Raw genomic sequence first — 43,526 nt, 5'->3', positions numbered from 1 at the left:
AATTGGGTTCGCCCATATTTACGCGCACCAGATCGTTGTCGGTCACGCTCAGCACCATGCGCCCGTTGGCGGTACTGACCCGGATATCCCGCTTGTTGGTCAGCCCCTTGAGGCGGACAAAGCGGGCGAAGCAGCGCGCGCCGTTGCCGCACTGGTTAACCTCGCTGCCGTCGGCGTTGAAGATCCGGTAGTGGAAATCAAGATCCGGATCGTAGGGCGGCTCGACCACCAGCATCTGATCGAAACCGACGCCGTTGTGCCTGTCCGCCAGGCGGCGGATCAGTTCCGGAGAAAAGAACACATTCTGCGTTACCGCATCGACGACCATAAAATCATTACCCAGGCCGTGCATTTTAGAGAACTGCATTTTTCGCTCCAGTCGTGCGGATTCAGAATGGGCCGTTAATAGTCAACCTGCGACGGGCCGCCGTTATCGCCGCGATCGTTACGCGTGGGCGATGAGGTCTCGATATCGTTCTTCACCGGTTTGGTCGGCGGCGGCGCGGTTTTATCCGCGGGCGGAAAATAGAGAGGGCCTTTCAGGCCGCAGCCTGCCAGCGTCATAAGGGCAGTTAACAGTACCAGCGGTCGCAACATGTTCTTCATTCTAAAGTAGCCTGTAGTAGATGCTTTCTGCTTTCTATCATCGCAGGAGAAGACGTAAAAGCAAGCGTTTACAGATATACTGGCATCATCACGTAGATAACGGGAAACAAAAATGAACGACAGTGAATTTCATCGCCTTGCCGACGCCCTGTGGCTCACTATTGAAGAACGCATCGATGCCTGGGACGGCGACAGCGATATCGACTGCGAGATCAACGGCGGCGTGCTCACCCTAAGCTTTGAGAACGGCAGCAAGATTATTATTAACCGCCAGGAGCCGCTGCACCAGGTATGGCTGGCCACTCGCCAGGGCGGCTACCACTTTGACCTCAAAGAGGGCGAGTGGGTATGCGATCGCAGCGGCGAAACGTTCTGGGATCTGCTGGCGCAGGCGGCCTCGCACCAGTCCGGCGAGACGATTGCCTTTCGCTGATTACGCGCCGACGCTAAGAGAAATACTGCTGCAGCAGCGGCGCCGCATCCTGATTGGCCGGCGTCGCGGCGGCTATCTGGGTGCGGAACGGGATGACCTGCTGGCGATTATCCACCTGCACAATCTGGTAGAACTGCGGCAGGTTAAAGTTGATAAAACTCGAACCGTAGGTAAAGCGGTCGTGCGATGAGGAGTAGAAGCGGCTGACGTCGCGCACCAGCTCCTCTTTACTGCCCTCGCAGTGGTGATACACCTCGGCCCGGTTGCTCTCATCAAGGATATAGATGTTGAAGCCGTTGTCATTGGTGCTGTCTTCAAAGAAGAACTGAATAATCCCCTCGCTGGCGAAACCGTCCACCACCGCCGGCAGCTTGACGTGGTTCGTCTCAACCTGCACCGAACGCCCGTGCAGCTTGTTGTGGGAGATAGCGCCGTAAAACTCAATGGCGTTTTCCAGCTTCTGCACCGAGACGCTGAGGCGTTCAAAGAACAGTCCCCAGGTCTGGCCCGCCACGCGCAGCGCCTTAAAGCGGCCCGTTTCCTGGCGGGTACTGGAGAGACGTAACTCAATGCATTCGGAGACCAGCTGCTGTACGCGGGTGCGGATCAGGCCGCGCAGGTGCTGGCTGTAGCAGAACACCTCCACGCTGTCCGGCGGCGCGGCGTCCTGATGCATCTTGCCGAGAATGGTCTTCAGCGCCTCGATCATCGCCTGCTCGCCGTTGAAGTGCAGCGTACGCACCTCGTTCCACGAGTTGCGGTACAGCAGATCGACGCTGCCCACCAGGCAGTTCTGCTCTTCGCCGAAGCTGAAGACGTCCAGCTTGCGGAAGTCGAAATGGACCACCTGATTGCGGAACGCGGCGGTCGGATCGTATTCGAGGTTGACGATAATCGCCAGGTGGCGGATTTCGCACGGGCTGTACAGCGCCTTCGGCGTCGGCGCCGGCAGGCGCAGCGGGAAGTGGTGCGACACGTCGGCCACCATCTCCTGCAGCTTGGCTAAATCAACCACGCCGTTGCCCTTAATAAACAGGCGGGTGCGCGACGTCAGCAGGCCATTAAACCAGGCCCAGGCCACCAGCTTATTGAGGTAACGGTTATATTCCAGCGGCTGGTGGCTGACGATCGAGTCCATGTTCGGCGCGCGATTGTACAGATACCAGCCGGTGCGGTTGGCGCGGCCCGGCGGCACGTGAATAAAAGTCAGGTTCGGCTCAGAAAGGTCCGGCGAAATCTGCGGATTGACCAGCGTCACTTTCCCCGGCAGCGCTTCAAATGCCGCGTACAGCTTGCGGGTCAGCACGCCAATATCCTGCGGGCTGGCGGAGACGCTGAGATTGTTGCGCCGGGCAAAGCGGATCAGGTTGCGGTAGGTCTGCATCATCGCGTCGAGCAGCTCGTTATGCGCTTCGCGAACCTGGTCGATTTTCCAGTTGGCGCGGTTATCGAGCATGGTGAGACGCTCTTCGCTCCAGCCCCACTCTTTCACCAGCTGGCTCAGCACCTCGCGGCGCCAGCCGACGCAGGCGCGCTCGCGGCTGAGCTTTTCGCACACTTTGAGATAAAAGCAGCGGCGCACCAGATCCAGCCGGGTGTCATCATTAATGGCCTTCAGGTAGTGGGTTACCCGCTCCAGCATCATGCAGTAGGGATCGAGACCGAAGGAGACGATTTCGCCGTCGTGCAGCCGCTGCTTAATGTCTTTCGCCAGCAGGCGGGTGTTCGGATACTCCCAGGAGTAGGCTTCCAGCAGCAGCGTTTTCAGCACCGCCTTATAAGGCGAGTCGATGCTCTTGTAGAGCTGCCACAGGCTGGCGCCGAAATACTCTTCCGCCGACAGCGAGCTTAAGCCGCCGAGATCCAGCCACTCATTGGGCGTCAGCACGCCCTGGGCGTAGAGCGTCATGACGTAATCGTCATAGTGCTCCTCTTCTTCGGAGGGCACCATGTTCCACAGAATGCGCTTGCCGGCCATGCGCACGGCGGTGCGGTAGAACTCATCCAGCAGAAGAATATGTTGGGTCGAGCCGCAGTCTTCGCCGCCCAGGCTACCGCTGGCGTTAAGGCGAAAACGGTTCTCGTCGATCAGGAAGAAGCTCACCTCGACGCCGAGCGAGGCGGCCCAGCTCTCAAGCAGGCTGCACTTGCGCTGCAGCAGCTGGCGCTCTTCGTTATCCAGCCACGCCTGGTGGCAGACCCAGATATCCAGGTCAGACGAGCAGCTCTGGCCAACGGACGAGGTGCTGCCCATCGAATAGATGCCGGTGATCGGCAGCTCGCCCGCAGGGGCCTCCTGCACCAGCAGGCCGCGGTGCAGCTCAAGTTCATCAAGGTAGTGGCGCTGGGTTTCATCAGGCGTGTAGAGGCAGATGCCCTTGGGAACGTTACCTTCAAGGTAACCCGGCATCAGCGGATGATGATAATGTAGTAACGTCGGCAGAAGACTGTAGACCTGCTGAAAAGCGGGTCCCATGGCAGCTAGCGCACGATCCACGCGCAGTTGATTAATGGCATCCAGTCTCTGTTTTAGTGTCTCAATATAGAGGTACAAGACATATCGCCTGATGTTCAAACCCGGCAGTCCCGGAGAGGTGTCAGACCTTCGGAGGCAGGGTTTTTAGTATTTCAACAAGAACCGCTTCCGGATGTTGCCGGTAGCGTCGCTGACGAGGGGCAACAAACGGTTTAAAACGTGATCAATTTAACACCTTACTATTTGACCGTAAAGAAAGATGCACTACATACCAGTTTAGCACCAATCGAAAGCCCCACTTTCTGTGGCACATTTTTCGCCACAGCGGCCTCTGATTTTCTGAAAAAAGGTGAAAACTAACATCCTTATAGCAACAATGTTAGGATGAATAGCAGACCACAAATACGGTACCCGCATGTTAGACAAAATTTTACGAATTGCCACCCGGCAAAGCCCGCTCGCGCTGTGGCAGGCGCATTACGTTAAGGCGCGCCTTGAGGCCCATCATCCTCAGCTGCAGGTGGAGCTGGTGCCGATGGTCACGCGCGGCGACGTCATTCTTGATACGCCGCTGGCGAAAGTCGGCGGTAAAGGCCTGTTCGTCAAAGAGCTTGAGCTGGCGCTGCTTGAAGGCCGCGCCGATATTGCCGTGCACTCAATGAAAGACGTGCCGGTAGCCTTTCCGCAGGGGCTTGGCCTGTCGGTGATTTGCGAGCGCGGCGATCCGCGCGATGCCTTTGTCTCTAATCACTATGCCTCTATAGACGCGCTGCCTGCCGGAAGCATCGTCGGCACCTCCAGCCTGCGCCGCCAGTGCCAGCTCGCCGCCAGCCGGCCGGACCTGGTGATCCGCTCCCTGCGCGGCAACGTCGGCACCCGGCTCGGCAAGCTGGACGCCGGGGAATACGACGCCATTATCCTGGCGGTCGCCGGGCTTCAGCGCCTGGGCCTTGAGTCGCGCATTCGCCAGCCGCTCTCTCCCGAGCAGTCGCTGCCCGCCGTCGGCCAGGGCGCCGTTGGCATCGAGTGCCGCATGGACGACGAACGCACGCTGGCGCTGCTGGCGCCGCTCAATCACCCGGAGACCGCCGTTCGGGTGACCGCCGAGCGGGCGATGAACACGCGGCTGGAGGGCGGCTGCCAGGTGCCTATCGGCAGCTATGCCGAGCTTATTGACGGCGACGTCTGGCTGCGGGCGCTGGTTGGCGCCCCGGACGGACAGCGCGTCGTGCGCGGCGAACGCCGCGGCCCCGTGGATCAGGCCCAGGCGCTGGGCGTCTCGCTGGCGGAGGAGCTGCTTAACGGCGGCGCCCGCGAAATCCTCACCGAGGTCTACAGCGGAGAAGCGCCGGAATGAGTATCCTGGTCACTCGCCCCTCACCCCAGGGAGAAAATCTGGTCAGCCGCCTGCGCGCGCTGGGGCGAGAGGCCTGGAGCTTTCCGCTCATCGAATTTTCGCCGGGCCGCGAGCTTTCCGCACTGGGCGGCCATCTGGCGGCGCTCGGCGAGGGTAGCCTGCTCTTCGCCCTGTCGCAGCACGCGGTCGCTTTCGCGAATGCCCGCCTCGCTCAGGACGGGCTTAGCTGGCCCACCTTGCCCGACTACTTCTCCGTAGGCCGAACCACGGCGCTGGCGCTGCATCAGGTAAGCGGCAAAGAAGTGCGCTATCCTCTGGATCGGGAAATCAGCGAAGTCTTGCTACAATTACCTGAATTACAAAACATTGCCGGGAAAATGGCGCTCATCCTGCGCGGCAACGGCGGCCGCGAGCTGCTGGGTGAAAATCTTACGCAGCGTGGCGCAGACGTCACGTTTTGCGAATGTTATCAACGCTGTAACCGTCACTATGACGGTGCAGAAGAGGCAATGCGCTGGCAGCGCCGGGGCGTGACCACGCTGGTGGTGACCAGCGGGGAGATGCTGCAGCAGCTCTGGACGCTGACGCCGCAGTGGTATCGCGACAGCTGGCTGCTGGGCTGCGAACTGCTGGTGGTGAGCGAGCGACTTGCACAACTGGCCCGGGAGCTGGGCTGGCGGAACATCAGGGTGGCCGATGGCGCGGACAACGATGCGCTGCTGCGTGCTTTACAATAACTCTCAAAACTGGAAGCCATAATGACGGAACAAAAAGAGACCTCCGCCGTGGTTGAAGAGACCAGGGATGCCGTGGACACCGCTCCACAGGCGCACACTGCTGAAAGTCAGAAGGGCAACAAGACCAGCCTGACGCTGAGCGTCATTGCGATTGCTATCGCGCTTGCCGCCGGCGCGGGCATGTACGGCCTGATGAAGAAGCAGGACGCGTCGCAAAACTCGACCAACGAAGCGCTGGTGAATCAGGTGACGGCCCTGCAAAATGCGCAGGCGTCGCAGAAGGCCGCGCTGGAAGCGGTTATCAAACAGCAGTCTGAACAGCTGGCGGCGGCAAAGCAGCTGCAGGCAGGGCAGGCAAAGCAGCTCGATGAGCTGCAGCAAAAAGTCGCCACCATCTCCGGCAGCGATGCCAAGACCTGGCTGCTGGCGCAGGCCGATTTTCTGGTTAAGCTCGCCGGGCGCAAGCTGTGGAGCGATCAGGACGTGACCACCGCCGCCGCGCTGCTGAAAAGCGCTGATGCCAGCCTTGCGGATATGAACGATCCCAGCCTCATTGGCGCCCGCCGCGCGATTGCCAATGATATCACCACCCTCTCCGGCGTCGCGCAGGTGGACTATGACGGCATTATTCTCAACGTCAATCAGCTCTCCAACCAGATAGACAATCTGCGCCTGGCGGACAATAACGACGACGACTCGCCGATGGACAGTGACGGCACCGAACTCTCCGGCTCCCTGAGCGAGTGGCGGGTCAACCTGCGCAAGAGCTGGCAGAACTTTATGGATAACTTTATTACTGTCCGCCGCCGGGATGAGACCGCGGTGCCGCTGCTGGCGCCAAACCAGGACGTCTATCTGCGTGAGAACATCCGTTCGCGTCTGCTGGTCGCCGCCCAGGCCGTGCCGCGCCATCAGGAAGAGACCTACAAGCAGGCGCTGGATAATGTCTCCACCTGGGTTCGCGCCTACTATGATACTGACGATGCGACCACCAAAGGCTTCCTGGATGCGCTGGATAAGCTGAGCCAGCAGAACATCAATATGGACGTGCCGGATTCGCTGCAGAGCCAGCCGGTTCTGGAGAAGCTGATGCAGACCCGGGTACGTAATCTGCTGGCGCAGCCGGCAGCGGCGACGCAGGCCAGCAGCGCCCCCGCAGCCGCCGCGCAGGGAGAATAAACCATGTTAAAAGTCTTACTGCTCTTTGCGCTGCTGATCGCCGGGATTGTGTTTGGCCCAATGATGGCCGGCCACCAGGGCTACGTCCTGATCCAGACGGACAACTACAATATTGAAACCAGCGTCACCAACCTGGTGATCATGCTGATCCTCGCGATGCTGGTGCTGTTCGCCATTGAGTGGCTGCTGCGCCGCATCTTCCACACCGGCGCCCGCACCCGGGGCTGGTTCACCGGCCGCAAGCGCCGCCGCGCCCGCAAGCAGACCGAACAGGCGCTGCTTAAACTGGCGGAAGGCGACCATCAGCAGGTGGAGAAACTGCTGTCGAAGAATGCCGACCACGCCGAGCAGCCGGTCGTCAACTACCTGCTGGCCGCCGAGGCCGCCCAGCAGCGCGGAGACGAAATCCGCGCCAACCAGCACCTGGAGCGCGCTGCCGAAGCCGCTGGCGACGATCCGATCCCGGTCGAGATCACCCGCGTGCGCCTGCAGCTGGCCCGCAATGAAGATCACGCCGCCCGCCACGGCGTCGACCGCCTGCTGGAGATAGCGCCCCGCCATCCGGAAGTGCTGCGCCTGGCGGAGCAGGCCTATATCCGCACCGGCGCCTGGTCCTCACTGCTGGAGATCCTGCCGTCAATGGCGAAAGCCAACGTCGGCGATGAAGCCCACCGCAGCGCGCTGGAGCAGCAGGCGTGGATTGGCCTGATGGATCAGGCGCGCGCCGACCAGGGCAGCGAAGGACTCGGCGAGTGGTGGAAAGCCCAGAGCCGTAAAACCCGCCATCAGGTAGCGCTGCAGGTAGCAATGGCGGACCATCTGATCGAGTGTAACGACCATGAGACCGCCCAGCAGATCATCATCGACGGCCTCAAGCGCCAGTACGACGACCGCCTGCTGCTGCCCATCCCGCGGCTGAAAACCAGCAATCCTGAACAGCTGGAGAAGGTGCTGCGCCAGCAGCTCAAGAGCGTGGGCGACCGCCCGCTGCTGTGGAGCACGCTGGGCCAGTCGCTGATGAAGCACGGCGAATGGCACGAAGCCACCGTCGCCTTCCGCGCCGCGCTGAAGCAGCGTCCCGACGCCTTCGACTACGCCTGGCTTGCCGATGCGCTGGATAAGCTTAAACAGCCGGAAGAGGCGGCCGCAATGCGCCGCGACGGACTGCTGTTAACGCTGAAAAACAACCCGCCTTCCTGACAAAAAGGGCCGTTCGGCCCTTTTCTTTTCGCCCATCCATAAAAAAACGCCTGCGCTGAAGCCAGCGCAGGCGTTAAACAGGTCGTTTTGACAACAAAAGGTGCTTCACTCAACGTTATGTCCATGGTGTCTGATGAGGCCGAAGCGACATCTGTCAGTGGACGATAAGCACCGCAAATGGCTCTGCATCATTCCGGAGTTTATGAGGCTTGCGCGAACATAAGAGATGGAATGAGCATCTACAGGGTTATTATCGCACAGGCTACGCCACTCCGACACATAAGAATCGTCGGCTAAAGCGATTTAAGAATCCATGAGATGTCGTCGTTCGGAGACAATACGATATATTAACGGGAAACAGGCAGAATCAGAATAGAAAAAACCCCGCATAAAGCGGGGCTCAAATTTGGTCGGCGAGAGAGGATTCGAACCTCCGACCCACTGGTCCCAAACCAGTTGCGCTACCAAGCTGCGCTACTCGCCGATATACTGCTTTTTGAATTTTTCGTTCAATTCATTGAGAGTTGTGGTGCGAGGGGGGGGACTTGAACCCCCACGTCCGTAAGGACACTAACACCTGAAGCTAGCGCGTCTACCAATTCCGCCACCTTCGCATATCACAAAACTCTAAATAATGGGGTGGCTAATGGGATTCGAACCCACGACAACTGGAATCACAATCCAGGGCTCTACCAACTGAGCTATAGCCACCACTGTATTCTTTACTTACGCGGCCCTGCCAAATTCACAGGCCACCGCAGCTCCAGCACCGGGTAAAATGGTGCGCCCGACAGGATTCGAACCTGAGACCTCTGCCTCCGGAGGGCAGCGCTCTATCCAGCTGAGCTACGGGCGCTTAGCGCCGTTGCGGGGGTGGATAATACGGACGTCACGCCCCGCTGTCTAGTGCTTTTTTCAAGAATATGCGCGTTTGGTTATGCTTTGCGCGTTTTGTCGCTTATTGCTGCGAACCCGCCTGCTCAGCGCGTTTGCTCAGGCCAAATACCTTGTACAACAGCGTCACGGCCGCCAGGAAAATCACGCCGACAAACAGCGACATCCGCGTATCCTCATTGATACCCATGCCGATGAGAACGCAGACTAAAAAGGCCATCGTCAGCCAGTTGGCGTACGGAAACAGCACCGAACGGAACGGATGGCTGGCCAGCGCCTGCCTGTGGGTTTCGCGAAAGCGCAGCTGGCTAATCAAAATCACGAACCACGGCACCATGCCCGGCAGCACGCTGGCGCTGTAGACGTAGACAAACACCCGCTGCGGATTGGGAATAATATAGTTGAGGCAGGAGCCCACCAGCAGAATAGCGATGGAGACCGCCACGCCCATCACCGGCACGCCGTGGCGGGAAACCTTCGCCATCGCCCGCGGCAGCTGGCGGTTTTTCGCCAGCGCGTAGAGCATACGTCCGCAGCTGTACATTCCGCTGTTGCAGCCGGAGAGGGCGGCGGTCAGCACCACAAAGTTGATGATACCGGCCGCGGCGGTGATGCCGATTTTGGCAAAGGTCAGCACGAAGGGGCTGCCGTTGCTGCCTATCTCATTCCACGGGAAGATGGTGACGATAACGAAAATAGCGCCGACGTAAAAAATCAGGATCCGCCACAGCACCTTGCCTACCGCGCTGCGCAGCGTGACCTGCGGATTTTTCGCCTCACCGGCGGTAATGCCGATAAGCTCAACGCCCTGATAGGACGCCACCACGATGCACAGTGCCGTCAGAAAGCCCTTCCAGCCGCCGGCAAAGAAGCCGCCGTGCGCGGTGAGGTTATCGAAGCCGATAGCGTGCCCGCCGTTGCCAAAGCCGAAGAAAATCACCCCGAGGCCGATCACGATCATCACAATGATGGTGGTGACCTTGATCATCGCAAACCAGAACTCCAGCTCGCCGTACAGGCGCACCGCCGCCAGGTTCGCCAGCGCCACCAGCCCGACGGCAATCAGCGCCGGCACCCACTGCACCATTTCCGGGAACCAGAACTGAACGTAGACGCCAATGGCGGTTATCTCAGAGATACCGACGGCCATCCACATAAACCAGTAGGACCAGGCCGTCAGATAGCCAAAGAAGGGACTCATGTAGCGGTGCGCGTAGACTGCAAATGAACCAGTCACCGGTTCCAGGAAGAGCATTTCGCCCATCGATCGCATGATGAAGAAGACGAACAGCCCGGCAATGATGTAGGCCAGCAGTACCGACGGCCCCGCCCACTTCAGCGTGCTCGCCGATCCCATAAACAGGCCAACGCCAATAGTGCCGCCGAGAGCGATAAGCTCAATGTGTCGCGCTTCCAGACCTCGCTGAAGCGCCGGTTGTTTTTCAGCCATAGAACCTCATGTGTTTGCAACGTTCCGGTCAGGGCCGGTTATTGTTATGAACATAATGGAATACCCATCACCGCCTGTTTTTAAGACAGGCAGGTTATTAAGGATGCGAATGGTTTATCAATTTTTGATAAATGGCAAATGATGTATTAATTCCGCGATCATATTGCGCATTTGCTGCGCAATATGCCGGGAAGATCAGAGTTTCGCCGTGTAGTGCCAGCGAAGATAGCGCAGCAGGCGCAGCTGTCGGGAAATCCGGCTCGGCTGCGACAGCAGGCGGTACAGCCACTCCAGCCCGAGATTTTGCCACACCCGCGGCGCGCGCTTTACGTGGCCGGTAAAGACGTCGTAGGTGCCGCCGACGCCCATATACAGCGCGTCGGGGTGCACCCGGCGGCAGTCGCGCATCAGTATCTCCTGCTTCGGCGAGCCCATCGCCACGGTCACGATTTTCGCCCCGCTCTGCCGGACCTGTTCGAACAGCGCCTCGCGCGCCTGCGGCGCAAAATAGCCGTCCTGGCTGCCGACGATATTCACGTTCCAGCGCGCGCGCAGCTGCTTCACGGTTTTCGCCATGACCTCGGCTTTACCGCCGATCAGAAACACCGGCGTGCCCTCCTCGCCGGCGCGCGCCATCAGCGCCTCCCACAGATCCGCGCCGGCCACTCTGGAGACGTTGGCCTGCGGGTACTTTTTGCGAATAGAACGCACGACGCTGATGCCGTCGGCGTATTTAAACTCGGCGTCGCTGATTAAGGCCCGGACCTCGGGATTATCTTCAGAGGTCAGCACCTTTTCGGCATTGATTGCCACCAGCGTACCCTGCCTTATTTCACCGCCAGCGAAAAGATAATCCAGCGCATGCTGCATATCCCGCCAGCCAATAAGCTGCAGCCCGCGTATGCTGTACAGCGGGGCAGCGGTTGGTTCTGTCATGTTTGTTCCCGTCAGACCAGAGGTTGCCGCAGCGCGTCCGGGCGCTGATGAATAAGCCCGGCCGCATCAAGCAGCCAGTAAAGCAATTTGGCGAGCAGCAGGCAGAGCCCGAAAATCGCCATAAAAAAGACCACCCGCGACACAAAAGAGTCGAGTCCTTCGCGCGCCAGGACGATCATGTTAAAAATCGCACCAAAGCAGAAGCTGTGCAGAATCGCCGCTTTATAGCGGTTCGTCTCCTGCAGGCCCTGCAGATAAAGCCAGTCAAACCACTTAATGATAAGGCCTACCGCCACCGCGCCGAGCGGGATAAACCACAGGCCGCCCATCACCACCAGCGAACCGATAAGCGTTGGCGAAATCGCCAGCCCCGAGTGGTTGTTGAGGACCTCCCAGGTAAAGTAGTTGGCGGTATTGAGCACCATCGACGGCCGATCGTGCCACAGCCAGCCCGGAATAAAGACGTAGAAGTCGCGGACGATCGGCGCCAGCCCCTGGAAATCAATCTTGTCATAGTTCTGCAGCAGCAGGGCAAGGTTTTCCCACGGCGAGAAGGTATCGCGGGTGAGATAGAGGAAGGTGTAAAACGCCTCATCGCCGCTGACGTTCATGCCGTAGCGCTTGAGCGCCAGCCAGAACATCCCGACGATACCCAGCACGCCCGCCGCCGCCAGCATCCACAGCGAGATCCAGCCGCGGATAATGCCGATAAACAGAAAAATGGCGAAGGCGATGATGATATTGGCCCGGGTGCCGCCGACGATGACGTAGGTCAGCAGGCCAAAGGCCACGGTGCTGACCAGGAAGAAGATCCACGCCTTGCTGTCCTGGCGCAGGAAGTAGACCACCAGCATCGCCGGGATAAAGAAGTAGAAGAAGCGCTTGAGCGCCACGCCGGAGACCTGGCTTGAGAAGATCTGGCTGTAGGAGTGCAGCTTGAACAGCAGGAATCCGTTGTGCATAAAAAAGATGCCGACGCACAGCAGCGCCACCAGCGCCAGGATACACCAGGTCAGGTGAGCCTCAACGCGATTAATGGTAAACAGCGGCCTGCGCGCGCCCGATGCGCCGGGACGGCGCAGCCGGGTTTTATAGGTCACGTAATAGACGGCGTAAAAGCAGGCGGCGAACAGCTGAGCCTGCAGCAGTATTTCCGGCGGTGCAATGCCGACGTTGAAGCGGAACACCAGCGTCATCGACAGCGGAAAGCCGAAGAAGAAGGTCAGCAGGAACAGCAGCGAAAAGAAGACGTTGAAGTTAAAGCGCACCCGGCGAAATTCGAACCAGGTCAGGGTGGCGATAAACAGCGAGGCGAAAAGCCAGACCGCAAACAGGCCGGTAAACTGCATCAGGCTCATTGTGCCTCCCCTGCGGCGATGCGCAGCGCCCGGTGCCAGGGCTGCAGATAGTTTGGCCGGAAAAAGGCGATGCGGGTTTTGTCCACTTCCGCCAGCTGGCGCTGCGCCTCCCGGACCGTCTGTTCATCAAGCGGATCGCCGCTGAACAGCACCGGTATGTGCTGCTCGGCCATATCCTGCCAGAACGGGTTCTCGCGGTTGAGGACGCAGGGAACACCCGCCTGGATGAGCAGACACAGCGTACCGATCCCCTGCTGGCGCGGAAACAGGAAATAGCCTAAATCGCAGCGCCGCAGCAGGGCCAGATAGTCGTCGAAGGCCAGCCTGTCGCGCAGGACCTGCAGGCGCTGGGCGCTGAACAGCGCGGCGCCCGCCGCGCTGACCTCGTTGATATAGGCGTCGTTATTATCCGGATAGCCCATCGGCACCACCACGTTGACGCTATCGCCAAACTGCTGATGGATGGCCCGCAGGGCGGCGATGTGCTCGTTGCTGCGGTCGCCGGAGTTGCCCACCAGAATAGTCAGCGGCCCCGCCTCGCGCGGCGCGCGGCGCATGGTGTTGAGCGCCGGATCCATCCGCGTCGGGAAGTAGAGCAGCTCCGCGCGCGGGCCGGGATGGCGGGCCGAGAAATAGCTCAGATCGCCCCGGGTGGCGAAAACGCAGCCGACGCGCCCCTGCGCCATCCGCCGCAGCGGATAAAACAGGCGAAACTTCAGCCCGCGGGAGATCTCATACAGATCTGCGCCCCAGATGTGCCAGTTAAACTGCGCGGGCTTAATGCCGCCTGAGAGCAGCGCCAGCCACAGCCCGGTGTTGAACTGGCCGTGGAAGAAGAAGCGCTGGCCGCGATCCGCTTTTGCCTTTGCAATCACCGCGTCCGCCAGCGCTTTCTTGCTGCTAAAAAACTGCAGCGACAGGGCCGGCGCCAGCGGCGCCAGCGTCTCCGCGTCGCCGACCACCATGAAAGTACGCGCGTGCGCGCTCCCCGCCGCCAGCGCCTCATTGAAGAAGCGCAGCACGGTCTGGTTGTGGTGCGGGATATCCGATCCCAGTACGTGTATCAGTGCGGTCATGCCCGTTTACGCCAGATAAGAAATACGCTGCTACAGAGCGCGAAATAGACAATATAGGTCGCCATGTAGGCCTGGGCGGCCCCGGCGGCGCCGTGGCTCGGGATCAGCCAGTGTGAAAAGGCGGTCAGCAGCGCGAACTGGCTTATTTCGGCCAGAACATACAGGCGCAGCGACGCCCTGGCGATCACCAGATAGCCGTAAACGTAGGCGCCCACCTTCAGCACATCGCCCACCAGCTGCCAGGCAAACAGGTCTCGCATGGCGGTAAACTTCGCTGAAAACAGCAGCCAGATAGCGAAATCGCGCAGCAGCCAGACCGTCAGGCTGGCGGCGGCCACCGCCGGCAGGACGAATTTTAACGCTTTGCCGATTTCGCGGGTAATATCGCTTTTGGCGGTCAGCCGCGACAGGGTCGGCAGCAGATAGACGCTGAAGGAAGCGGTAATAAACTGCAGGTAGGCGTCGGAGATGCTGCTGACCCCCTGCCAGATCCCCACTTCGTCCCAGCTGTAGTGGGCCGCCAGCAGGTTTCGCATCATCACGTAAGCCACCGGCAGCGTGACCGAGGTAATGAGCGCCATCAGGGTGAACTTGCCGAGCCGCCCTGCCAGCACCGCGTCCCAGCGCGGGCGAAGATAAGCAAAAGGAATCGCCCTGCGCCGGGCCAGCATTACCGCCGCCGGAACCACCGCCAGCGCCGGCACCAGCGCCAGGCCGAGCAGCGCGCCCTGATAGCCGCCCACTTTCCAGCACAGCAGATAGGCCAGCACGCCGATCAGGCTGCCGGCAATCAGCGCCAGCGCGTTGCCGGCGGCGTCGCGAAAGCCCTTCAGCAGGGCCAGCAGCAGGTTCGCCCAGGCGATCCCCAGCTGCACCAGCGCCACGAGGCGCACCAGCCCCTGATAGTGATCGTGACCGAACAGCGCCCGGCTGATGGGCGCCGCCGCCAGCACGAACGCTATCGCCAGCAACGTTGAGAAGCCGAGCACCATCGCCGAGGCGGTGCCAACCACGCCGCGCAGCTGCTGCGGTTCGTCGCGATACTGGGCCACGTATTTGGTGACGCCGTTGAAGATCCCGGCCCCCGCGAGCACGCCGAGCACCGTTACCAGCTGGCGGAAGTTGCCCGCCTGGCCGATGCCGGACGGCCCGTAGGAGACCGCCAGCAGCTTGACGACCAGCAGCCCGGCGCCAATTTTGACCAGCGTGCTGGCCGCCGTCCAGATGGATGCTTTTGCCAGCGACATATCAGGCGAAGTAGCTCAGCAGCGAGTTAATCACCGTGCGCTGGTTAACCGGCGAAAGGTTGTAGAACAGCGGCAGGCGCAGCAGGCGCTCGCTTTCAGCGGTAGTAAAGCGGTCATCGCCGTGGAAACGGCCAAAGGCGCCGCCTGCGGGTGAGGTATGCAGCGGAATGTAGTGGAAGACGGCGAGGATCTCGGCCTCTTTCAGCCAGGCGATCAGCCGGCTGCGGTCCGCTTCGTCGCGCAGCTTGATGTAAAACATGTGGGCGTTGTGGCGGCAGTCCGCTGGGATCGTCGGCAGCGCAATGCGCCCGGCGTCCGCCAGCGGCTTCAGCGCATCGCAGTAGGTCTGCCACAGGCTGAGGCGCTGCAGGTTAATGCGGTCCGCCGCCTCCAGCTGCGCCCACAGATAGGCGGCCTGCAGATCGGCCATCAGGTAGCTGGAGCCGATATCGCGCCAGGTGTACTTGTCCACCTGGCCGCGGAAGAACTGGCTGCGGTTAGTGCCCTTTTCACGGATAATTTCCGCCCGCTCGATAAGGGCGCGATCGTTAATCAGCGTCGCCCCGCCCTCGCCGCCGGCGGTGTAGTTTTTAGTTTCGTGGAAACTGAAGCAGCCGATGTGGCCGATGGTCCCCAGCGCTTTCCCTTTATAGGTGGACATCACGCCCTGCGCGGCGTCTTCAACCACAAACAGATTGTATTTGCCGGCAATGGCCATGATGACGTCCATCTCGCAGGCCACGCCCGCGTAGTGCACCGGCACGATGGCCTTCGTTTTGTCGGTGATCGCCGCTTCAATCAGCGTTTCGTCGATATTCATGGTATCGGCGCGGATGTCAACAAAGACGATTTTCGCCCCGCGCAGCACGAAGGCGTTGGCGGTGGAGACGAAGGTATAGCTCGGCATAATTACTTCATCGCCGGGCTGAATATCCAGCAGCAGCGCCGCCATCTCCAGCGACGCGGTGCAGGAAGGCGTCAGCAGGACCTTGGCGCTGCCGAAGCGCTGCTCCATCCACTGCTGGCAGCGACGGGTAAAGCCGCCGTCGCCGCACAGCTTGCCGCTGCTCATGGCGGCCTGCATATAGTCCAGTTCCGTGCCGACGACCGGCGGGGCGTTAAAAGGGATCATCTGTTCACCTGTATAGCCAGTAGGCGGTGCCGACGACTGTCGCCCCGCTTTGAATGTAACGATTAAGGGCGGCGGTGTTTCCCGCCTGGGTCGCCACCCTAAGCGTCGCCAGGCCGCGCTGCCGCGCCCAGTGCGCCGCCGCCTGCATCAGGATTTCACCGGCGCCCCACCCGGCCAGCAGGCCGATGCGCGCTTCGCTGTCGCTAAGCTGGCGCAGGGAGACAAAGGCGCGGATCTCACCGCCGGCGCTGCGAAACACCAGACACTGGTGGTCAAAGGTGCCGCGCACCGCGTTTTCAATCCACTGGGCGTAGAAGCGGCCGCTGTCGTCAGGGCGGTACCAGGGCGCGCGGAAGCGGCTCTGCGAGAAGGCCCGGGCCGCCAGCGCCCGCAGCGCGGGGATATCGGCCTCAGCGGCGACGGCGGCCTGCGGATCGGGCGCATGCTCCGCGACCCGCAGACTGAGGTCCACTTCGCCCTCAACCAGCCGGAAGCCGAGCTGCTGGAGCGCATCCAGCGGCTCATTTTGCTGCGCCGGAATTTTCGCCTGCACCCGCGCCCAGGGCGCCAGGGCTTCAGGAGTCAGTGCCGGCGCGCCGGCGTCCGGACGCACGATGGCGCTGGCGATGCCGAAGAAATCGCTCTCCCACTGCAGGGGTTCAATACTGGCGCGGACGGGCACGGAGAAGCTCCAGAAGATAGTGGCCGTAGCCGGTTTTCGCCAGCCGGGCGGCGGCGCGCTTCAGGCCGTCATCATCCAGCCAGCCGTTGCGCCAGGCAATCTCTTCGAGGCAGGCTATCTTAAAGCCCTGCCGTTTCTCAACGGTCTGGACGAAGGAGCTGGCCTCAATCAGGCTGTCGTGGGTGCCGGTATCCAGCCAGGCAAAGCCGCGGCCGAGCAGTTCAACCGTCAGATGGCCGTCATCGAGATACATCTGGTTAATGGAGGTGATCTCCAGCTCGCCGCGCTCCGATGGCCTGACGCGCTTCGCGTAGTCGACAACCTTACCGTCATAAAAATAGAGTCCGGTCACCGCCCAGTTCGATTTCGGCTGCTTCGGCTTCTCTTCCAGAGAGAGGGCGCGGAAGTCGTCATCAAACTCCACCACGCCGAAGCGCTCCGGATCCATCACCTGATAGCCAAACACGGTAGCGCCTTCGGTCCGGGCGGCTACGCTGCGCAGCTTCGGGCTAAAGGCCTGGCCAAAAAAGATATTGTCGCCCAGCACCAGGCAGGCGGAATCACCGTTCAGAAATGTTTCGCCAATGATGAACGCCTGCGCAAGGCCGTCCGGACTGGGCTGTTCGGCGTAGTGAAGCGTAATGCCAAACTCGCTGCCGTCGCCCAGCAGGCGCTGAAAAGAGGGCTTGTCTTCCGGCGTGGTGATGATCAGGATCTCGCGAATACCGGCCAGCATCAGCACCGACAGCGGGTGGTAGATCATCGGCTTGTCGTAGATCGGCAGCAGCTGTTTGGAAACGCCGCGCGTAATCGGATGGAGCCGCGTTCCCGACCCGCCGGCCAGAATAATGCCTTTCATCGTTTACCTCTTCAGGCCCAGACGTTCGCCCCGGTAGCTGCCGTCAAGCACCTGCCGCCACCAGGATTCATTCGCCAGATACCAGGCTACGGTTTTACGCATGCCGCTCTCAAACGTCTCCTCCGGCAGCCAGCCAAGTTCGCGGGCTATCTTCGCGGCGTCTATCGCGTAGCGAACATCGTGGCCGGGGCGGTCGGTAACGAAGGTAATAAGCGCTTCATAATGTCCGACGCCCGCCGGCTTTTGCGGCGCCAGCTCTTCCAGCAGCGCGCAGACCGTGCGCACAACGTCAATATTCCTGCGCTCGTTGTGGCCACCGATGTTGTAAGTCTCGCCCGGCTTGCCGGCCGTCGCCACGCGATAAAGGGCGCGGGCGTGGTCTTCAACGTAGAGCCAGTCGCGGATCTGTTCACCGTTACCGTAGACCGGCAGCGGCTTGCCGGCCAGAGCATTGAGGATCGTCAGCGGGATCAGCTTTTCCGGGAAGTGGTACGGGCCGTAGTTGTTCGAGCAGTTGGTGACCAGGGTGGGCAGCCCGTAGGTGCGCAGCCATGCCCTGACCAGATGATCGCTGGACGCCTTGGAGGCTGAGTAGGGGCTGCTTGGCGCATAGGGCGTGGTTTCGGTAAAGAAATCATCGCTGCCGTGCAGGTCGCCGTAGACTTCATCGGTGGAGATGTGGTGAAAGCGAAAGGCCGCTTTTTGCTCAGTGCCTAAGCCGCTCCACCAGCCGCGGGCGGCCTCCAGCAGCGTGTAGGTGCCAACGATATTGGTCTCAATGAAGGCCGCCGGGCCGTCAATAGAGCGGTCCACGTGGCTCTCCGCCGCCAGGTGCATCACGATGTCCGGCTGATGGCGGAGGAATACCGCATCCAGCGCAGGGCGATCGCAGATATCCACTTTTTCAAAGGCATAGCGTTCGCTGTCGGCGACGGGCGCCAGCGAGGCCAGATTACCGGCATAGGTCAGCTTATCGACCACCACCACGCTATCGGGCGTGTTGTTGATGATGTGGCGCACGACCGCCGAGCCGATAAAGCCGGCGCCGCCGGTGATCAGAATTTTACTCACCGCCAGACTCCTTTAGTGTCCACCACAAACGCCTGGGTAATTGCCGCGCCGTCTATCGCTTTAAACGCCTTGTGATCGACCAGCATCACCAGCACGTCGGCGCTGCTCAGCGCCGCATCGAGACCGGCAAGGACGCATTTACCCTCGAGCTTTTTCGGCAGACGCCGGATATTGGGCTCTACCACCTGCGTTTCGCCGCTGTGCCAGTCGGCGATCAGTTCGGCTATTTCCATCGACGGGCTTTCGCGCAGATCGTCGATATCAGGCTTAAAGGCCAAGCCAAAGCAGGCGATGCTGATTTCAGCGGCGCGCTTGCCGCTGGCGGTCAGACAGTCGGCCACGGCGGCCTTTACCTGATTGATAACCCAGTGTGGCTTGTGGTCGTTAACCTCGCGGGCGGTGCGGATCAGGCGGGCCTGATCCGGATTCTGCGCCACGATAAACCACGGGTCGACCGCGATGCAGTGGCCGCCGACGCCGGGACCGGGCTTGAGGATGTTCACGCGCGGGTGGCGATTGGCGAGGCGGATCAGCTCCCAGACGTTAATCCCCTGATCGGCGCAAATCAGCGACAGCTCGTTGGCAAAAGCAATATTGACGTCGCGGAAGCTGTTCTCGGTCAGCTTGCACATTTCGGCGGTGCGGGCATTGGTTTCCACGCACTCGCCTTCGAGGAAAATCTTATACAGCTCGCTGGCGCGGGCGGAGCACACCGGAGTCATGCCGCCGATAACGCGATCGTTTTTAATCAGCTCCACCATCACCTGTCCCGGCAGTACCCGCTCCGGGCAGTAGGCGATGTTGATGTCTGCCTGTTCGCCAACCTGCTGCGGAAAAGTCAGATCCGGACGCATCTCCGCCAGCCACTGCGCCATCTGCTCGGTGCTGCCGACCGGCGAGGTAGATTCGAGGATCACTAGCGCTCCCTTCCTGAGCACCGGGGCAATAGAGCGCGCCGCCGACTCCACGTAGGCCATATCCGGCTCGTGTTCGCCCTTAAACGGCGTCGGCACGGCGATGAGATAGGCATCGGCCTCGACCGGCACGGTCGTGGCCCGCAGATAGCCGCCGGACACGGCGGCTTTCACTACCTTATCCAGATCCGGCTCAACGATATGGATCTCACCCCGGTTAATGGTATCGACGGTATCCTGATTAATATCAACGCCCACGACCTGCTTCTGACGCGAGGCGAAGGCGGCGACCGTCGGCAGGCCAATGTAGCCGAGGCCAATAACGGAGATAGTTGAGAAGCTCATCGTGGTAACTGATCCTGTTTTAGGGCCGCCAGAATTCGGGCGCAGGCCTGGCCATCGCCATAGGGATTGTGCGCGCGGCTCATCGCATGGTACGCCTCATCGTCATGCAGCAGGCGGGTCACCTCATCAATGATCCGCCGGCGATCGGTGCCCACCAGCTTCACGGTCCCGGCCTCCACGGCCTCCGGCCGCTCGGTGGTATCGCGCATCACCAGCACCGGTTTGCCGAGGGAGGGCGCCTCTTCCTGAATACCGCCGGAGTCGGTCAGAATCATCCAGGACTGGTCCATCAGCCAGACGAAGGGCAGATAGTCCTGCGGCTCAATAAGCCTGACGTTATCGATGTGGCCGAGAATGCGGTTAACCGGCTCTCTGACCTGCGGATTCATATGCACCGGATAGACGATCTGCACATCGGCGTTCGCGGCGGCAATGTCGGCCAGCGCGTGGCAGATCTGTTCGAAGCCTGCGCCAAAGCTCTCCCGACGGTGACCGGTGACCAGAATCGTCTTTTTATCACCGGCGAGGAAAGGGTAGCGCGCGGCCATCTCGCTTTGCAGCGACGCCTCGCTCAGGACGCTGTCGCGCACCCACAGCAGGGCGTCGATCACGGTGTTGCCGGTGACCACAATGCGGCTATCGGACAGATGCTCGGTCAGCAGGTTTTGCCGCGAGTTCTCGGTCGGGGCGAAGTGATAGTTTGCCAGATGGCCGGTCAGGGTGCGGTTCGCCTCCTCCGGCCACGGCGAGAGCAGATCGCCCGTCCTCAGCCCGGCCTCAACGTGGCCGATAGGGATGCGCTGATAAAAGGCGGCAAGGCTTGCGGCAAGCGTCGTGGTGGTATCGCCGTGCACCAGCACAACGTCCGGTTTGAAAGACTCAAGGACGGGCTTTAGCCCTTCCAGTATCCGACAGGTGATCTCGGTCAGCCCCTGGCCGGGCTTCATGATGTTAAGATCGTAATCCGGCACAATGGAAAACAGCCGCAGCACCTGATCGAGCATCTCGCGGTGCTGTGCGGTTACGCATACTTTTGCCTCGAAATGAGGGTCCTTTGCCAGAGCATGAACCAGCGGGGCCATTTTTATCGCCTCTGGTCTTGTGCCGAATACAGTCAGTACTTTCACGTCTTTTCTCTTAAAATAGAGGATGAGGGCCGTATGCCCTCATCACAGCAGCCTTTTTACGACGCACGACGGCGCACCAGCGCAACGCCCGCGCCTATCAGGCCGCCCACGATCCCCCACATGATCATCAGGAACAAGCGGCGAGGGCTGTCGCGTTTTACCGGCTCTTCCGGCGTGCGCAGGTAGCGGTAGGTCTGAAAACGCGGATCAAGCGTCGGGCCCACGTTGAGCGTGGTGAGCATGGCGCGGTTCTGGTCGTAGTCCAGATCGAACTCCGGCCCGACGGCCTGCAGATTTTCGAGGCGGGCCTGCAGCATTGGCCGCCCCAGCAGGAACAGCTCAGAGTCCGGCAGCTCTTCTGCCGGTACGTCTGTCTCACTGCGGGAGATGTTATTCTGCTGCGCCACCTTCAGCGCCTGCTGGATGCTGTGGATGCGCCTGTCGAAGATAGCGTGGGCGACTTCATCCTGGCGCTTAACCTGCGCCTTCATCTGTATAGTGCGCGCGGCCCACGCGCCCTTCAGCTCATCGTTAAGGTGACGCGCGGCGCGCTCGCTGGCAAACGCCACGTACTGGCGCAGCAGGTTGTTAGCATCCGGCGCCGTTTCGGCCACCAGCCGGACGCTGTCATTGAGGTTTTTTGCCGCATCGCCCGGCATAAACTGAATATCGTTAATCAGCTCGTCCAGCAGCGCGGCATCGTTGCGGGCGTTGCCCGACTGGCGCTGCTTGTAGTAGTCCGTTTGCGCCCAGAACTCGCGGCGCGTATCCCACGAGGCGAGCTGCATGATGAACTCTTTGTAGGACTCGTCCATCACCGAAGGCTGGTCCGGCGTTGCCAGATTGGCGCGAATGTCGAGATTGCGCAGAAACTGCTGCTGGGAGTAGAAGCCGCCCAGCATATTGACGGTCGGGCGATCGGTGATCGCCGTTGCGCTCCACTCCTGGCGCGCAAAGAAGGTGTAAACAAGCGCTATCAGGGCAAAAAGCAGCGCGATGCACAGTATCCATCGCTTCCCCGACCACAGCGTGCAAAACAGCCCGCGAATATCCAGCTCATTCTCAGCATTCACGGATGTGGCTCCCGGCATTTGTTGAGTCATCTTGCGTCCATAGTGTTTGAGTTATGTGGGCGACCGATCGCTATTGCGGCGCATGCGTCTCTTCACGCGCTTGATAAAGCGCGCCACTTTCCAGGCACGTTTAATGCAGTAACCGTACAGGAAAAAGGCCATACCAAATAACACCAGCATTCCCCATTCAGGAAGAATATGTGTGTATTCACCCAGAACGCCGATACCTGCCAACAGGGCCGCAGACAGAGTGATGAGCATAAAGGCTTGTCGGGAAGTAAAACCGGCGCGCATGATCAGATGGTGGATATGCTGGCGGTCAGGAGAGAAGGGGCTCATTCCTTTGCGCAGGCGACGGTACATGATGGCAACCATGTCCATTAGCGGAATAGCAATCAGCCACAGGGCAGTAACCGGGCTAATAGGGTGTGTCTTACCCTGAGTAGTCTCCATCAGGATCCAGATGACAGTGAAGCCTATCAAGGTACTACCCGCATCGCCCATAAAAACTTTATAGCGCCGCCCCAGAAAGCCGAGGTTAAGCATAATGTATGGGATAATGGCAGCGATCATCGCAAAACACCACATCGCCAGGCTGGTCTGACCGTCAAAGAGCAAAATAATGCCGATAGCCGCGAATGAAACACACGAGAGTCCACCGAGCAGGCCGTCGATGCCGTCAACCATGTTAAAAGCGTTAATCGCAGCCCATACTGCAAACAGCGTCAGAAAATAGCCGAATGGGCCGAGAACAAGTTCCCAGGAGCCAAAAATATAGCCCAGGCTACTCAGATAAAGCCCGCCAAACACCATCATCACTACGCCGATGAGCGCCTGAACGGTAGCGCGAAACTTCACGCTAATATCAAACCTGTCGTCGAGAGCCCCGACCAGGACTAGGACTCCTGCACACGAGAGGTAAAGGCTAGCGTGGGGAATATAGTATCTGGCTATCGCAAATGAAAAGCACAGCCCCGCATAAACTGAGATACCTCCCACAAGTGGGATCAGTCCTTGATGGCGCTTGCGGTAATTAGGCTTATCCACCAGCCCAATGCGTTTTGCTACCTTACGCGCGATAAAGAGAAACAGGGTTGTGAATAGAAAAATACTGATTAAATCAGTACCGGCGGTCAGTAAATTCACAGTAGGTACTCTCTGGAAAATTGTTAGCGAAAGTATACTCACGATAGTCAGTATTCAGAAGAGGAAGAAAACTGAGATTTCGGGAAGTTGCCTGTATTTTGAACAGATACTTATCAATTAAAGTCCTTCTGCGAAGGATAACGACGCTAAGCATTCTGGACATACATTTGCAGCGCCTGTTTTGACCTTAAACAAAAACAAAAACGCCACGCAGCGCGTGGCGTTCAGAGAGGCGGATGCTTACGAACGCTTCATCATGTCGAAGAAGTCGTCGTTAGTTTTGGTCATCGCCAGCTTATTGATGAGGAACTCCATCGCGTCGATTTCACCCATCGGATGGATGATTTTACGCAGGATCCACATCTTCTGCAGCTCTTCCTGAGTGGTAAGCAGCTCTTCTTTACGGGTACCGGAGCGGTTGTAGTCGATAGCCGGGAAGACGCGTTTTTCAGCAATCTTACGGGAGAGGTGCAGCTCCATGTTACCGGTGCCTTTAAACTCTTCGTAGATAACTTCGTCCATCTTCGAACCGGTGTCGATCAGCGCGGTCGCGATGATGGTCAGGCTGCCGCCCTCCTCCACGTTACGGGCCGCACCGAAGAAGCGCTTCGGACGGTGCAGGGCGTTAGCGTCCACACCACCGGTCAGCACTTTACCAGAGGCAGGTACCACGGTGTTGTAGGCGCGCGCCAGGCGGGTAATAGAGTCGAGGAGGATGATCACGTCTTTCTTGTGCTCAACCAGGCGCTTGGCCTTCTCAATCACCATTTCGGCCACCTGAACGTGGCGTGAGGCTGGTTCATCAAAGGTAGAAGCGACAACTTCACCTTTAACCAGACGCTGCATCTCGGTCACTTCTTCCGGACGTTCGTCGATAAGCAGCACCATCAGCACACAGTCCGGGTGATTGTAGGCGATGCTCTGCGCAATGTTCTGCAGCAGCATGGTTTTACCCGCTTTCGGCGGCGCCACAATCAGACCACGCTGGCCGCGACCGATCGGCGAAGCCAGATCCAGTACACGTGCGGTTAAGTCTTCGGTAGAGCCGTTACCGCGCTCCATGCGCAGGCGAGAGTTGGCGTGCAGCGGCGTCAGGTTCTCGAACAGGATCTTGTTGCGCGCATTTTCAGGCTTGTCGTAGTTAACTTCGTTAACTTTCAACAGTGCAAAATAACGCTCGCCCTCTTTCGGCGGACGAATCTTACCTGAAATGGTGTCACCAGTACGGAGGTTGAAGCGGCGGATTTGGCTGGGAGATACGTAGATGTCGTCGGGACCGGCGAGGTAGGAGCTGTCTGCGGAGCGGAGGAAACCAAATCCATCCTGCAGAATCTCCAGCACACCGTCGCCAAAGATATCTTCGCCACTCTTCGCATGCTGCTTCAGGATGGCAAAAATGATGTCCTGCTTGCGCATGCGGGCGAGGTTCTCAAGCCCCATATTTTCGCCGAGAGTAATCAGCTCAGAAACCGGCGTATTCTTTAATTCGGTAAGATTCATAGTGATGTGAGGGGTAAATCTCGAACGTAATTGTGAATGGTATGGCAGGAACATCCATGCCTGTTTACGGCTTCCCACTCATGTCTGTACGCGGCCTGGTCAAGGTAAGAGCGCAGAACTGGAACGACGAGACGGAAAAGTAGTAAGCCTGGAATCTTTCGGCTTCACGCGTAGGTAATAAAAAGGTACGGGAAGCGTTGGCTAAATCAGATTCAAACTACATAAGGTATGTTTAAAACGAAGTCAATGTTAACTTAGCACGACTTCAGGCAAGCGTCCAGCGGTCCATTCATTTTAAGAGCACCGGACGTTGCCATCGGCGCTAATCAGGCGAGGTTAGCGTCCAGGAACTCTTTCAGCTGGCCTTTAGACAGGGCGCCAACTTTGGTCGCTACCACTTCGCCGTTCTTAAACAGCAGCAGCGTCGGGATACCGCGAATGCCGTATTTCGGCGCAGTGCCCGGGTTCTGATCGATATTCAGTTTCGCGATGGTCAGCTTGCCTTGATACTCGGTAGCGACTTCATCCAGAATCGGGGCGATCATTTTGCACGGACCACACCACTCTGCCCAGAAATCGACGAGGATCAGCCCGTCAGCCTTGAGTACGTCCGTGTCAAAACTGTCGTCAGTCAGGTGAATAATTTTATCGCTCATATATAACTCCGCAGGAATAAGCCTGATGCGTTGGTGTAGCATTAATCGGCAAACAAAGCCATATTGATCTTGCTTTAGCCAACTTAGGTTGACGTTATTTCACCGGATACGCTTTCTTAATGCAATAGTAAGCTGATATTCTACCACACTATGAGCAAAACACATTTAACAGAACAGAAGTTTTCCGACTTCGCCCTGCACCCAAAAGTCGTAGAATCCCTTGAAAGTAAAGGGTTTCACAATTGCACGCCCATTCAGGCTTTAGCGCTCCCGCTGACCCTGGCAGGCCGTGACGTCGCAGGTCAGGCGCAAACCGGTACCGGCAAAACGATGGCGTTTCTGACGTCAGCGTTCCATTATCTTCTCTCTCATCCGGCGGCAGAAGGCCGTCAGGTGAACCAACCCCGGGCGCTGATCATGGCCCCGACGCGCGAACTGGCGGTGCAGATCCACGCCGACGCCGAGCCGCTGGCAAAGGCCACCGGCCTTAAGCTCGGTCTCGCCTACGGCGGCGACGGCTATGATAAGCAGCTGAAAGTGCTGGAAAGCGGCGTTGATATTCTGATCGGCACCACCGGCCGCCTCATTGATTACACCAAGCAGAACTACATTAACCTCGGCGCTATCCAGGTTGTCGTGCTCGACGAAGCCGATCGCATGTACGATCTTGGCTTCATTAAAGATATTCGCTGGCTGTTCCGCCGGATGCCGCAGGCCAATCAGCGCCTGAACATGCTCTTCTCCGCAACGCTCTCTTACCGCGTGCGTGAACTGGCGTTTGAGCAGATGAACAACGCCGAATACGTTGAAGTGGAGCCGGAGCAGAAAACCGGGCACCGCATTAAGGAGGAGCTCTTCTATCCTTCCAACGAAGAGAAGATGCGCCTGCTGCAGACCCTGATTGAAGAAGAGTGGCCGGATCGCGCCATTATTTTCGCCAACACCAAGCACCGCTGCGAAGATATCTGGGGCCATCTGGCCGCCGACGGTCACCGCGTGGGCCTGCTGACCGGCGACGTGCCGCAGAAAAAACGCCTGCGGATCCTTGAGGATTTCACTCAGGGCAATCTCGATATTCTGGTGGCTACCGACGTTGCGGCCCGCGGCCTGCACATTCCGGCCGTGACCCACGTCTTTAACTACGATCTGCCCGACGACTGCGAGGACTACGTTCACCGCATCGGCCGTACCGGTCGCGCCGGCGCCAGCGGCCACTCTATCAGTCTCGCCTGTGAAGAGTATGCCCTGAATCTGCCGGCCATTGAGACCTACATCGGCCACTCCGTTCCGGTCAGTAAGTACAATCCGGATGCGCTGATGAAGGATTTGCCGAAGGCGCTGCGCCTGACGCGGCCTCGTCCGGGCAATGGTCCGCGCCGCTCGGGTGGCGGTGCGCCGCGTAACCGTCGTCGCTCAGGTTAATCGCACTATGCTCAGCTCCGCCTCTTCGCTGTACGCCGCTATCGATCTCGGTTCCAACAGTTTCCATATGCTGGTTGTGCGCGAAGTGGCGGGGAGTATCCAGACCGTGGCGCGCATTAAGCGCAAAGTCCGGCTTGCCGCCGGACTCAACGACGATAACAGCCTCTCTGAGGAGGCCATGGAGCGCGGCTGGCAGTGCCTGCGCCTGTTTGCCGAGCGCCTGCAGGACATTCCCCACGCGCAGACGCGCGCCGTCGCTACCGCCACGCTGCGCATCGCCACCAATGCCGATGTCTTTATCGCCAAAGCCGAAGAGATCCTCGGCTGTCCCGTACAGGTGATCAGCGGTGAAGAGGAGGCGCGCCTGATTTATCAGGGTGTCGCCCACACCACCGGCGGCGACGATCGCCGCCTGGTGGTCGATATCGGCGGCGCCAGCACCGAACTGGTGACCGGGACCGGCGCGCAGACCACCTCGCTGAACAGCCTGTCGATGGGCTGCGTCACCTGGCTTGAACGCTACTTCTCTGACCGCAATCTTGACCAGGCCCACTTCGATGCCGCAGAGCAGGCCGCGCGCGATGTACTGCGCCCGGCGGCCGACGAACTTCGCCGCCACGGCTGGAAGGTCTGCGTCGGCGCCTCGGGCACGGTGCAGGCGCTGCAGGAGATCATGATGGCGCAGGGGATGGATGAACGTATCACCCTCGACAAGCTGCTGCAGCTGCGCCAGCGCGCTATCCAGTGCGGGCGCCTGGAAGAGCTGGAAATAGAGGGCCTGACCCTTGAGCGGGCGCTGGTTTTCCCCAGCGGCCTGGCGATCCTGCTGGCTATCTTTAATGAACTGAACATCAGCTACATGACGCTGGCGGGCGGCGCCCTGCGCGAAGGTCTGATTTACGGCATGCTGCATCTGACCGTTGATGAGGATATCCGCAGCCGCACGCTGCGCAATATTCAGCGCCGCTTTATGGTCGACACCGAGCAGGCGCACCGGGTTACGCAGCTGGCGTCGTGGTTTGCCGATCGGCTGGCGGATAGCTGGGAGTTCGACCCGCTCAGCCGCGAGCTGCTGCTGAGCGCCTGCGAACTGCATGAAATCGGCCTCAGCGTCGATTTTAAGCGCGCGCCGCAGCACGCGGCCTATCTGGTGCAGAATCTGGCGATGCCGGGCTTTACCCCGGCGCAAAAGCAGCTGCTGGCGACGCTTTTGCTGAATCAGACCAACGCCGTCGATCTGCCCGCCCTGCATCAGCAGAATGCCGTCCCGCCGCAGCTGGCGGACCGGCTCTGCCGACTGCTGCGGCTGGCAATCCTGTTCGCCACCCGCCGCCGGGACGATATCGTGCCGGCGATTGCCGTCGCGGCCGAAGGCGAAGCGCTGACCCTGACGCTGCCGGAAGGCTGGCTGGCGTCGCATCCGCTGGGTGCGGAGCTGGTGCTGCAGGAGAGCCAGTGGCAGAGCTACGTCCACTGGCCGCTGGTTATCAAGTAGTCCCTACGCCTTACCTTTTGCCTTCGCCAGCATCTCTTTGATGCTGGCCACGTTCGCCTGCCCTTTATGCATCCGCTCTTCTGCTGAAATAACCTTGCGCGCCTGCTCCCAGACCAGATCGTCCTGCGGCAGCTCCAGCAGGAAGCGGCTCGGCTCCGGGCGCACCAGCTCGCCGTACTGCCGGCGCTCTTTGCACAGGGTGAAGGTCAGCTCTTTCTGCGCGCGGGTGATACCGACGTAGGCCAGCCGACGCTCTTCATCAACGTTATCCTCGTCGATGCTGCTCTGGTGCGGCAGCAGCCCCTCTTCCATCCCCACCAGGTAAACGTAGGGGAACTCCAGCCCTTTCGAGGCGTGGAGGGTCATCAGCTGCACCTGATCCAGCTCTTCGTCGCTTTCGCCGCGCTCCATCATGTCGCGCAGGGTAAAGCGGGTCACCACCTGGGTCAGGGTCATCGGCTCCTCAAGATCGGAGCCCTCCAGCATCTCGGTCATCCAGCCGAAGAGGGTATTGACGTTCTTCATCCGCATCTCGGCGGCCTTCGGGCTCGGCGAGGTTTCAAACAGCCAGGACTCATAGTCGATGCCGTGGATCAGATCGCGCACCGCCGCAATCGGCTCGCGCTCGGCCAGGCGCTGCACTTCCGCCAGCCAGTGGGTAAAGCGGGTCAGCGCCTCATAGCCGCGCCCGCTCAGGGTCTGGGTCAGGCCCATATCAAAGCTGGCGGCAAACATGCCTTTGCTCCGGCTCGTGGCCCACTCGCCCAGCTTCTGCAGCGTCGCCGGGCCGATTTCGCGCTTCGGCGTGTTGACGATGCGCAGGAAGGCGCTGTCGTCATCCGGATTGGTCAGCACCCGCAGGTAGGCCAGCAGATCCTTGATCTCCGGGCGCGAAAAGAACGAGGTGCCGCCGGAGATGCGGTACGGAATGCGGTTCTGCATCAGCAGCTTTTCAAACACCCGCGACTGGTGGTTACCGCGATAAAGAATGGCGTAGTCTTTGTACTGCGTCTTGTTAATGAAGTGGTGGGCGATCAGCTCGCCGGCCACCCGCTCCGCCTCGTGCTCTTCGTGGTTGGCGCTCAGTACCTTCAGCTCAGCGCCGTAGCCCAGCTCGGAGAACAGCTTCTTCTCGAAGACGTGCGGGTTGTTGGCAATCAGGATATTTGCCGCCTTCAGGATACGCCCGGAGGAGCGGTAATTCTGCTCCAGCTTAATCACCTGCAGCGCCGGGAAGTCCTGGCTCAGCAGCACCAGATTCTGGGGACGGGCGCCGCGCCAGGAGTAGATCGACTGATCGTCGTCACCCACCACGGTAAAGCGGGCCCTGGCGCCCACCAGCAGCTTCACCAGCTCGTACTGGCTGGTGTTGGTATCCTGATACTCATCCACCAGCAGATAGCGAATTTTATTCTGCCAGCGCTCGCGCACCTCTTCGTTGCGCTGCAGCAGCAGCGTCGGCAGCAGGATCAGATCGTCGAAATCGAGGACGTTGCACGCCTTCATGTGCGCGTCGTACAGGCCGTAGCAGTGGGCGAAGATCCGATCCCGCTCACCTTTTGCCTGGACAGCGGCCTGCGCCGGCGTCAGCAGATCGTTTTTCCAGTTGGAGATCGTCGAGATCAGCTGCTGGAACAGCACCTTGTCGTCTTCGATCAGCCCTTCCGTCAGCTCTTTCAGCAGCGCAGTCTGGTCGGTGTCGTCAAACAGCGAGAAGTTGGACTTCATCCCCAGGGCGGCAAACTCGCGCTTGATAATTTCCAGCCCCAGGGTGTGGAAAGTAGAGATCATCAGCCCGCGCGCCTCTTTGCGCCCCAGCGTCTGCGCCACGCGCTCCTTCATTTCCCGTGCCGCCTTATTGGTAAAGGTCACCGCCGCAATATGGCGGGCCTGATAGCCGCAGTGGTGGATCAGGTGGGCGATTTTGTTGGTGATCACGCGCGTTTTGCCGGAGCCCGCGCCCGCCAGCACCAGGCAGGGTCCGGTGACGAATTCGACGGCTTGCTGTTGTCCGGGGTTTAAACGCATAGGGTCACTCAATGAAAGAAAGGAGGGAAGAAACAGAGCGTGGTAGTATAGCGAGCCTGAACCACACCACTCAAGGCACGATCATGGCAAAAACAGCAGCAGCACTGCATATCCTTGTTAAAGAAGAGAAACTGGCTCTGGATCTTCTGGAGCAGCTCAAAAACGGCGCCGACTTTGGCAAGCTGGCGAAGAAGCACTCCATCTGCCCGTCGGGCAAGCGCGGCGGCGATCTGGGCGAGTTCCGCCAGGGCCAGATGGTTCCGGCATTCGATAAAGTGGTCTTCTCCTGCCCGGAGCTGGAGCCGGTGGGCCCGCTGCACACCCAGTTTGGCTACCACGTCATCAAAGTGCTGTACCGCAAATAATAAAAAAGCCCGGCAGGTTTGCAGCCTGCCGGGCCTTAGCAATCAGGGCTTAACCCGCAACTGCAATACGCTTCATATCGGTCATGTAGCCGCGCAGCTTCTTACCTACCTGCTCAATCGCATGGCCGCGGATCGCTTCGTTGACGTCGCGCAGTTGGGCGTTATCCACCGCGCCTTCGGCGATAGCTTTACCCAGGTCGCCCGGCTGCAGCGTGGTCATAAACTCCTTCAGCAGCGGTACGCAGGCGTAGGAGAAGAGGTAGTTTCCGTACTCGGCGGTATCGGAGATAACCACGTTCATCTCGTACAGGCGCTTACGGGCAATGGTGTTCGCAATCAGCGGCAGCTCGTGCAGCGACTCGTAGTAAGCTGACTCTTCGATGATGCCGGAGTCCACCATGGTTTCGAACGCCAGCTCAACGCCCGCTTTCACCATCGCGATCATCAGCACGCCGTTGTCAAAGTACTCCTGCTCGCCAATCTTGCCTTCCTGCTGCGGCGCAGTTTCAAACGCGGTTTTACCGGTCTCTTCGCGCCAGGTCAGCAGCTTTTTATCGTCATTGGCCCAGTCGGCCATCATACCGGAGGAGAACGCGCCGGAGATGATGTCATCCATGTGCTTCTGGAACAGCGGCGCCATAATCTCTTTCAGCTGTTCAGAGAGCGCGTAAGCGCGCAGTTTCGCCGGGTTGGAGAGGCGGTCCATCATCAGAGTGATGCCGCCCTGCTTCAGAGCTTCGGTGATGGTTTCCCAGCCGTACTGGATCAGTTTTTCGGCATAAGCCGGCTCCGCGCCGTCCTGCACCAGCTTGTCGAAGCAGAGCAGAGAACCGGCCTGCAGCATACCGCAGAGGATAGTCTGCTCGCCCATCAGGTCAGACTTCACTTCCGCAACGAAAGAGGACTCCAGTACGCCCGCGCGGTGGCCGCCGGTGGCCGCCGCCCAGGCTTTGGCGATGGCCATGCCTTCGCCTTTCGGATCGTTTTCCGGATGAACGGCGATCAGGGTCGGTACGCCGAAACCGCGCTTGTACTCTTCGCGCACTTCGGTGCCCGGACACTTCGGCGCCACCATTACTACGGTGATGTCTTTACGGATCTGCTCGCCCACTTCAACGATGTTAAAGCCGTGGGAGTAGCCGAGCGCCGCGCCGTCTTTCATCAGCGGCTGTACGGCGCGCACCACGTCAGAGTGCTGCTTGTCCGGCGTCAGGTTGACCACCAGGTCCGCCTGCGGGATCAGCTCTTCGTAAGTCCCGACCTTAAAGCCGTTGTCGGTCGCTTTACGCCAGGAGGCGCGCTTCTCGGCAATCGCCTCTTTACGCAGGGCGTAGGCGATATCCAGCCCGGAATCACGCATGTTCAGGCCCTGGTTGAGACCCTGAGCGCCGCAGCCGACGATGACCACTTTTTTACCCTGCAGGAAGCTTGCGCCGTCGGCGAATTCGTCACGCGCCATAAAGCGGCATTTGCCCAGCTGCGCCAGCTGCTGGCGCAGGTTCAGTGTATTGAAGTAGTTAGCCATGGTGATTCCTCGTGATGTTGTGTTGCTTATTATTTGTTTCGCCGTTTGACGACAATGTACCCACATTACAACAGGAAATTCATTGCGGAAATTGATATATTCACAACATAACGTTGCAACATATGCAACATAAACAGCCAGGAGAAAAGCGGTGGATATACGCGACCTGAAGATGTTCCTCCATCTGGCGGAAAGCCGCCACTTTGGCCGCAGCGCGCGGGCCATGCACGTCAGTCCCTCCACGCTCTCCCGGCAGATCCAGCGCCTGGAGGAGGACCTCGGCCAGCCGCTGTTCGTGCGCGACAACCGCACGGTGACCCTGACCGAAGCGGGCGAAGAGCTGCGCACCTTCGCCCAGCAGACGCTGCTGCAGTATCAGCAGCTGCGCCACGCCATTGACCAGAAGGGGCCTTCGCTCTCCGGCGAACTGCATCTGTTCTGTTCGGTCACGGCGGCCTACAGCCACCTGCCGCCGATCCTCGACCGCTTCCGCGCCGCGCATCCCTCGGTCGAGATCAAGCTCTCAACCGGCGATGCCGCCGACGCGATGGAGAAAGTGGTAACCGGCGAAGCCGATCTGGCCATTGCCGGCAAGCCGGAGACGCTGCCCGGCGCCGTGGCTTTTTCCATGCTGGAGAATCTGGCGGTGGTGCTGATTGCGCCGGCCCTGCCCTGTCCGGTGCGCAGCCAGGTGAGCCAGGAGAAGCCGGACTGGGCCACGGTGCCGTTTATTCTGCCGGATCAGGGGCCGGTGCGGCGGCGCATCGAACTGTGGTTTCGCCGCCACAAGTTAAGCAATCCGTCAATTTACGCGACCGTGGGCGGCCATGAGGCGATGGTGTCGATGGTGGCGCTGGGCTGCGGCGTGGCGCTGATCCCGGAAATCGTACTGGAGAACAGCCCGGAGCCGGTGCGCAACAGGGTGATGATCCTGGAGCGCAGCGATGAGAAAACGCCGTTTGAGCTCGGCGTCTGCGTACAAAAAAAGCGGCTGCATGAGCCGCTGATTGATGCGTTCTGGCACCTTCTGCCGGGCAACTAGCCCGCCAGAAAGAAGCGGAAGGCCGGATTGCCGGTTTCGTCGTGGCAGTCGTAGCCCAGCTCGTTGAGCCGGGTTTCAAAATCCGGCTCGTGATCGCCCAGCTCAAAGGCCGCCAGCACTCGCCCGTAGTCGGTACCGTGACTGCGGTAGTGGAACAGGGAGATGTTCCAGTGGGTGCCCAGCGTGTAGAGGAACTTGAGCAGCGCCCCCGGCGATTCGGGAAACTCAAAGCTGTAGAGACGCTCCTGCAGCGGCTTCGACGGGCGGCCGCCCACCATGTAGCGCACGTGCAGCTTAGCCATCTCGTCATCCGACAGATCCACTACGCCATAGCCGCCGTCGCGCAGCTGGCTGAGGATCTCCTGGCGCTCCTCCAGGCCGCGGCTCAGGCGAACGCCGACGAAGATGCAGGCGTTTTTCGCATCGGCAAAGCGATAGTTAAACTCCGTCACCGCCCGGCCGCCCAGCAGCTGGCAAAACTTGAGGAAGCTGCCCTGCTCTTCCGGGATGGTCACCGCCAGCAGGGCCTCGCGCTGCTCGCCCAGCTCGCAGCGCTCGGACACGTAGCGCAGGCCGTGGAAGTTGACGTTCGCCCCCGACAGTACGTGCGCCAGCCGCTCGCCGCGAATGTTGTGCTGGGCGATATACTTCTTCATCCCGGCCAGCGCCAGCGCGCCAGACGGCTCCGCGATGGCGCGGACGTCTTCAAACAGATCCTTCATCGCCGCGCAGATGGCGTCGCTGTCCACCGTGACCACATCGTCCAGGCAGGACTGGCACAGGCGGAAGGTTTCATCGCCGATGCGCTTCACCGCCACACCCTCGGCAAACAGCCCGACGCGCGGCAGATCCACCGGATGCCCCGCCTCCAGCGCGGCCTTCAGGCAGGCGGAATCTTCGCTCTCCACGCCGATGACCTTAATCTGCGGCATCAGCTGTTTGATAAGTACCGCCACGCCGGCCGCCAGGCCGCCGCCGCCCACCGGCACGAAGACCCGGTCGATGTGCGCATCCTGGCGCAGCAGCTCAAGGGCCAGCGTGCCCTGTCCGGCGATAACCATCGGATGATCGAACGGCGGCACCCAGGTGAAGCCCTGCTGCTGCGACAGTTCAATCGCCTTCGCCTTCGCCTCATCAAAATTGGCGCCGTGCAGCAGCACCTCGCCGCCGAAGCCGCGCACCGCGTCGACCTTGATGTCGGCGGTAGCCACCGGCATCACGATCAGTGCCTTGATGCCGAGCCGGGCGGACGAGAACGCCACGCCCTGGGCGTGGTTACCCGCCGAGGCAGTGATTACGCCGTGGGCCTTCTGCTCCTCCGTCAGGCCGGCCATCATCGCGTAGGCGCCGCGCAGCTTGAAGCTGTGCACCGGCTGCCGGTCTTCGCGCTTGACCAGAATGACGTTATCAAGACGCGAGGAGAGTTTGTCCATCTTCTGCAGCGGCGTGACCTGGACGGCCTCGTACACCGGCGCGCGCAGCACCGCCCGAAGGTATTCCGCGCCCTCCGGCGCGGCTGACAGCGTTTGGGGCTCGGACATCATTAGCCCCCAAGTTTTGATTTATCCCGCACGGCGCCCTTATCGGCGCTGGTGGCGAGACTGGCGTAGGCGCGAAGCGCGAACGAGACCTGACGCTGGCGGTCGCGCGGCGTCCAGGCTTTATCGCCCCGGGCCTCCTGCGCTTCCCGACGTGCCGCCAGCTCCCGGTCGTCGATCTGCAGCTGGATGCTGCGACGCGGAATGTCGATGGCGATGGTATCACCGTCTTCAATCAGCCCGATGTTGCCGCCGGCTGCGGCCTCTGGCGAAACGTGGCCGATAGAGAGACCGGAAGTGCCGCCGGAGAAGCGTCCATCAGTGATCAGCGCGCAGGCTTTGCCCAGCCCCATCGACTTCAGGAAGCTGGTCGGATAGAGCATTTCCTGCATTCCCGGTCCGCCTTTCGGCCCTTCGTAGCGGATCACCACCACGTCACCGGCCACCACTTTTCCGCCCAGAATCGCCTCAACGGCATCATCCTGGCTCTCATAAACCTTTGCGGAGCCGGTAAACGTCAGGTTGCTGTCGTCGACTCCCGCCGTTTTAACGATACAGCCGTTCTCCGCGAAGTTGCCGTACAGCACCGCCAGCCCGCCGTCCTTGCTGTAGGCGTGCTCCAGCGAGCGGATGCAGCCTTCGGCGCGGTCGTCGTCCAGCGAGTCCCAGCGGCAGTTCTGCGAGAAGGCCTTCGTCGTGCGAATCCCCGCCGGGCCCGCGCGGAACATGCTTTTCACCGCCGGATCGTCGGTCACCATCACGTCATAACGCTTGAGCGTTTCCGGCAGCGTTAAGCCGAGGACGTTTTTCACCTCGCGATTAATAAGTCCGGCGCGATCCAGCTCGCCGAGGATCCCGAGTACGCCGCCCGCGCGGTGGACGTCTTCCATATGGTATTTCTGGGTGCTCGGCGCCACTTTGCACAGCTGCGGCACTTTGCGGGAAAGCCGGTCGATATCGCTCATGGTGAAGTCGATTTCCGCTTCCTGCGCGGCGGCCAGCAGGTGCAGAACGGTGTTGGTAGAACCGCCCATGGCGATATCCAGCGTCATCGCATTCTCGAAGGCGGCCTTGCTGGCGATATTACGCGGCAGGGCCGAATCGTCGTCCTGTTCATAGTAGCGCTTAGTCAGCGCCACGATGCGCTTGCCGGCGTTGATAAACAGATCCTTACGGTCCGCGTGGGTCGCCAGCAGCGAGCCGTTGCCCGGCTGCGACAGGCCCAGCGCTTCGGTCAAACAGTTCATCGAGTTGGCGGTGAACATCCCGGAGCAGGAGCCGCAGGTCGGACAGGCGGAGCGCTCCACCTGATTACTCTGATCGTCGGACACTTTAGGGTCGGCGCCCTGGATCATCGCGTCCACCAGGTCGAGCTTGATTATCTGGTCGGAAAGCTTGGTTTTACCGGCCTCCATCGGGCCCCCGGAAACGAAAATTACCGGAATATTGAGGCGCAGGGAGGCCATCAACATCCCGGGAGTGATTTTGTCGCAGTTGGAGATACACACCATCGCGTCCGCACAGTGGGCGTTGACCATGTACTCTACCGAGTCGGCGATGAGCTCGCGCGACGGCAGTGAATAGAGCATACCCCCGTGTCCCATCGCGATGCCGTCATCCACCGCAATGGTATTAAACTCTTTCGCCACGCCGCCTGCGGCTTCAATTTGCTCGGCAACCAGTTTACCGAGGTCGCGCAGGTGCACGTGGCCCGGCACGAACTGGGTAAAGGAGTTGACCACGGCGATAATCGGCTTTCCGAAATCCGCGTCGGTCATTCCCGTTGCGCGCCACAGCGCGCGGGCACCCGCCATATTGCGCCCGTGGGTGGTGGTGGCGGAACGATACTTAGGCATGCTCTGTTTACTCCCGTCTGACTTATCAATGGGGCGGTGCGTGCCGCCCCTGATTTATGCTTATGCGTTAACCTGATCCAACCAGCCCCATTTATCCTCGGTTTCACCGGTGAAGAGGCCAAAGAATGCTTGCTGAATGCGCTTAGTGACCGGACCGCAGCGGCCTTCGCCGACCTGAATACCGTCTACGCTGCGTACCGGCGTAATTTCTGCCGCCGTGCCGGACATAAACACTTCATCGGCCAGGTAGAGGGATTCGCGGGACAGGACCTGCTCGCGAACCTCGATACCGAGATCTTTCGCCAGCTTGATGATCGCATCACGGGTGATGCCCGGCAGCGCGGAAGAGGTGAACGGCGGCGTGAAGATAACGCCGTCTTTCACTTCAAACAGGTTTTCGCCGGCGCCTTCGGAGATATAGCCGTTCACGTCAAGGGCGATACCCTCCTGATAGCCGTGGCGGCGCGCTTCGCTGCCGACCAGCAGGGAGGAGAGGTAGTTACCGCCCGCTTTGGCCGCGGTCGGAATGGTGTTCGGCGCGGCGCGGTTCCAGGAGGAGACCATCGCATCGATGCCCTGCTCCAGCGCTTCAGCGCCCAGGTAGGCGCCCCACGGGAAGGCGGCGATAATGACATCGGTGCTGTAACCGTCCGGCGGGTTGACGCCCATGCCGACGTCGCCGACGAAGACCAGCGGGCGGATATAGGCGCTGGTCAGGCTATTTTTACGGATCACTTCCCGACAGGCTTCCATCAGCTCATCGACGCTCTGAGAGACCGGAAAACGGTAGATTTTGGCTGAGTCATGCAGACGCTGCATATGTTCGCGGTGACGGAACACCACCGGGCCTTTGTGAGAGTCGTAGCAGCGGATACCTTCGAAAACCGAAGTTCCGTAGTGCAGGGCGTGGGACATGACGTGAACTTTCGCTTCACCCCATGGAACCATCTCACCGTTGAACCAGATGTAATCAGCTTTTTTGGTCGTCATTTTTCTTCCTTTTGCGCTCAGGCGCGGATTTGTTGTGATGATGTTGTTCGCTGCTGGATCTCGACGCGCGCGACGTCAACCAGCTTAGTCAGCTGGCTAAACAGTAATTCGACGGGACGTGGACTGGCAACGGTCAATTCAATATTTATGTTTTGCGCATCTGCCGCGGCTTCCATGTTCATGGCGCAGATTTGGAAACCGCGGTGGCGTACGACTCGCAGCACGCGCTCCAGCGTTTCGGGATTAAAGCGGGCCTGCACGGCGACCTGATGTTGCATCATGATAATTTCTCCAGCATTTCTGCATTACTGGCACCGGGCGGCACCAGCGGCCAGACGTTCTCAAGTTCATCAATTGAGACATGAAGCAGGTACGGCCCCTTGCTGTTCAACATGGCGTCAAGCGCCGCTTCAACCTGGTCTTTACGGGTGATGTGCTGGCCAGGAATGCCGAAGGCGCTGGCCAGCGTAAGGAAATCGGGATTATCGGTAAGGGTTGTTTCGCTGTAGCGCTCCTCGAAAAAGAGCTGCTGCCACTGGCGAACCATCCCCAGGCGCTGGTTATCCAGCAGAACAATCTTCAGCGGCAGCTGTTTACGCTTCACGGTGCCCAGCTCCTGCACGTTCATCATGAAAGAGCCGTCACCGGAGATACAGATAACCGTGTCGTCCGGGCGAGCCACCTGCGCACCCACGGCGGCCGGTAAGCCAAAGCCCATCGTGCCTAATCCGCTGGAGGTAATGAAGTTTTCCGGACGCGTATAGTCCATATGCTGGGCAGACCACATCTGATGCTGCCCTACATCGGTAGTCACGACGGCATCGGCAGGTTTTCTCTCCGACAGCTGGCGGAGCAGCAGCGGCGCGTAGATGGCGTCGCCGGGATGATCGTAGCGCCAGGCGTGTTCCCGGCGCAGATCGGCTGCGTACTGCCGCCAGGGGTCGATCTCCAGCGGCTGCTGCAGCGCAGGTAATAATGCGTTCAGGTCGCCCTGCAGGCCAACGTGGGCCAGGCGCAGCTTGTTCAGCTCTGCCGGATCGATATCCAGGTGAATCACCTTCGCATGCGGGGCAAAGGTGTTCAGCTTGCCGGTCACCCGGTCATCAAAGCGGGCCCCGACGGCGATCAGCAGATCGCACTGCTGCACCGCCAGATTGGCCGCCTTCGTACCGTGCATACCGAGCATCGCCAGATAGTACGGATACTCGGCCGCCACCGCACCCAGCCCTTTCAGCGTGCAGGTCACCGGCATTTGCGTCACGCTGACAAACTCGCGCAGCGCCGGGACGGCCTGCGCCATGCCGACGCCGCCGCCCACGTACAGTACGGGCTTTTGCGCCCCGGCAATCATCTGCCGGGCCTGAGCGATCTCCGCCTGCGGGAGAGCCTCGTCGGCGCTGACCGTGGAGAACCAGGGTTCGAAACTGGCGCTGGCCACCTGAATATCCTTGGGAATATCGACCAGCACGGGGCCGGGACGGCCTGAGTTTGCCACCTCAAAAGCTTCCGCCAGGATGCGCGGCAGCGCCTCTGAAGACTGCACCAGAAAGCTGTGTTTGGTGCAGGCCAGTGACAAACCGAGAACGTCCACTTCCTGGAAGGCATCGGTGCCGATGAACGGTGAAGCGACCTGCCCGGTAATGGCGACGACCGGCACCGAGTCCAGCAGCGCGTCCGCAAGACCGGTGATCAGATTGGTGGCACCCGGACCGGAGGTCGCCATGCAGACGCCGGTTTTGCCGGTAGCGCGGGCATAGCCAATCGCCGCCATCGCCGCGCCCTGCTCGTGGCGGCAAAGCAGATGCTCCACGCCGCCGTCGTACAGCGCATCGTAAATCGGCATAATCGCGCCGCCCGGATAGCCGAATACGGTATCGACTCCCTGTGCCCGCAACGCATGTACTACCCACTGTGCCCCATTCATAGTTAATTTCCCGTCACATTTCCGGAGAAACAGAATTTTATGCTGATATTAAGCTTCTGCCGCTCACTGATATTTTAAGGCCATAAAAAAACCCCCGGACCTTGCGGTGCGGGGGTCTTAGTTCGTTAAGGCTTGATTTTTAAGCCTTTCCTCGTCCAAGTGCAGCCCCGCACGGTGGGATAATAATCACCACCACGCTAATCACGACTAGGCTAATCACTCGTAGAAGGGCTGTCATTTTGTCTTTTCTTGCATCTTGTTCGAAGGAATACCTAAAGAGGTACCACAGACATCACAATCAATACAAGATTTTTTTATAACGCGAGCGCGCCAGCGATTAACAATATTTATGTAATCACCTGTTAAACATAACAAAATTGTCTTTTGTCTCTTTCAGGAAGCGCCTATGAAAATTAACTTATGCGAACGCGCATCCAAATGCAGCGTAATTTCATGAACATAAGCTAAAAACCGGGGATCTTCGCCGTAAAACAGGGATTACGTTCTGGCATGTTCGCCGTCTGCAATTTACAGTGCCGCCCAGGAGGACGGTATGTCACTGGCAATAGTTTACACGCGCGCCGCGCTCGGCGTGAATGCGCCCCCGATAACCGTTGAGGTTCATATCAGCAGCGGTCTTCCCGGACTGACGCTGGTCGGCCTGCCGGAAACGGCGGTGAAGGAGTCCCGGGATCGGGTGCGCAGCGCCATCATCACCAGCGGGTACGAGTTTCCGGCAAAAAAGATAACTATCAATCTCGCCCCGGCCGACCTGCCGAAAGAGGGAGGACGATACGATCTGCCCATCGCCATCGCGCTTCTGGCGGCTTCTGAGCAGCTTAAGACCGGCAATCTGTCCCAGTACGAGCTGATAGGCGAACTGGCGCTTACGGGCGCACTACGCGGCGTCAGCGGTGCGATTTCGGGTGCCGTAGAGGCCATTGCCGCCGGGCGGCGGATCATCCTGCCGGCGGAGAACGGGCCGGAGGCCGGGCTGCTGGACGATGCCCGCTGCTATGTTGCCGCCCATCTGCAGGAGGTGTGCGCTTTTCTGGAGGGAAAGGCCGGGCTTGATAACCCCGTAGCGCTGCTGCCGGATGTTCGCGACGGCGAGGCCTGCCTCAGTGAGGTTATCGGGCAGCAGCAGGGGAAGCGCGCGCTGGAGATAACCGCGGCGGGCGGACATAACGTGCTGCTGATCGGCCCTCCGGGCACCGGGAAGACCATGCTTGCCGCCCGCCTGCCCGGGATACTTCCGCCGCTCAGCAACGAAGAAGCGCTGCAGAGCGCCGCCATCATGAGCCTGCTCAGCGCAAGCCGCGTTCAGCAGCAGTGGCGAAAGCGCCCGTTCCGCTCTCCTCACCACAGCGCATCGCTGGCCGCGATGGTCGGCGGCGGCTCAATTCCCTTGCCCGGCGAGATCTCACTGGCCCACAACGGTATTCTGTTCCTCGATGAGCTACCCGAATTCGAGCGCCGCGTGCTTGACGCGCTGCGGGAGCCGATTGAGTCCGGCAAGGTACATATTTCACGAACCCGGGCAAAGATCACTTACCCGGCGCGCTTTCAGCTGATTGCGGCCATGAACCCCAGCCCGACGGGACACTATCAGGGACAGCACAATCGCTGTTCGCCGGAACAGACAATGCGCTACCTCGCACGGTTGTCCGGCCCTTTTCTCGACCGTTTCGATCTCTCGCTGGAGATCCCGCTGCCCCCGGCAGGGCTACTGAGCCAGCCGCGGACGGAAGGCGAGCGCAGCGCCGAGGTGAAAAAGCGGGTCATCGCGGCCCGGGACAGGCAGATGGCGCGCCAGGGCAGGCTCAATGCCCTGCTTGGCAGCAGCCAGATTAGCGAATACTGCGCGCTGCGTAACGAAGACGCCGTCTGGCTTGAAGAGACGCTGGTCAGACTGGGATTGTCGATCAGGGCGTGGCAGCGGCTGCTGAAGGTATCGCGCACCATTGCCGATCTGGCGGGAGTGGAGCAGATTACGCGGGCACATCTTCAGGAGGCCCTGGGCTATCGCGCCGTCGAACGGCTTCTCGCCCATCTGCAGAAAATGATCGCATAAAAAAGGGGCTTTCGCCCCTTTTCTTCAATCATCGCTCTCGGTGTAGTCTTCAGCACCATCCGCCTGCGGCTTACCGCCTGACAGCGTGTGAAAACGCTTCGGGCGCTTGATGCGCGACATATATTTGGACCACACGCGTTCGATTTCAGTGATCGGCTCGCGTTCGCCGCGGCACACGGCCACGAACTGTTTTTCATCGTCGGTCACAGGTTCACGCTTGCCGAGATCCAGCTCATTAAACGCGTAACCGTGACGCTCCAGCAATTGGGCCTCTTTGATGGTGAAATCACCATGGCGAGAGAACCCGCGTGGATAATGTTTATTGTCAAAAAAACGATTAGTTGTCGTAAAGCTTTCCGCCATCCTGCACGCTCCTGATTCTTTGGCTGAGCTATTTATGGCGCGGAGTATTAGTTACGCTTGACAGAGTGTAAAACAAAAGATTTAAATCAATACGACAAATAAAATTGTGGAGACAGCTGTGGATACGGAATTGTTAAAAACTTTCCTCGAAGTGAGTAAAACGCGCCACTTCGGACGTGCCGCAGAAGCGCTCTATCTGACGCAGTCGGCGGTCAGCTTTCGTATTCGTCAGCTTGAAAACCAGCTCGGCGTGAATCTGTTTACCCGCCATCGCAATAATATTCGCCTGACGCCGGCGGGAGAGAAGCTCCTGCCTTATGCCGAGACGCTAATGAGCACCTGGCAGGCGGCCCGTAAAGAGGTGGCGAATACCTCCCGGCATAATGAATTCACCATCGGCGCCAGCGCCTCGCTCTGGGAGTGTATGCTCAATGACTGGCTGGGCCGCCTGTATCGGCAGCAGCCTGCGCTGCAGTTTGAGGCACGAATTGCACAGCGCCAGTCGCTGGTAAAACAGCTGCACGAGCGCCAGCTCGATCTGCTGATCACCACTGAAGCACCTAAAATGGACGAGTTCAGCAGCCAGCTGCTGGGGAATTTTACCCTGGGGCTGTATTGCGACGGGCCGTCCAGGCTCAAGTCCGACATGAACTATCTGCGTCTTGAGTGGGGCCCTGATTTTCATCAGCACGAAGCCGGCCTTATCGCCCCGGACGATATCCCGCTGCTGACGACAAGCTCCGCACAGCTCGCCAGACAGCAGCTGGGTGCGCTGAATGGATACGCCTGGCTGCCGTCAGCGTGGGCGAAGGCGCAGGGCAATCTGCATACCGTCGCTGACAGCACGACGCTCTCCCGTCCCCTGTATGCCATATGGCTGCAAAATAGCGACAAGCAGGCGCAAATCAAGGAGATCCTGAAGACGAGCATTCTGACATGAGGTGAGCCAGCCCGGTGGGCGGGCGCTTTATGAAAGGCAAAAAAAATCCTTAGCGTTAGCTAAGGATTTTCATATCTGGCAGGGGCGGAGAGACTCGAACTCCCAACACCCGGTTTTGGAGACCGGTGCTCTACCAATTGAACTACGCCCCTAAATAGGGTGGCGGAACGGACGGGACTCGAACCCGCGACCCCCTGCGTGACAGGCAGGTATTCTAACCGACTGAACTACCGCTCCACCGAATTTTTCTACAACCACCGGCTGTCACCCCGGCTTTACTGCTTATACTGTCGAACCACTTACGACGATATCGCAAATGCGTTCTTAAATTGATGCCTGGCAGTTCCCTACTCTCACATGGGGAGACCCCACACTACCATCGGCGCTACGGCGTTTCACTTCTGAGTTCGGCATGGGGTCAGGTGGGACCACCGCGCTGTTGCCGCCAGGCAAATTCTGTTACCAACGTCGAAATCTTCCACGTCAGTTAATCTGTATCAAAGCTGAAAA

Annotated in this window: 38 protein-coding genes, 6 tRNA genes and 1 rRNA gene; 11 read left to right on the top strand and 34 right to left on the bottom strand. The window is 59.8% G+C overall.

Annotation, left to right across the window (positions count from 1 at the left end; translation table 11 throughout):
- The coding region (dapF, locus tag ENGE1_RS22220) for a diaminopimelate epimerase (protein ID WP_073971332.1) at positions 1-367 on the bottom strand (367 nt) is incomplete at its 3' end.
- Positions 368-402: 35 nt separating this feature from the next.
- The gene (lptM, locus tag ENGE1_RS22215) at positions 403-606 is read right to left on the bottom strand and encodes an LPS translocon maturation chaperone LptM (RefSeq protein ID WP_043081579.1); all 204 of its coding nucleotides are present in this window, start codon (positions 604-606) and stop codon (positions 403-405) included.
- Positions 607-718: 112 nt separating this feature from the next.
- Between lptM and cyaY the strand changes: the two genes are divergently transcribed.
- Positions 719-1,039, top strand: coding sequence for an iron donor protein CyaY (gene cyaY / locus ENGE1_RS22210; protein ID WP_043081578.1), 321 nt, complete (start codon positions 719-721; stop codon positions 1,037-1,039).
- Between the two features lie 13 nt (positions 1,040-1,052).
- Here the strand turns inward: cyaY and cyaA are convergent, their stop codons facing one another.
- Positions 1,053-3,593, bottom strand: coding sequence for a class I adenylate cyclase (cyaA, locus tag ENGE1_RS22205; protein WP_043081577.1), 2,541 nt, complete (start codon positions 3,591-3,593; stop codon positions 1,053-1,055).
- Positions 3,594-3,930: 337 nt separating this feature from the next.
- Between cyaA and hemC the strand changes: the two genes are divergently transcribed.
- From hemC to hemY, 4 genes are read left to right on the top strand one after another with little or no spacing between them, the layout of a single operon-like run.
- Positions 3,931-4,872 carry a hydroxymethylbilane synthase gene (gene hemC / locus ENGE1_RS22200; RefSeq protein ID WP_043081576.1) on the top strand — a complete coding sequence of 314 codons (942 nt, stop codon included), beginning with the start codon at positions 3,931-3,933 and terminating at the stop codon, positions 4,870-4,872.
- A complete protein-coding gene (gene hemD, locus ENGE1_RS22195) occupies positions 4,869-5,609 on the top strand; it encodes a uroporphyrinogen-III synthase (protein WP_048254827.1) in 741 nt (246 codons plus the stop codon). The genes hemC and hemD overlap by 4 nt, the downstream gene beginning before the upstream one ends.
- A 21-nt stretch (positions 5,610-5,630) precedes the next feature.
- Positions 5,631-6,788: a uroporphyrinogen-III C-methyltransferase gene (hemX, locus tag ENGE1_RS22190; RefSeq protein ID WP_045289380.1), complete on the top strand. Its 1,158-nt coding sequence runs from the start codon at positions 5,631-5,633 to the stop codon at positions 6,786-6,788.
- A gap of 3 nt (positions 6,789-6,791) precedes the next feature.
- Entirely contained in the window at positions 6,792-7,988 is a 1,197-nt protein-coding gene (hemY, locus tag ENGE1_RS22185) for a protoheme IX biogenesis protein HemY (RefSeq protein ID WP_045289381.1), read from the top strand.
- 407 nt (positions 7,989-8,395) lie between these two features.
- On the opposite strand, the gene ENGE1_RS22180 is transcribed toward hemY, so the two are convergent.
- From ENGE1_RS22180 to trxA, 19 genes are all read right to left on the bottom strand, one after another.
- Positions 8,396-8,472: transfer RNA gene (locus ENGE1_RS22180), tRNA-Pro, on the bottom strand.
- A 43-nt stretch (positions 8,473-8,515) separates the two neighbouring features.
- A tRNA-Leu gene (locus tag ENGE1_RS22175) sits at positions 8,516-8,602 on the bottom strand.
- A gap of 21 nt (positions 8,603-8,623) precedes the next feature.
- Positions 8,624-8,699 (bottom strand) — tRNA-His (locus tag ENGE1_RS22170).
- Positions 8,700-8,767: 68 nt separating this feature from the next.
- Positions 8,768-8,844: transfer RNA gene (locus ENGE1_RS22165), tRNA-Arg, on the bottom strand.
- A 102-nt stretch (positions 8,845-8,946) separates the two neighbouring features.
- Complete coding sequence (thrP, locus tag ENGE1_RS22160; protein WP_043081572.1) at positions 8,947-10,332, bottom strand: bifunctional threonine/serine APC transporter ThrP; 1,386 nt, start codon at positions 10,330-10,332, stop codon at positions 8,947-8,949.
- A 195-nt stretch (positions 10,333-10,527) separates the two neighbouring features.
- A complete protein-coding gene (gene wecG / locus ENGE1_RS22155; RefSeq protein WP_043081571.1) occupies positions 10,528-11,268 on the bottom strand; it encodes a lipopolysaccharide N-acetylmannosaminouronosyltransferase in 741 nt (246 codons plus the stop codon).
- An 11-nt stretch (positions 11,269-11,279) separates the two neighbouring features.
- Positions 11,280-12,626 carry an ECA oligosaccharide polymerase gene (wzyE, locus tag ENGE1_RS22150; protein ID WP_048254826.1) on the bottom strand — a complete coding sequence of 449 codons (1,347 nt, stop codon included), beginning with the start codon at positions 12,624-12,626 and terminating at the stop codon, positions 11,280-11,282.
- The gene (locus ENGE1_RS22145) at positions 12,623-13,702 is read right to left on the bottom strand and encodes a TDP-N-acetylfucosamine:lipid II N-acetylfucosaminyltransferase (RefSeq protein ID WP_048254824.1); all 1,080 of its coding nucleotides are present in this window, start codon (positions 13,700-13,702) and stop codon (positions 12,623-12,625) included. Before ENGE1_RS22145 ends, wzyE begins: the two co-directional genes overlap by 4 nt.
- A complete protein-coding gene (gene wzxE, locus ENGE1_RS22140) occupies positions 13,699-14,949 on the bottom strand; it encodes a lipid III flippase WzxE (RefSeq protein WP_043081568.1) in 1,251 nt (416 codons plus the stop codon). Before wzxE ends, ENGE1_RS22145 begins: the two co-directional genes overlap by 4 nt.
- Position 14,950: 1 nt before the next feature.
- Positions 14,951-16,081 carry a dTDP-4-amino-4,6-dideoxygalactose transaminase gene (rffA, locus tag ENGE1_RS22135; RefSeq protein WP_043081567.1) on the bottom strand — a complete coding sequence of 377 codons (1,131 nt, stop codon included), beginning with the start codon at positions 16,079-16,081 and terminating at the stop codon, positions 14,951-14,953.
- 4 nt (positions 16,082-16,085) lie between these two features.
- Positions 16,086-16,763 (bottom strand): dTDP-4-amino-4,6-dideoxy-D-galactose acyltransferase, encoded by a 678-nt coding sequence (rffC, locus tag ENGE1_RS22130; RefSeq protein ID WP_048273358.1) that lies wholly within the window; start codon positions 16,761-16,763, stop codon positions 16,086-16,088.
- Positions 16,741-17,622: a glucose-1-phosphate thymidylyltransferase RfbA gene (gene rfbA, locus ENGE1_RS22125; RefSeq protein WP_048254820.1), complete on the bottom strand. Its 882-nt coding sequence runs from the start codon at positions 17,620-17,622 to the stop codon at positions 16,741-16,743. Before rfbA ends, rffC begins: the two co-directional genes overlap by 23 nt.
- Positions 17,623-17,625: 3 nt before the next feature.
- Entirely contained in the window at positions 17,626-18,693 is a 1,068-nt protein-coding gene (gene rffG, locus ENGE1_RS22120; RefSeq protein WP_048254817.1) for a dTDP-glucose 4,6-dehydratase, read from the bottom strand.
- Positions 18,690-19,952, bottom strand: coding sequence for a UDP-N-acetyl-D-mannosamine dehydrogenase (wecC, locus tag ENGE1_RS22115; RefSeq protein ID WP_048254815.1), 1,263 nt, complete (start codon positions 19,950-19,952; stop codon positions 18,690-18,692). The genes rffG and wecC overlap by 4 nt, the downstream gene beginning before the upstream one ends.
- Entirely contained in the window at positions 19,949-21,079 is a 1,131-nt protein-coding gene (wecB, locus tag ENGE1_RS22110; RefSeq protein WP_072065311.1) for a non-hydrolyzing UDP-N-acetylglucosamine 2-epimerase, read from the bottom strand. The genes wecC and wecB overlap by 4 nt, the downstream gene beginning before the upstream one ends.
- 56 nt (positions 21,080-21,135) lie before the next feature.
- Positions 21,136-22,182 carry an ECA polysaccharide chain length modulation protein gene (gene wzzE / locus ENGE1_RS22105; RefSeq protein ID WP_048254812.1) on the bottom strand — a complete coding sequence of 349 codons (1,047 nt, stop codon included), beginning with the start codon at positions 22,180-22,182 and terminating at the stop codon, positions 21,136-21,138.
- 21 nt (positions 22,183-22,203) lie between these two features.
- Entirely contained in the window at positions 22,204-23,298 is a 1,095-nt protein-coding gene (gene wecA, locus ENGE1_RS22100) for a UDP-N-acetylglucosamine--undecaprenyl-phosphate N-acetylglucosaminephosphotransferase (protein ID WP_048254811.1), read from the bottom strand.
- A gap of 240 nt (positions 23,299-23,538) precedes the next feature.
- On the bottom strand, positions 23,539-24,798 hold the full coding sequence (rho, locus tag ENGE1_RS22095; protein WP_002437993.1) for a transcription termination factor Rho: 1,260 nt from the start codon (positions 24,796-24,798) through the stop codon (positions 23,539-23,541).
- Between the two features lie 326 nt (positions 24,799-25,124).
- Entirely contained in the window at positions 25,125-25,454 is a 330-nt protein-coding gene (gene trxA / locus ENGE1_RS22090) for a thioredoxin TrxA (RefSeq protein WP_043081559.1), read from the bottom strand.
- Between the two features lie 150 nt (positions 25,455-25,604).
- On the opposite strand from trxA, the gene rhlB reads away from it, so the two are divergent.
- Positions 25,605-26,876: an ATP-dependent RNA helicase RhlB gene (gene rhlB, locus ENGE1_RS22085; RefSeq protein ID WP_048254809.1), complete on the top strand. Its 1,272-nt coding sequence runs from the start codon at positions 25,605-25,607 to the stop codon at positions 26,874-26,876.
- A gap of 7 nt (positions 26,877-26,883) precedes the next feature.
- Positions 26,884-28,371, top strand: a complete 1,488-nt coding sequence (gene gppA / locus ENGE1_RS22080; RefSeq protein WP_048254862.1) for a guanosine-5'-triphosphate,3'-diphosphate diphosphatase — start codon at positions 26,884-26,886, stop codon at positions 28,369-28,371.
- Between the two features lie 3 nt (positions 28,372-28,374).
- Here gppA and rep read toward each other — a convergent pair whose 3' ends face one another.
- On the bottom strand, positions 28,375-30,399 hold the full coding sequence (gene rep, locus ENGE1_RS22075) for a DNA helicase Rep (protein ID WP_048254808.1): 2,025 nt from the start codon (positions 30,397-30,399) through the stop codon (positions 28,375-28,377).
- Positions 30,400-30,482: 83 nt separating this feature from the next.
- Between rep and ppiC the strand changes: the two genes are divergently transcribed.
- A complete protein-coding gene (gene ppiC / locus ENGE1_RS22070; RefSeq protein WP_043081555.1) occupies positions 30,483-30,764 on the top strand; it encodes a peptidylprolyl isomerase PpiC in 282 nt (93 codons plus the stop codon).
- A 49-nt stretch (positions 30,765-30,813) separates the two neighbouring features.
- Here ppiC and ilvC read toward each other — a convergent pair whose 3' ends face one another.
- Positions 30,814-32,289, bottom strand: coding sequence for a ketol-acid reductoisomerase (ilvC, locus tag ENGE1_RS22065; protein ID WP_043081553.1), 1,476 nt, complete (start codon positions 32,287-32,289; stop codon positions 30,814-30,816).
- A 151-nt stretch (positions 32,290-32,440) separates the two neighbouring features.
- Between ilvC and ilvY the strand changes: the two genes are divergently transcribed.
- On the top strand, positions 32,441-33,331 hold the full coding sequence (gene ilvY, locus ENGE1_RS22060) for an HTH-type transcriptional activator IlvY (RefSeq protein ID WP_048254806.1): 891 nt from the start codon (positions 32,441-32,443) through the stop codon (positions 33,329-33,331).
- Here the strand turns inward: ilvY and ilvA are convergent.
- From ilvA to ilvL, 6 genes are all read right to left on the bottom strand, one after another.
- A complete protein-coding gene (gene ilvA, locus ENGE1_RS22055; protein ID WP_086500628.1) occupies positions 33,328-34,872 on the bottom strand; it encodes a threonine ammonia-lyase, biosynthetic in 1,545 nt (514 codons plus the stop codon). The two genes, ilvY and ilvA, sit on opposite strands and share 4 nt — an antisense overlap.
- A gap of 2 nt (positions 34,873-34,874) precedes the next feature.
- Complete coding sequence (ilvD, locus tag ENGE1_RS22050; protein ID WP_048254804.1) at positions 34,875-36,725, bottom strand: dihydroxy-acid dehydratase; 1,851 nt, start codon at positions 36,723-36,725, stop codon at positions 34,875-34,877.
- Between the two features lie 60 nt (positions 36,726-36,785).
- Positions 36,786-37,715 (bottom strand): branched-chain amino acid transaminase, encoded by a 930-nt coding sequence (locus ENGE1_RS22045; protein ID WP_043081549.1) that lies wholly within the window; start codon positions 37,713-37,715, stop codon positions 36,786-36,788.
- 17 nt (positions 37,716-37,732) lie between these two features.
- Positions 37,733-37,996: an acetolactate synthase 2 small subunit gene (gene ilvM / locus ENGE1_RS22040; protein WP_043081548.1), complete on the bottom strand. Its 264-nt coding sequence runs from the start codon at positions 37,994-37,996 to the stop codon at positions 37,733-37,735.
- Positions 37,993-39,639: an acetolactate synthase 2 catalytic subunit gene (gene ilvG, locus ENGE1_RS22035; RefSeq protein ID WP_048254802.1), complete on the bottom strand. Its 1,647-nt coding sequence runs from the start codon at positions 39,637-39,639 to the stop codon at positions 37,993-37,995. The genes ilvM and ilvG overlap by 4 nt, the downstream gene beginning before the upstream one ends.
- A 139-nt stretch (positions 39,640-39,778) precedes the next feature.
- Complete coding sequence (gene ilvL / locus ENGE1_RS27285; protein WP_001311244.1) at positions 39,779-39,877, bottom strand: ilv operon leader peptide; 99 nt, start codon at positions 39,875-39,877, stop codon at positions 39,779-39,781.
- 315 nt (positions 39,878-40,192) lie between these two features.
- On the opposite strand from ilvL, the gene ENGE1_RS22030 reads away from it, so the two are divergent.
- Complete coding sequence (locus ENGE1_RS22030; RefSeq protein ID WP_048254801.1) at positions 40,193-41,713, top strand: YifB family Mg chelatase-like AAA ATPase; 1,521 nt, start codon at positions 40,193-40,195, stop codon at positions 41,711-41,713.
- A 24-nt stretch (positions 41,714-41,737) separates the two neighbouring features.
- Here ENGE1_RS22030 and ENGE1_RS22025 read toward each other — a convergent pair whose 3' ends face one another.
- Positions 41,738-42,076 carry a MaoP family protein gene (locus ENGE1_RS22025; protein WP_043081544.1) on the bottom strand — a complete coding sequence of 113 codons (339 nt, stop codon included), beginning with the start codon at positions 42,074-42,076 and terminating at the stop codon, positions 41,738-41,740.
- A 118-nt stretch (positions 42,077-42,194) separates the two neighbouring features.
- Between ENGE1_RS22025 and hdfR the strand changes: the two genes are divergently transcribed.
- Positions 42,195-43,016, top strand: a complete 822-nt coding sequence (hdfR, locus tag ENGE1_RS22020) for an HTH-type transcriptional regulator HdfR (RefSeq protein WP_043081543.1) — start codon at positions 42,195-42,197, stop codon at positions 43,014-43,016.
- A 76-nt stretch (positions 43,017-43,092) separates the two neighbouring features.
- On the opposite strand, the gene ENGE1_RS22015 is transcribed toward hdfR, so the two are convergent.
- The 3 genes from ENGE1_RS22015 to rrf form a co-directional block, all read right to left on the bottom strand.
- A tRNA-Trp gene (locus ENGE1_RS22015) sits at positions 43,093-43,168 on the bottom strand.
- Between the two features lie 8 nt (positions 43,169-43,176).
- A tRNA-Asp gene (locus tag ENGE1_RS22010) sits at positions 43,177-43,253 on the bottom strand.
- A 97-nt stretch (positions 43,254-43,350) separates the two neighbouring features.
- Positions 43,351-43,466 (bottom strand): 5S ribosomal RNA (gene rrf, locus ENGE1_RS22005).
- Positions 43,467-43,526 lie beyond the last annotated feature (60 nt).

The sequence above is a fragment of the Pluralibacter gergoviae ATCC 33028 = NBRC 105706 genome (genome assembly GCF_001598855.1).
Classification (GTDB): Bacteria; Pseudomonadota; Gammaproteobacteria; order Enterobacterales; family Enterobacteriaceae; genus Pluralibacter; species Pluralibacter gergoviae.
This window is presented reverse-complemented; position numbering and strand designations above follow the sequence as displayed.

Coding starts and splice junctions, on each gene's coding strand:
- ilvD (WP_048254804.1), bottom strand. CDS start 36,725: ATGCCTAAGTATCGTTCCGCCACCACCACCCACGGGCGCAATATGGCG.
- hemY (WP_045289381.1), top strand. CDS start 6,792: ATGTTAAAAGTCTTACTGCTCTTTGCGCTGCTGATCGCCGGGATTGTG.
- ilvA (WP_086500628.1), bottom strand. CDS start 34,872: ATGTCCGAGCCCCAAACGCTGTCAGCCGCGCCGGAGGGCGCGGAATAC.
- trxA (WP_043081559.1), bottom strand. CDS start 25,454: ATGAGCGATAAAATTATTCACCTGACTGACGACAGTTTTGACACGGAC.
- hemX (WP_045289380.1), top strand. CDS start 5,631: ATGACGGAACAAAAAGAGACCTCCGCCGTGGTTGAAGAGACCAGGGAT.
- ENGE1_RS22025 (WP_043081544.1), bottom strand. CDS start 42,076: ATGGCGGAAAGCTTTACGACAACTAATCGTTTTTTTGACAATAAACAT.
- ENGE1_RS22045 (WP_043081549.1), bottom strand. CDS start 37,715: ATGACGACCAAAAAAGCTGATTACATCTGGTTCAACGGTGAGATGGTT.
- ENGE1_RS22145 (WP_048254824.1), bottom strand. CDS start 13,702: ATGACCGCACTGATACACGTACTGGGATCGGATATCCCGCACCACAAC.
- rhlB (WP_048254809.1), top strand. CDS start 25,605: ATGAGCAAAACACATTTAACAGAACAGAAGTTTTCCGACTTCGCCCTG.
- ilvC (WP_043081553.1), bottom strand. CDS start 32,289: ATGGCTAACTACTTCAATACACTGAACCTGCGCCAGCAGCTGGCGCAG.
- ppiC (WP_043081555.1), top strand. CDS start 30,483: ATGGCAAAAACAGCAGCAGCACTGCATATCCTTGTTAAAGAAGAGAAA.
- wzyE (WP_048254826.1), bottom strand. CDS start 12,626: ATGAGCCTGATGCAGTTTACCGGCCTGTTTGCGGTCTGGCTTTTCGCC.
- ilvL (WP_001311244.1), bottom strand. CDS start 39,877: ATGACAGCCCTTCTACGAGTGATTAGCCTAGTCGTGATTAGCGTGGTG.
- ilvG (WP_048254802.1), bottom strand. CDS start 39,639: ATGAATGGGGCACAGTGGGTAGTACATGCGTTGCGGGCACAGGGAGTC.
- wzzE (WP_048254812.1), bottom strand. CDS start 22,182: ATGACTCAACAAATGCCGGGAGCCACATCCGTGAATGCTGAGAATGAG.
- lptM (WP_043081579.1), bottom strand. CDS start 606: ATGAAGAACATGTTGCGACCGCTGGTACTGTTAACTGCCCTTATGACG.
- hemD (WP_048254827.1), top strand. CDS start 4,869: ATGAGTATCCTGGTCACTCGCCCCTCACCCCAGGGAGAAAATCTGGTC.
- cyaY (WP_043081578.1), top strand. CDS start 719: ATGAACGACAGTGAATTTCATCGCCTTGCCGACGCCCTGTGGCTCACT.
- thrP (WP_043081572.1), bottom strand. CDS start 10,332: ATGGCTGAAAAACAACCGGCGCTTCAGCGAGGTCTGGAAGCGCGACAC.
- rep (WP_048254808.1), bottom strand. CDS start 30,399: ATGCGTTTAAACCCCGGACAACAGCAAGCCGTCGAATTCGTCACCGGA.
- rho (WP_002437993.1), bottom strand. CDS start 24,798: ATGAATCTTACCGAATTAAAGAATACGCCGGTTTCTGAGCTGATTACT.
- ENGE1_RS22030 (WP_048254801.1), top strand. CDS start 40,193: ATGTCACTGGCAATAGTTTACACGCGCGCCGCGCTCGGCGTGAATGCG.
- wecG (WP_043081571.1), bottom strand. CDS start 11,268: ATGACAGAACCAACCGCTGCCCCGCTGTACAGCATACGCGGGCTGCAG.
- ilvM (WP_043081548.1), bottom strand. CDS start 37,996: ATGATGCAACATCAGGTCGCCGTGCAGGCCCGCTTTAATCCCGAAACG.
- wzxE (WP_043081568.1), bottom strand. CDS start 14,949: ATGTCGCTGGCAAAAGCATCCATCTGGACGGCGGCCAGCACGCTGGTC.
- wecC (WP_048254815.1), bottom strand. CDS start 19,952: ATGAGCTTCTCAACTATCTCCGTTATTGGCCTCGGCTACATTGGCCTG.
- rfbA (WP_048254820.1), bottom strand. CDS start 17,622: ATGAAAGGCATTATTCTGGCCGGCGGGTCGGGAACGCGGCTCCATCCG.
- hemC (WP_043081576.1), top strand. CDS start 3,931: ATGTTAGACAAAATTTTACGAATTGCCACCCGGCAAAGCCCGCTCGCG.
- gppA (WP_048254862.1), top strand. CDS start 26,884: ATGCTCAGCTCCGCCTCTTCGCTGTACGCCGCTATCGATCTCGGTTCC.
- rffA (WP_043081567.1), bottom strand. CDS start 16,081: ATGATCCCTTTTAACGCCCCGCCGGTCGTCGGCACGGAACTGGACTAT.